Source organism: Streptomyces sp. E11-3 (assembly GCF_046540415.1).
Taxonomy (GTDB): Bacteria; Actinomycetota; Actinomycetes; order Streptomycetales; family Streptomycetaceae; genus Streptomyces.
The window spans coordinates 3,655,530-3,712,097 of record NZ_JAZGRL010000001.1 but is presented as its reverse complement, the minus strand read 5'-3'; the positions used below and the strand labels follow the sequence as shown (position 1 = coordinate 3,712,097).

Below are 56,568 nucleotides of genomic sequence, written 5' to 3'. Positions count from 1 at the left end.
CACGGCGGTCGGCATGGCCATGTACGGGCTGCGGCCGGTCGTGGAGATGCAGTTCGACGCGTTCGCCTACCCCGCCTTCGAGCAGCTGATCTCGCATGTGTCGCGGATGCGGAACCGCACCAGGGGCGCGATGCCGCTGCCGATCACGATCCGGGTGCCGTACGGCGGCGGGATCGGCGGCGTCGAGCACCACAGCGACTCCTCCGAGGCGTACTACATGGCGACTCCGGGGCTCCATGTCGTCACGCCCGCCACGGTCGGCGACGCCTACGGGCTGCTGCGGGCCGCCATCGCGTCCGACGACCCCGTCGTCTTCCTGGAGCCGAAGCGCCTGTACTGGTCCAAGGACTCCTGGAACCCGGACGCACCGCCGTCCGTTGATCCCATAGGCCGGGCCGTGGTGCGGCGCACTGGACGCAGCGCGACCCTCGTCACGTACGGCCCGTCCGTGCCCGTCTGCCTGGAAGCGGCCGAGGCCGCGAAGGCCGAGGGGTGGGACCTGGAAGTCGTCGATCTGCGCTCGCTGGTGCCGTTCGACGACGAGACGGTCTGCGCCTCGGTGCGCAGGACGGGACGCGCGGTCGTGGTGCACGAGTCGGGCGGCTTCGGCGGTCCGGGTGGGGAGATCGCGGCTCGGGTCACCGAGCGCTGCTTCCACCACCTGGAGGCACCGGTGCTGCGGGTGGCCGGGTTCGACATCCCCTATCCGCCGCCGATGCTGGAGCGGCACCATCTGCCGGGAGTCGACCGCATCCTGGACGCGGTGGCCCGGTTGCAGTGGGAGGCGGAGAGCTGATGGCCCAGGTGTTGGAGTTCAAGCTGCCGGATCTCGGTGAGGGTCTCACCGAGGCGGAGATCGTCCGCTGGCTGGTGGCGGTGGGCGATGTGGTGGCGGTCGACCAGCCGGTGGTCGAGGTCGAGACGGCCAAGGCGATGGTCGAGGTGCCCTGCCCTTACGCGGGCGTGGTCACCGCGCGGTTCGGCGCGGAGGGTGAGGAACTCCCGGTGGGCGCGCCCCTGTTGACCGTTGCGGTGGGAGAACCCGCCGGGGCCGCGGACTCCGGCACGGGCTCAGCCGCGGATGCCGGCCGGGACTCCGAGGCGGCGGAGGCCGAGGGGTCGGGCAATGTCCTGGTCGGCTATGGCACGGGCGCGGCACCGGCGCGCAGGCGCCGGGTGCGGCCCGCCAGTGCGGTGGGCGTGCCGTCCGGCCCAGCCCGGCCGGGTGCTGGAGCGGACCCCGTCGACCAGGAGGGACCGGTGCCGGTCATCTCGCCGCTGGTGCGCAGGCTGGCCCGGGAAAACGGCCTCGACCTGCGGGAGCTGACGGGCTCCGGGCCCGACGGGCTGATCCTGCGCGCCGACGTCGAGTACGCGCTACGGGCCGCCCGGACTCCCCGGATGCCCGAAGCGCGGCGCGCCGCGCCTGTGGCCGCTGGGGCTGCTGGGACCGCTGTGGCCGCTGTGGCCGAGCCCGGCGTATCGGCTGTCGCCGCGCCCGGGGAGCGGGTTCCGCTGCGCGGGGTACGGGGTGCCGTTGCCGACAAGCTCTCCCGCAGCCGCCGCGAGATCCCCGACGCGACCTGCTGGGTGGACGCCGATGCCACGGAGCTCATGAACGCCCGCGCGGCCATGAACGCCTCGGGCGGCCCCAAGATCTCCGTACTCGCGCTGCTCGCACGGATCTGCACCGCGGCCCTGGCCCGGTACCCGGAGCTCAACTCCACGGTCGACACGGAGGCCCGTGAGGTCGTACTCCTCAGCGCGGTGCACCTCGGCTTCGCCGCGCAGACCGAGCGGGGTCTGGTCGTCCCCGTCGTACGCGACGCCCAGGCACGCGACGCGGAGTCCCTCAGCGCCGAGTTCGGGCGCCTGACCGAGGTGGCGAGGGAGGGGCGGCTGGCCCCGGCCGACCTGACCGGGGGGACCTTCACGCTGAACAACTACGGCGTGTTCGGCGTCGACGGCTCCACGCCGATCATCAACCACCCCGAGGCGGCCATGCTCGGTGTGGGACGCATAGTCGCCAAGCCCTGGGTGCACCAGGGGGAGTTGGCGGTGCGCCAGGTCGTGCAGCTCTCGCTCACCTTCGACCACCGGGTGTGCGACGGCGGGACGGCCGGCGGGTTCCTGCGCTATGTGGCGGACTGCGTCGAACAGCCCGCCGTGCTCTTGCGCACCCTGTAGGCACCGCGCCTGCCCTGTCACCCCTGCCCTGCCCGCAGGGGTGGCAATGATCCGCCGGGGACCCATACTCGGGGCATGACCTCACCTCGGGGGATGACCTCGTATGACGCCGTAGTGCTGGCAGGAGGTGCCGCCAGGCGGCTCGGCGGTGTGGACAAGCCCGGAGTGCGGGTCGGCGGCCGGTCCCTGCTGGACCGGGTGCTGGCCGCCTGCTCGGGCGCCGCCGCCACGGTCGTCGTGGCGGACCGCAGGCCCACCGCCCGGCCCGTGCGGTGGGTGCGCGAGGACCCGCCCGGCGGCGGGCCGCTCGCCGCGCTCGACGCCGGGCTGCGCGGGACGACCGCTCAGAGCGTGCTCGTCCTCTCCGCCGATCTGCCCTTCCTGGGCGAGCCGACCGTACGGAGCCTGCTGGCCGCGCTCTCCGCCGAGCCGGTGGACGGGGCGCTGCTCGTCGACCCCGACGGGCGGGACCAGCCGCTGGTCGCCGCGTACCGGAGCGAGCCGCTGCGCCGGGAGATCGCGCTGCTCGCCGCCAGGCACAATGGCCTGACCGGGCTGCCGCTGCGCCTGCTCACCGCCGAGCTCGCGCTCGCCAGGGTCACCGGACCCGATGACTCGCGTGCCGCATTCGACTGCGACACCTGGGAGGACATCGCCGAAGCCCGCGCGCGGATCAGGGAGCATGAGTACGTGCTGAATGAATGGGTTGCCGCAGTCAAGAACGAACTGGACATCGACCTCGACGTGGACACCGCTGGGCTGCTTGACCTGGCACGCGACGCGGCACACGGCGTGGCCAGGCCGGCCGCGCCGCTGACCACCTTCCTTGTGGGGTACGCGGCCGCACAGGCCAAGGGCGGGCCGGAGGCCGTCGCCGATGCGACCCGCAAGGCCGCGGCGCTCGCTGCGCGCTGGGCGGACGAGGCAAGGGCGGCCGAGACCAGGACGGGCGAGGTCGGCTCGGGCGGGGCCAGTTCGGGCGGTGCCGGGTCGGGCGAGGCCGGGTCGGGTGGGATTGGCACGGGCGAAGGCCGGTCCGCGACGGGGTCGGACGCCGGATGACCGGGCACGACGCGTCGGACGGCCGGGATAACCGGCACGTCTGGGGTGGCCATGACGCTCGGGACGGCTGGGACGTCTGGCACACCTGGGACGGACGGGACGGCCGCGCCAGCCAGGATGCTCTGCATGCCTGGGAGAGCCGCGCCAGCCAGGACGCCCTGCCTGTCTCGGACGGCCGCGACAGCCACGGCGCCCGGCAAGCCCAGGCCAGCCAGGACGGCCAGGACAGTCGGCACGCCTGGGACGGCCAGGCCCTGCAGAGCGCCCCAGAAGCCGAGGCCGAGACCGACGACGACCAGGATCTGGCCGTAGACGATGCCCTGGCCCTGGTCAGGGAGGCGCGTGCCGACGCAGAGCGGGGCCGCGCGGCGCACGCGCACCCTGGTCCGAGCCCGGCGCAAGGGCACCCCGGCCCCGGCCCCAGCTCCAGCCCAGCCGACCGGCAGGTTGCCGCCCAGCACACCAGCGCCAAGGGGCAGCCCGCCCCGAGCCCCACCGGGTCCGCCACCGTGCCCGCTCCCACCTCCGGCCATCAGCAAAAGCACCGCCCGCACGACACTCCCTGGCCCAAGGCCCGCAGCCGCGCCGAAGCGGCCGGACGAGCCGCCCGCGCCGCAGCCGAGAAAGCCGCAGCCGAGAGAGCCGCAACCGAGAAAGCCGCAGCCGGGAAGGCCATCGCCGAGAAAGCCACCGCCGGGCAGGCCGGGACCGAGAAGTTCGCCCCCTCCGTCCCCCTGGACCGCGCGCTCGGGCTGGTGCTCGCCGCCCCCCTCACCGCGCTCACCGACCTGCCCTCCTTCGACACCTCCGCGATGGACGGCTGGGCCGTCGCGGGCCCGGGCCCCTGGACCGTACGCGCCGAAGGCGTACTCGCCGGTCACGCGCTCCCCGAGCCCCTCGCCGACGGCGAAGCGGTCCGTATCGCCACGGGCGCCCGCATCCCCCGGGACGCCACCGGCGTACTCCGCAGCGAACACGGCCGCGCCGACGACAAGGGCAGGCTGCACGCCCAGCGCGAGGTCGTACCCGGGCAGGACATCCGCCCGCGCGGCCAGGAGTGCCGCAGCGGCGACCTGCTGCTCCCCGCGCGCACGCCGGTCACCCCCGCCGTACTCGGCCTCGCCGCGGCCGCGGGATATGACGCGCTGTCGGTCTTCCCCCGCCCCCGCGTCGAAGTACTCGTACTCGGCGACGAGTTGCTGACCGAGGGCCTCCCGCGCGACGGCCTGATCCGGGACGCGCTCGGCCCCATGCTGCCCTCCTGGCTGCGCGCACTGGGCGCCGAAGTCACCGCCGTACAAAGACTCGGCGACGACGCGCAGGCCCTGCACCAGGCGATCGCGGAATCCGCAGCCGACTTGGTGGTCACGACGGGCGGCACCGCCGCAGGCCCCGTCGACCACGTCCACCCCACGCTGCGCGCCCTGGGCGCCGAACTCCTGGTGGACGGCGTCCAGGTACGCCCCGGACACCCCATGCTGCTGGCCCGCCTCGACGGCAACCGGCACCTGGTCGGCCTGCCGGGCAACCCCCTCGCCGCCGTATCCGGCCTGCTGACGCTGGCGGAACCCTTGCTCCGTACGCTGTCAGGGGGCCTCGCACCAGAGCCGCTGCGCACCCCCACGCGAGACGAGATCCACGGGCATCCGTACGATACCCGGCTGGTGCCCGTGACCCTTCGTGCTGATGAGGCCGTACCTCTGCGTTTCAACGGCCCGGCGATGCTGCGCGGTGTCGCGGTGGCCGACGGCCTCGCGGTCGTACCACCCGGCGGGGCGCCGCAGGGTCAGGAGCTGGAGATTCTGGAACTGCCATGGGGGATGTGTTGAACGAGGGTGTGGCCGTGAGCGCCGTAGGTGAGGAGCGTTTCACGTGAAACTTCCCGGCCAGGATGCGATCGCGCGCCAGGCCGACGAGCACCTGACGACCTACAAGGTGAAGCTGCCGCGCCGCGTCGTGACGCATCCCCTGCGCCAGGTCCTCACCCGGCTGGCCATGGCGCTCCTGGTGCTGCTGACCGCGATGTTCGTCGTCTACCTCGACCGCGATGGATACCGAGACGGTAACGCCGAGGACGGCGAGGTCAGCCTGCTCGCCATCGCCTACTACGTCACCGTCAGCCTCTCCACGACGGGCTACGGCGACATCGTCCCGGTGAGCGACTCCGCCCGGCTGGTCAATATCCTGGTGATCACCCCACTGCGTGTGGTCTTCCTGATCATCCTGGTCGGAACGACGCTCGAGGTGCTCACTGAGCGCACTCGGGAAGAGTTCCGGCTCAAACGCTGGAGGTCCCAGTTGCGTGACCACACGGTCGTCGTCGGCTTCGGCACCAAGGGCCGTTCCGCCGTCCAGACCCTCCTGGCGACAGGGCTGAGCAAAGACAAGATCGTCGTTGTCGACCCCAACGCCAAGGTCGTCGACGCCGCCACGGCGGAGGGCTTCGCGGGCGTGGTGGGCGACGCCACCCGCAGCGATGTCCTGCTCCGCGCCGAGACGCAGAAGGCCCGTCAGATCGTCATCGCCACCCAACGCGACGACACCGCCGTGCTGGTGGCCCTGACCGCACGGCAGATGAACCGTCCCGCGAACATCGTGGCCGCCGTACGGGAGGAGGAGAACGCCCCGCTGCTGCGCCAGTCGGGCGCCGACGCCGTCATCACCAGCGCCAGCGCGGCCGGTCGACTGCTCGGCCTGTCGGTGCTGAGCCCGCGCGCGGGCAACGTGTTGGAGGACCTCATCCAGCACGGCAGCGGACTCGATCTCATCGAGCGGCCGGTGATAAAGGCCGAGGCGGGGAAGAGCGTCCGGGAGACCGAGGACCTCGTGGTGAGCGTGGTGCGCGGACACCGGCTGCTCGGATACGACGATCCGCTGGCCAGCCCGCTGCAGTTGACGGACCGTCTGATCACGATCGTACGGGTCACACCGACGCCCCCGGTTGCCCCGATCCGCCCGCCGAAGAACCTCTGAGGCCTGTACGGCGGCGGGGGCGACAGGACGAGTAGCCTCGCCGCCATGTATGCGATCACGATCCCGGAACCCGGTGGACCCGAGGCGCTCGTCTGGGCGGAGGTCCCCGACCCCGTACCCGGCGAGGGCGAGGTCCTGGTCGAGGTGGCGGCCAGCGCCGTCAACCGCGCCGACCTGCTCCAGCGGCAGGGCTTCTACGACCCGCCGCCCGGCTCCTCCCCCTATCCGGGGCTTGAGTGCTCGGGCCGGATCGCCGCGCTCGGCCCCGGTGTGAGCGGCTGGTCGGTCGGCGACGAGGTGTGCGCCCTGCTGGTCGGCGGCGGTTATGCCGAGAAGGTCGCTGTACCGGCCGGACAGCTGCTGCCGCTGCCCGAGAACACCGACCTGGTGACGGCGGCCGCGCTCCCCGAGGTCGCCTGTACGGTCTGGTCAAACATCTTCATGATTTCCCACCTGCGCCCCGGTGAGACGCTCCTCGTACACGGCGGATCGAGCGGCATCGGCACCATGGCGATCCAGCTGGCCAAGGCCGTCGGCGCCACGGTCGCGGTCACGGCGGGCGGCAAGGAGAAGCTGCGGCGCTGCGCGGAACTGGGCGCGGACATCCTCATCGACTACCGCGAGCAGGACTTCGTCGAGGAGATCCGCCGGGCCACGGACGGCGCGGGCGCCGACGTCATCCTCGACATCATGGGCGCGAAGTACCTGGACCGGAACGTGAAGGCCCTCGCCGTCAACGGCAGGCTCGCGATCATCGGCCTCCAGGGCGGCGTCAAGGGCGAACTGAACCTCGCCGCGCTGCTGGGCAAGCGGGCCGCGATCACCGCGACCTCGCTGCGCGGGCGGCCCCGCGAGGAGAAGGCCGCGATCGTCGCGGCGGTACGGGAGCACGTCTGGCCGCTGATCGGCGCGGGCCGGGTCCGCCCGGTCGTCGACCGTACGCTGCCGATGAGCGAGGCGGCCGAGGCCCATCGCGTACTGGAGGCGAGCGGGCACGTGGGCAAGGTGCTGCTCACGCGGTAGCCCGGCGGGCCCGGGGCGGTGGCCGGGATCATGGCCGGGATGCCGGAATTGTCGCCTCGTGTGACGCTGGCTGTACGGATCTCGGCGACTCGGCGACTCGGCACGGGAGGGGGCACCGGCGTGAACCCACCGCTCCGTTCTCTCCGCCCCGGGGGACCCGCGTCGCTCCTCGCGATGCCAGTCCTGGTCCTGCTCCTCCTGCTCCTGGGCCCCGCCCCGGCCGCCAACGCCGAGCGTCCTTCGCCCGCACCGGAGACGTCGCGGGCCGGCAGCCTCCCCGGCGCGGGGCGCGAGCGACCGGGGCGCCCCGACTCCGCACCCTCCGTGCCCCCAGGACGGGCGAGGGACAGCGGTACGGCTCCGACGGGCGCCCCGTCGTCCCGCCCCCGCGACACCGGACGGGGCTCGGGCGCGCCCACCGCGAGCCCGGACGCCCCCAGGGCCCCCGGGTCGCCGTCACTGTCGCCGTCCACCGACGCGTCCCCTTCCGGCGAGTCCTCGCGTACGAACGAGTCCGCCCGTACGAACGAGTCCGCCCGTACGAACCCGTCAGCGGAGCCGTCCCACACCGCACCGGACGCCGACACCGCCGAGTCCCCGGAAGCCGAAGCGCACCCGCGGCCACAGGACCAACAGCCACAGAAGCAACAGCCACACAATCCGCAGCGCGAGACGGCACCCACGCGCGCGCCCACTCCACCCCCCACACCCGAGACCGACGTCGACGCCGCGGCCGACGCCCCCGGACAGGCCGTGGCCGAGCCCGGCGAACCCGCCCTGCACGCCCTGCCCCTCGGCACCGGCCTGGTGCTGATCGGTCTCGGCCTGGCCTTCCTCGCCCTGCGGATGCGCCGCGGCCGATAAGTGCGCCCGCTGGACCCGTAGATGGTGGATCACCGGCGAACGGGGGCACCACCGTGGTGTGATGCAGGTGTGCGAGAGAATGGCGGCATGGAGATGCCGAGGAACGACAGGTCGGACAGGTCAGGCAGGTCGCAGGAGAACCCGCAGGTCTTGGTCGTGGGACAGGACGGAATGGCCCTCGGTGGCGGCGGAGACGACGATTCCCGCGAGGTTCCCGTGACGGACATGGTCGAGCAACCGGCCAAGGTCATGCGGATCGGAAGCATGATCAAGCAGTTGCTTGAGGAAGTACGCGCGGCTCCTCTGGACGAGGCCAGCCGGGTCCGGCTCAAGGAGATCCACGCCAGCTCGGTGAAGGAGCTGGAGGACGGCCTGGCCCCCGAGCTGGTCGAGGAGTTGGAGCGGCTCTCCCTCCCCTTCACGGAGGAGGCGACGCCCAGCGACGCCGAACTGCGGATCGCCCAGGCCCAGCTGGTCGGCTGGCTGGAGGGGCTGTTCCACGGCATCCAGACGACGTTGTTCGCCCAGCAGATGGCGGCACGCGCCCAGCTGGAGCAGATGCGCCGTGCGCTGCCGCCTGGCGTCGGCCACGACGAGGACGAGGAACACGGCCACGCGGCGGGCCGCACCGGAGGCCCGTACCTCTGACGAGTGCGAAGGGGGGCCCGGCACGCGGATGCGTGCCGGGCTCCCTGTTTTTTTACGAGGCTTCCGCCAAGGGCCTGAAGTCCGGCGTGATGACCGTCCTCGAAGGCGGCACGGTCAAGGCCGACTCCTCCGACGACGCCGTCCACAGTGACGGGCGGCCGTCCACCTCAACGGGGCCGCGACCACCGTGGCCAGCGGGGACGACGGCCTACACGCGGACGGCGACCTGGTGGTCGACGCGGGGAAGGTGAGGGTCACGGCCTCAGTGGAGGGCCTGGAAGGCGTCGACATCGCGATCAACGGCGTCAAGGTCGACATCGTCTCCAGCGATGACGGGATCAACGCGGCGGGCGGCACGTCGACGGACGACCCGGCGGCCGAAGACGGCGGGAACGGCGAGATGGGACAGGGCCCAGGCGGCGAAGGCGGTCCGGCCGCCGGCGGCGCCCCCGGCGGCGAGACCGCAGGCGCCTACTCCCTGGCCGTCACTGGCGGAACCGTCGTCATCGGTCTCAGCCGGAAGCTCCGGCATGGTCGTCGCCCCGGACACCGACTCCGCGCAGGGCTGGCTCTCGGCCACACTCGACGCGTCCGTGCCGGAGGGCACGACCCTGCAGGTCGTCGACTCCGACGGCGAGTTGGTCGCCACCTTCGTCACCTCGAAAGCGGTCCAGAACCTCGTCTACTCCTCCGCCGACATCAAGAGCGGCGAGCAGTACGAGATTTACGAGGTCGGAACGAGCAGGGGCTCCAGCGCTTCGGCGGTGGGCCGGGCGGGGCGCCCGGCGGCCGTCCTGGCCAGGAGTAACTCCCCGAGCCTCGGGCCAGAACGCGAAGCGGGGCTCGGGAACAGAGTGTTCCCGAGCCCCGCTCGCTGCGTTCTCAGTGCCTTGTGACCGCGAATACGACTACGCGGGCTCCCCGGTCGAGACGGTCAGGGTGAACCGCAGCTCCTTGGGGTCCACCTCGGTGCCAGCCGGCGGGTGCTGATACATCACCGTGTCCTGCCCGTAGGTGTTCTCGTCGATCGACTTCTTGTCGTAGTTCCATTTCCACTTGGTTGCCTGGAGGCACTCCTGCACGGAGTCGATGTTCTTGAGCCGGAAGTCCGGGACCTTGATCTTGTCCGCGTCGTCGCTTGCCACGTCGGGCTCTGAGCACTTCGTCGTCTCGATCGTCCGGGTCTCGTCCGGCCCCTTGTGCCCCGTCCCCGCCGTAGGCTCCTGCGACGTCTCGCCGCTGCCCCCGGCGTCGTCCTTGCCGCCATCGTCGTCACCGCTCAGCGAGATCGCCGTGACCACACCACCGATCGCGAGCAGCGCGACCACGATCGCCCCCACGATCACCGGCATGTTGCTCTTACGGCCGCCACCCGAGTGACCCGCCTGGGTCGCGGGCGACACGATGTACGGCGGCGGGGTCTGGGAGCCCTGCTGTGCGGGTGCGTAGGGGGCGGGAGTGGGCGCCGGGGTTTGGTACCCGGCCCCTGTCCCAGGCTGCTGCTGCGGGTAGCCGTACCCCTGTGCCGGCGTCGGGGCCGGGGTCGGGGCGCCGTACGCGTTCGGCTGGTACGGGGTCTGGACGCTGCCGGGGACGGGCGCCTGGCCGGACTGGTCGAGGGGCGGGAAGACGGTCGCCCCGACCGCGGCGCCGTTGGACGTCTGGGCGCCCGGCACGATGCTCGGCGCGGCCGCCTGGAAGGACTGGGCGACGCGCAGGCACTCGTCGCGCATCGCCTCGGCGGTGGGGAACCGTTCGTTCGGGTTCTTCTTCAGCGCGCGGGCGACGATCGCGTCGATGGCGGGCGGCAGCGAGCGGTTGACGGAGGACGGCGCGACCGGCTCCTCCTGGACGTGCGCGTACGCGATGGCCAGCGGCGAGTCGGCCTCGAACGGCAGCCGCCCGGTGACCAGCTGGAACAGCATGATGCCGACGGAGTAGAGGTCCGAGCGGGCGTCCACGCCACGGCCCAGGGCCTGCTCCGGCGAGAGGTACTGCGGGGTGCCGACGACCATGCCGGTCTGGGTCATCGAGGTGACGCCCGACTGCATCGCGCGGGCGATGCCGAAGTCCATCACCTTGACGACGTTGCGCTTGGTCATCATGACGTTGCCCGGCTTGATGTCCCGGTGGACCAGGCCCATCTCATGGCTGATCTCAAGCGCCGCCAGCACATCCGCGGTGATCTTGAGCGCCTTGTCGCTGGGCATCGCGCCGTACTGCTGCACGTCCTGGTCGAGGACGGAGCCGAGCGGATGGCCCTCGACGTACTCCATGACGATGTACGGCATGGTCGCGCCGTCGAGCGCTTCCTCACCGGTGTCGAAGACCGAGACGATGTTCGTGTGGGTGAGCTTGGCCACCGACTGGGCCTCGCGCCGGAAGCGCTCGCGGAAGGACTGCTCGCGGCCGAGCTCGGAGTGCAGGGTCTTGATGGCGACCTGCCGGTCGAGCACCGAGTCGTACGCAAGGTGGACGGAGGCCATACCGCCCTCGCCCAGGAGATCCCGCAGCTGGTAGCGGCCGCCAGCGAGCGTCTGCCCCGCGTAGCGGCCCTGTGCGCCGTCCTGGCTCATGTCTGTGCGTCCCCCATCGGCGCGATGATCCCGTGCGTAGGCTTGCGTAAGGTCTCGTAGGCCCGTACATCCACGGCCCTCAGGTCCCGTACATCCACAACATCCACAGGCCCTCAGGCCCGTAGATCCCGAGTATTCCCGGCCAAGTCTGCCCGAGGGCCCCGGCACGTCAAGCCAGGTGCCCGTTCCGTGACCGTACGCGCAACAAGCGTCTCGGAAGCGTTACGTCATGGGCACCTGATTTGCCTGTAACTCGCGGTAACGGGTTTGATGGCCGGTCCACCTCGAACCGGCCTGCCCCGCGGAGGCTGTAGCGTGGCCGGACGCTAGCAGTTACGACAGGAAACGACGGCGAGGACCGATGGACCAGCAGCGCGCTCAGGGCCCGTCCGACCCCGAGGCGACTGGCGGCGGGATGTCAGACGCGCCTGAGCTGTGGGGCAACGGCGGGCTGGTCGGAGACGGCCGGTACCGGCTGACCGGCAGACTCGGCCGGGGCGGTATGGCCGAGGTCTTCGCCGCGGAGGACGTACGACTCGGCCGTACGGTCGCGGTGAAGCTGCTGCGTACCGACCTCGCCGAGGACCCGATCTCCAAGGCCAGGTTCACCCGTGAGGCCCAGTCGGTCGCGGGTCTGAACCACCACGCGGTGGTCGCGGTCTACGACTCCGGTGAGGATGTCATCGGGGGCAACACCATCCCGTACATCGTGATGGAGCTGGTCGAGGGCCGTACGATCCGCGATCTGCTGATCAACGCGGAGGCCCCGGGCCCCGAGCAGGCGCTGATCATCGTCTCCGGTGTCCTGGAGGCCCTGGCCTACTCGCACCAGCACGGCATCGTGCACCGCGACATCAAGCCGGCGAACGTGATCATCACGCATGGCGGCGCGGTCAAGGTCATGGACTTCGGCATCGCCCGCGCGCTGCACGGCGCGTCCAACACGATGACCCAGACCGGAATGGTCATGGGCACCCCGCAGTACCTGTCTCCCGAGCAGGCGCTCGGCAAGGCGGTCGACCACCGCTCCGACCTGTACGCGACCGGCTGTCTGCTCTACGAGCTGCTCGCGCTGCGTCCGCCGTTCACCGGTGAGACCCCGCTGTCGGTGGTCTACCAGCACGTCCAGGACATGCCGATCCCGCCGTCCGAGATGTCCGACGGGGTGCCGCCCGAGCTGGACGGCCTGGCCATGCGCTCGCTGGCCAAGGACCCGGACGACCGGTTCCAGAGCGCCGAGGAGATGCGCGGCCTGGTCCAGTACGGCTTGCAGATGCTGCAGGAGCAGGGCGGCCACACCGGCACCTGGAACACCGGCCCGGTGGAGATGCACGAGGGCGGCAGCACGCCGGCGATGGGCGTCGGCGGTGCCGCGCTCGGTCACCCGGGCGAGGCCGGTACCGCGGCGCAGCCGATGCTCCGCCCGCCCGGCGACGACGGTGGCTTCGACGGCGGGTACGCGCACGGCGGCGGCAGTGGTGGCGGCCGCAGCAAGATGTGGATCGTCGCGTTGCTCGCGGTGCTCGCGATCGGAGCTGGTGTCGCCTGGGCGCTGCAGGGCGCCGGCGACGGCGGTGGTGGTACGACGACCGACAACTCGCCGACGATCCCCAAGACGCCGGACAAGGGCGACGAGGACAAGGACAAGGAGTCCAAGGAGCCGACGGACGAGCCGACCACGCACAGCCCGACGCAGCCGGGCAGCGTCACGGGAGGCGGTAACGGCGGCTGGACGCCACCCACGTCGTTGGACCCGACCACCCCGTCCACAGAGGAGCCGACGGACGAGCCGACGGACGAGCCGACGGACGACCCGACGGACGACCCGACGGACGAGCCGACGGACGACCCGACGGACGACCCGGTCGACCCGACGACGGGTGGCTCGGCCAACGGCGGTACAGATGCCGGTGGTACGGACGCCGGAGGTACGGACAGCGGTGGTACGGACGCCGGAGGTACGGACGCCGGTGGTGCGGACGCGGGCGGCGGCGAGGGCTGAGCCTACGGCTCGCAGCGGTGACCGCGGCGCTACGCCGTAGGCGCGGCTACCGCCGCGCGGAGCCGCCCTCCAGCCGGTGCACCGTGCTGACCTGCGGCTCGATGCGGAGATAGACCGGGTCGAAGGCCTCGCCGTCCGCGAAGTGCGGGGCGGGTCCGAAGAGCTCCAGCTCCTCGGTGGTCGGCTCGACAGCCTCGCAGGTTCCCACGCACTGCACCGACCAGAGTCCGTCGTCGCCCTGGTTCAGGTTGTCGGCGCCGTAGGCCACGACGCTGCCCTGGCACGCCAGGTGGTAGCCGAAGCCCCGGTGCATACGGAGCAGGACGTGGCCGTCGCGCACGATGTGCCGGGCGACGGCGAGGAACGGGAGCGCCCGCATGCTGGTCGCTACCCGGCCGTAGTCGACACGGCCGAGCAACTCGATCGCGCGGAGTGCGTCGGCGGACAGGCCGGAGGACATGTCGGGGGACGTGTCGGCGGATACGGAGGTGGACGCGGCGGCGGACGCGGTGGTGGACCTGTCGGGCGGCATGGCTCCCACTGTCGGCCACCGGCCCCGCGCCGAAACAGGGCCTGCCGTCCTCAGAACCCGGGACGTAAGTCCTGCGTAAAGGTCAGCGGTCCCGCGGTCCAGCGGTCCAGCGGTCCAGCGGTCCCGCACAGAAATTCAGCGCTTCTCCGCCTGCATCCGAGCCACATACGCGGCCGCCTGCGAGCGCCGCTCCATTCCCAGCTTGGACAGTAGGCTCGAGACATAGTTCTTGATCGTCTTCTCGGCGAGGTGCAGCCGCTCACCGATCGCGCGGTTGGTCAACCCCTCGCCGATCAGGTCGAGGATTCTGCGCTCCTGCTCGGTGAGCTTGGCCAGCCGGTCGTCGCTCTTGGGGCGGTTGCCGTCCCGCAGTCGCTCCAGGACCCGGGCGGTGGCCACCGGGTCGAGCAGCGACTTGCCCGCCGCCACATCCCGTACCGCCGCCAGCAGCTCGTTCCCCCGAATGGCCTTGAGGACATAACCGGAGGCACCGGCCATGATCGCGTCAAAGAGGGCCTCGTCGTCCGCGAAAGAGGTGAGCATCAGGCAATTGATGTCCTCGTTCTGCGAACGGATCTCCCGGCACACCTCGACCCCGCTGCCGTCCGGCAGCCGGACGTCGAGCACGGCCACATCCGGGCGGGTCGCGGGGATCCGGGCCAGCGCGTCCGCGGCCGTACCGGCCTCGCCGACGACCTGGATATCGGGCTCGCTGGAGAGCAGTTCATGGACGCCCCGGCGGACGACTTCGTGGTCATCCAACAGGAATACGGTGATATTTCCCTCTTCGCGCACGATGCCAGTCTCACACATTGGCTCTTCCCGTGCCGTGGGGGACCGGGATAACGTGCCGGTGTTCCGGCCCCCTGCAAGGCTGTGACCAGTACCTGTTCACGACTTTCTCGATTTACTTGGAAATCCAAGCAAAATCGCAGGTCAAATGGGGTTTCGCAGATATGTGCTGCACTGGGTAACGTGCTTTTTGCAGGGCGCTCGCCGGGACACCTGTCACGCCTGTTCCCGTACGAGTCGCACCCCACCCCCGTGCGCGGGCACGGATTCAGGCGAGCCGCACTGGTCTCCCGGTCGATCCCGGGGACCGGACCGACGGAGGAGCACACGTGACCGTGGAGAGCACCGCCCCGCGCAAACCTCGCCGCACCAGCGGCAGTAAGCGCGCGACCGCCAAGAAGACGGCGGCGAAGCCGGCGGACAACAGTGCACAGCCCGAGCTCGTACAGCTGCTGACCCCCGAGGGGAAGCGCGTCGAGCACCCCGAGTACTCCATCGACCTGACCCCGGACGAGCTGCGTGGCCTGTACCGGGACATGGTGCTGACCCGCCGCTTCGACGCCGAGGCGACCTCCCTGCAGCGCCAGGGCGAGCTGGGCCTGTGGGCCTCGCTGCTCGGCCAGGAGGCCGCCCAGATCGGCTCCGGACGGGCCACCCGCGAGGACGACTACGTCTTCCCGACCTACCGCGAGCACGGCGTCGCCTGGTGCCGCGGGGTCGACCCGGCGAACCTGCTGGGCATGTTCCGTGGTGTGAACCACGGCGGCTGGGACCCGAACAGCAACAACTTCCACCTCTACACCATCGTGATCGGCTCGCAGACGCTGCACGCCACCGGCTACGCCATGGGCGTCGCCAAGGACGGCGCGGACTCCGCGGTCATCGCCTATTTCGGTGACGGCGCGTCCAGCCAGGGTGACGTCGCCGAGTCCTTCACGTTCTCCGCGGTCTACAACGCCCCGGTCGTGTTCTTCTGCCAGAACAACCAGTGGGCGATCTCCGAGCCCACCGAGAAGCAGACCCGAGTGCCGCTCTACCAGCGCGCGCAAGGGTTCGGTTTCCCGGGTGTACGGGTCGACGGCAACGACGTACTGGCCTGTCTGGCCGTGACCAGGTCCGCCCTGGAGCGGGCCCGGCGCGGTGAGGGCCCGACCCTGGTCGAGGCGTTCACCTACCGGATGGGCGCGCACACCACGTCCGACGACCCGACCAAGTACCGCGCGGACGAGGAGCGGGAGGCCTGGGAGGCCAAGGACCCGATCCTGCGGCTGCGTACCTACCTGGAGGCCGAGGGGGCCGCTGACGAGGCCTTCTTCACGGATCTGGACGCCGAGAGCGAGGCGCTGGGCAAGCGGGTGCGGGAGGCCGTGCGGTCGATGCCGGACCCGGATCTGATGGCGATCTTCGAGAATGTCTACGCCGATGGAAGCGCGCTGGTCGACGAGGAGCGCGCGCAGTTCGCCGCCTACCAGGCGTCCTTCGCCGAGGAGGCCAAGTAACCATGGCTGTTGAGAAGATGGCGCTCGCGAAGGCGCTGAACGAATCCCTGCGCAAGGCCCTGGACACCGACCCCAAGGTCCTGATCATGGGTGAGGACGTCGGCAAGCTCGGTGGCGTCTTCCGCGTCACGGACGGTCTGCAGAAGGACTTCGGCGAGGGCCGGGTGATCGACACCCCGCTGGCCGAGTCCGGCATCGTCGGCACCGCGATCGGCCTCGCGCTGCGCGGCTACCGCCCGGTCGTGGAGATCCAGTTCGACGGGTTCGTGTTCCCCGCGTACGACCAGATCGTCACGCAGCTGGCGAAGATGCACGCCCGTGCGCTCGGCAAGGTCAAGATGCCGGTCGTCATCCGGATTCCGTACGGCGGTGGCATCGGCGCGGTCGAGCACCACTCGGAGTCGCCGGAGGCGCTGTTCGCGCATGTGGCGGGCCTGAAGGTGGTTTCGCCGTCGAACTCGTCGGACGCGTACTGGATGCTGCAGCAGGCCATCCAGAGCGACGACCCGGTGATCTTCTTCGAGCCGAAGCGCCGCTACTGGGACAAGGGCGAGGTCGACACCGAGGCCATCCCCGGACCGCTGCACAAGGCACGCACCGTCCGCGAGGGCTCCGACCTCACGCTGGTCGCCTACGGCCCGATGGTGAAGGTCTGCGTGGAGGCCGCCGCGGCCGCCGCCGAGGAGGGCAAGTCGGTGGAGGTCGTCGACATCCGCTCGATGTCGCCGATCGACTTCGACGCCATCCAGGCCTCGGTCGAGAAGACCCGCCGCCTGGTCGTCGTACACGAGGCGCCCGTCTTCTACGGCTCCGGCGCGGAGATCGCCGCGCGCATCACGGAGCGGTGCTTCTACCACCTGGAGGCGCCCGTGCTGCGGGTCGGCGGGTACCACGCGCCGTATCCCCCGGCGCGCCTGGAGGAGGAGTACCTGCCGGGCCTTGACCGGGTGCTCGACGCCGTCGACCGCTCGCTTGCGTACTGAGGAGTGCCGACCATGACTGACACTGCTACGCGCTTTCGCGAGTTCAAGATGCCCGACGTCGGTGAGGGACTCACCGAGGCCGAGATCCTCAAGTGGTACGTCCAGCCTGGCGACACGGTGACCGACGGCCAGGCGGTGTGCGAGGTCGAGACGGCCAAGGCGGCCGTCGAGCTGCCGATCCCGTTCGACGGCGTCGTACACGAGCTGCGCTTTCCCGAGGGGACCACGGTCGACGTCGGCCAGGTGATCATCTCGGTGGATGTGGCGCCGGGGTCCGGTGACGCGCCTGCCGCCGCCCCGGCTGCGGCTGCTGCTCCGGAGCCCGAGGCCGAGGCCGAGCCGGAGGGGCGCCAGCCGGTGCTCGTCGGGTACGGCGTGTCCCAGAGCTCGACCAAGCGCCGGGCCCGTAAGCCCGCGGAGGCCGCGGGGGCGCAGGGTGGCTCCCCGGCCGCCGCCGCGGTGCAGGCCGAGCTGAACGGCCACACCCCGGCGCCCGCACCCGCCCCGGCGCCGGTGGCCGAGGGCCCGGCCGCCGGGTCCGCCGCGGCCCTGGGCGAGCGGCCGCTGGCCAAGCCGCCGGTCCGCAAGCTGGCCAAGGACCTCGGTGTCGATCTGGCGCTGGTCGTCCCGACCGGCAAGGACGGCGTCATCACCCGCGAGGACGTACACGCGGCCGCGGCACCCGCGCCTGCCGAGGCACCCGCCCCGGCTGCCCCGGTCGCGCCGGTCGCCGAGCCCGTCGTACAGCCGCAGCCCGTCGCTGTCGCCGGTGAGGGTGCGCGCGAGACCCGGATCCCCGTCAAGGGCGTACGGAAGGCCACCGCTGCCGCGATGGTCGGGTCCGCCTTCTCCGCGCCGCATGTCACGGAGTTCGTGACCGTCGACGTGACACGGACGATGAAGCTGGTCGATGAGCTCAAGCAGGACAAGGAGATGGCGGGTGTGCGGGTCAACCCGCTGCTCCTCATCGCCAAGGCCCTGCTGGTCGCGATCAAGCGGAACCCCGACGTCAACGCCACCTGGGACGAGGCCAACCAGGAGATCGTCCAGAAGCACTACGTGAACCTGGGCATCGCGGCCGCGACACCACGCGGGCTGATCGTGCCGAACATCAAGGACGCCCACGCCAAGACGCTGCCCCAACTGGCCGCGTCGCTCGGCGAACTGGTGACCACGGCACGCGAGGGCAAGACGACCCCCGCCGCCATGCAGAACGGCACGGTCACCATCACCAACGTCGGCGTCTTCGGCGTCGACACCGGTACGCCGATCCTCAACTCCGGCGAGTCCGCGATCCTGGCGGTCGGCGCGATCAAGCTCCAGCCGTGGGTCCACAAGGGCAAGGTCAAGCCGCGCCAGGTCACCACGCTCGCGCTGTCCTTCGACCACCGCCTGGTCGATGGCGAGCTTGGCTCCAAGGTCCTCGCGGATGTCGCGGCGATCCTGGAACAGCCGAAGCGGCTGATGACCTGGGCCTGATGGCCTGATGGCCTGATGGCCTGATGGCCTGATGGCCTGATGGTCTGACGACGGCCTGATGGTCTGAACGGAGCCCGGTGGTGTCCCAGGGACACCACCGGGCTCCGTCCGTATCCCGGACGGCGCTTCTGTCGCACCCATCTTGTATCTAAGCTGTGCGCATGCCGCTCGCCCCCGCCTCCGCTTCCCCTGCCGCTTCCGCTTCCGTGAGGCAGCCGCCCGCCGCCGACCGCGTGTACCAGCACGTCAAGCAGGGCGTACTGGACCGCCGTTACGAGGGCGGCACGCTGCTCACCGAGGGGGAGCTGGCCGACGCGGTGGGGGTCTCCCGTACGCCCGTGCGCGAGGCACTGCTCAAGCTGGAGGTCGAGGGGCTGCTCAGGCTCTACCCGAAGAAGGGCGCCCTGGTCCTCGCCGTCTCCGCGCAGGAGATCGCCGACGTGGTGGAAACCCGGCTGCTGGTCGAGGAGTTCGCGGCCCGTAAGGCCGTCCCCGCGCCCGCCGCACTGCTCACCCGCCTCGAAGAGCTGGTCGCCGAGCAGCGGCGCCAGGCCGGGACCGGCGACCTGGCCGCGGTCGCCGTCACCGACCGCTGCTTCCACGCGGAGATCGTCCGCAACGGCGGCAACGAGATCCTGTCCCGCCTGTACGACCAGATGCGCGACCGGCAGCTGCGGATGGGCGTCGCCATGATGCACGCCCACCCGGACCGGGTCACCAAGAACATCGTGGAGCACACCGAGATCCTCGAAGCGATCAAGGCGGGGGACGTGGAGCTGGCGGCCGCCCGGGTGCGCGACCACCTGAGCTGGGTCAAGGTGCTGGTCCGGGGTGAGGCCCGGTGAGCGCACCATCGGCGCCACCGGCCGCGGCAGGGCCCGGCGACCCACCCGGCGGCCGACGCGCCATCGCCGTCTGGTCGATCGGCGTCTCGGTCTACTTCGTCGCCGTCATCTTCCGGACCTCGCTCGGTGTCGCCGGCCTGGACGCCGCCGACCGCTTCCAGGTCAACGCCTCGGCGCTGTCCACCTTCTCGATACTCCAGCTGCTGGTCTACGCGGGCATGCAGATACCCGTCGGCCTGCTGGTCGACCGGCTCGGCACCAAGCGGGTGCTGACCATCGGCATCGTCCTGTTCACGGCCGGGCAGCTCGGCTTCGCCCTCTCCCCCTCGTACGGCATGGCGCTGGCGTCCCGCGCGCTGCTCGGCTGTGGCGACGCGATGACGTTCATCAGCGTGCTGCGGCTCGGCAACCGCTGGTTCCCGGCCCGGCGCGGGCCGCTGGTCGCACAGTTGGCCGGGCTGATCGGGATGGGCGGCAATCTCGTCTCGACCCTGGTCCTGTCCCGGCTGCTGCACGAGGTCGGCTGGACGGCGGCGTTCGTCGGCAGCTCGGCGGCGGGTCTGCTCGTCCTCGTACTGACGCTGCTGTTCCTCAAGGACCACCCGGGCGGGCGGCACACACCGCCGCCCGCGTCGGCGCAGGAGCGCGGGGTGGCCTTCGTACGCCGTCAGATCGCGGACGCCTGGCGGGAGCCCGGGACCAGGGTGGGGCTGTGGGTGCACTTCACCACGCAGTTCCCGATGATGGTGTTCACGCTGCTGTGGGGGATGCCGTTCCTGGTGCAGGCCCAGGGTCTTTCCCGTACCGCCGCGGGTGAACTGCTCACGCTCACCGTGCTGTCCAGCATGACCATCGGCCTCGTGTACGGGCAGATCATCGCCCGGCACCACGCGGCGCGGACCCCGCTCGCGGTCGGCACGGTCGGGGTGACCGCGCTGGTGTGGGCGGCCACCATCGGTTACCCGGCGGACACCGCCCCGATGTGGCTGCTCGTCGCGCTGTGCGTGACGCTCGGGACCTGCGGCCCGGCCTCGATGATCGGCTTCGACTTCGCGCGTCCCGCCAATCCGCCCGAGCGGCAGGGCACGGCCTCGGGCATCGTCAACATGGGCGGTTTCACCGCCTCGATGACGACGCTCCTCGCCATCGGCCTGCTCCTGGACGCGACCGGCGACAACTACCGGATCGCGTTCTCCTCGGTCTTCGCCCTCCAGGCGCTCGGCATCACCCAGATCCTGCGGCTGCGGCGGCGGGCCGCGCTCCGGGAGCGGGAGCGCCTGGTGGCGAGTCGGGTCGAGACCGTGCACGTCCCGGCTTAGCTCCAGCTCCAGGTCCGGGTCCGGGTCCAGCTCCAGCTCCAGCTCCAGGTCCGGGTCCGGGTCCAGCTCCAGCTCCAGGTCCAGCTCCAGGTCCGGGTCCGGGCAGAGCAGCCCGGTGCGGCGGACGCGAGGGGGCGGCACCCGCGTACAGGTGCCGCCCCCGTTCCGGCGCTCAGCGTGGCGCGCGGCGTCGTGTTCCTCGGCGCCGACCTGCGGCCTCGGTCAGCACTCACCGCCCCAGCGGTGCGACTGACCGTCGTTGTTGGCGCCGCTGTTGGAGGAGACCTCGGTGCCCGGGCCGTAGTGCAGACAGAGCGTCATGCGCCCGGAGTAGCTGTTGTAGTCGTAGACGCGGACATGGTCGTAATCGGTCTGCGCGTAGCCGTTGTTGTACCAGGACGAGTCGTCGTTGGCGACCTTGCCGCTGCCGTTGTTCCAGTAGTTGTTGTGCCAGTTGGAGTCGTTGCCGGACCACGAGTAGCGCCCGCCGCGGAAGTTGGTGCCGTCCCAGACACAGACGGAACCCTTGGGACACGACGGAGCGGCGGCGGCCGGGGCCGCGTTGACCAGGGCGAAGCTGGCGGATGCGGCGAAGACCGCGAGTCCTGCGATTACCTTGCGCATAGGTGTTTCCTCCCGTTGGCAGTGCTTCACGGTGCGGTTCCCGGTGGTTTCCACTGGTTCCCGGTGGTTCCCGGTGTTCACCGGTCGACCGCGGGGCAGGCGTCATGCGGTGCTCCGCGGCGGCTTGGGTGGCGGGGGCTCAGTCCGCCCGCTGCTTGATCACCTCGCGGGCACGGGGCAGCGCCTCGTGAGCGAGGGTGAGGTGCTGGCGTATCTGCTTCTTCCGGGCCGCGCGGACCTCGGCCTTGTAGCGCTTCTCCAGCTGGTGCGCCGTGTCGGCCAGCCCGGACTGCCGGGCGCACCGGGCCTCGGCGGTCGCGGCCTTCTTCTCGCGGGCCAGCTCCTTGGCCGTCGGCTCCTTGGCCGTCGGCTCCTTGGCCGTCGGCTCCTTGGCGGTCGGCTCCCGCTCGGTCTCCGCGGCCTCCGTCTCGCGCAGCCTGCCGGGATGGGCGACCCGGTAGCCGCGGTCGGACATACAGTCTGACCAGCGGTCCAGCGCGGCGCGGTAGTCCCGGTGCCCGGTGACCTTAGCCTGGTACTCGGACGCCAGGCTGTCCACCGCCGTGGAGCTGCGGAACCAGCCCTCGAAGTCCCGGTAGAGGGCACGCTGGGCCTCGGGCGCACACCCCTTGGTGCTGCCGCTGACCGTGTAGCCGCCGGGCAGCTCCACCGAGACCCGCGCCGACTTCTTCTCGGCGAGCGCGTCCATGTAGGCCTGGCCGCGCTTCTCCGACAGGCTCCGCAGATAGCGCGGGTTGGGGTCCCTGGCCGCCTGCCGTTGCACCGTGCGCCGCAACTGGCTGCCGAAGCCGTGCCGCCGCGCCCAGGCGACGTCGTCGATCCCGTACGGGAAGTCGCGCACCGAGTCCGGATACGTGCTGGGCGGGAGCACCACATACCGGAATCCCCGCTCCCGCATGCACGCTCCGGTCAGCAGTGCCTCCGCATGGCTGAGCAGGTCCTTCTCTCGCTCGGTCAACTCACGGACCTGCCGCGGACCGTCGTCCGGGCCGTTCTGCGGACTCGCCGCGCCGAGCGTGCACCCGGCGACCGTGGCCGTACACAGGCCGAGGCCCGCCATGGCCCGCCATATGCGTCGTGTCCTGCGCACTGTGCCCCCCTCGGCCGCTTCCGCTGCGCGACTGCGTACAGCTTCGTCCTCCGCTGCCGGGCGGGGCGAAGCCTGTCGGGCATGGCCGAATCCGCGTGGCAGGGGGCCTGGGCGGCTGTGCACACTGGGAGCCGGGCGTCCAGGGGGAAGGACGCCCGGCGGGACGTGTCCGGCAGGACGCCCGGCGGGACGTGTCCGGCAGGACGCCCGACGGGACGTGTCCGGCAGGACGCCCGACGGGACGTGTCCGCAGGACGCCGACGGGACGCGTCCTGAACGGGGCGATTCGGGGGTGGCGCAGTGCTGCGCATTCACTTCACGGGGCAGGATCTCGCACGTCTGCGGCTGGCCCAGCAGCCGGACCCGCTGTGGGAGACCGTGCTCAGTTTTCACCGGCTGCGGGACCGGCGGGGCCGGGTCGCCTTCGACGCCTGGCGGGCGCACACCCGCTCCCGCCTGCGGTGCCGCGTGCGCATGCTGAACGCACTGGTGCCGGTGCGCGGGTACTTCCCGGACTTCATCACCCCGCTGCAGGGGCAGCGGGGCTGGCAGGACGGGACCGAGGCGATCCGCTCGACCCCGAGGCAGCGACTGCTGGACGAACTCCGGTTGGTGGACGCCGAACAGCGCCTGCCGTCGTGGGGACGGCCGCTGGCCGAGGGCAGCCTGGAGCTGCTCGACCGCTTGGTGACCACGCTGCACGACTACCACCGCGTCGCCGTCGCCCCGCACTGGCGGCACATCCGGGCGCACATCGACGCCGACCGCGCGCTGCGCACCAGGTCGCTGCTGAACGGCGGGGCGGAAGGGCTGCTGGACGGGCTGCGTCCGGTGCTGCGGTGGTCGTCACCGGTGCTGGAAGCCAGCTATCCCACCGACCGGGAGGTACATCTGGGCGGGCGTGGACTGCTGCTGGTGCCCTCCTTCTTCTGCTGGCGCTATCCGGTGACCCTGTTCGACGATCTGCTGCGGCCGGTGCTGGTGTACCCGGTGCGGCACCTGCCTGCCGCACCCCGGCGGGCCGACGGTCTCGGCCGACTGCTGGGCCGGACGCGGGCCGAAGTGCTCCGCTGCATCGACGGCGGGTGCACCACGGGCGAACTCGCCCGCAGGGCCGGCATCTCACCGGCGTCCGCGAGCGAGCATGCCGGTGCGTTACGCGAGGGCGGGCTGACGCTGACACAGCGGCAGGGCGGTTCCGTGCTGCACACCCTGACGCCGCTGGGCGGCGCACTGCTGGAGGACGGTACGGCTCACCGCGGCGCTGGTCTTATGGCGACACCGCGAAGTTCCGCACGATGGCCTCCGCCAGTGCCGAGTCCCCCTCGGTCTTGATCCGGTCCGCGACCGCGGCGGGCTTCACCCGGCCGCAGGCCAGCCGGAAGTACGTGTCCCAGTCCAGGCTGAGCGTCGCCGCGGGCCCCAGCGAGGGCGAGCCGTCGACCGAGCCCCGCCCCTCGTCGTTCACCCGCACCGTGCGCAGGAACTCCACCGGGCCGCTCACGTCGAAGACCACGGCCGAATTGGCGGGCGCCTTGGCCCGCTTGGCGACCACGATCGGCAGCGCCTGGATCAGCATGTCCCGGGTGACCAGGGCGCCGGGCGAGTCCAGGTTCCCCGGCTTGCCCAGCGTCGTACGCAGGTCCTGCTCGTGGACCCACACATCGAACGCCCGCTTCCGGGTGGCCTCTTCGAGCGACTCCTCCGTGCCCAGCGGGCCGCGCACCTTGGCCGACGGGTCCCGGCTCTCGTTCCGCAGCTGCCGCGAGCGCCGGATGATGGTGTACTCCAGCTCCGCGGTCATCTCCGGCGCGGTGTGGTGACGGCGTACGTCGACCTGGACCTCCATGTACCGCTGGAGCTCGTTGGTGACGTGGTAGAGGTCGCGCGGCAGGGTGTGGATGGGCCGCGGGTCGCCCAGCATCTCGCAGTCGAGGCCGATGACATGGGAGACGATGTCGCGTACGGACCAGCCGGGACAGGGGGTCGCCCAGTTCCACTCGCCCTCGGCGAGGGGCTGCACCAGCTCGGATATCGCCTCTACGGAATGGGTCCAGGCATCGGCGTAGGTTTGCAGGCTGGGATGGAGACTCACAGGACGGGACCCCTCGGGCGGTTCGTTGACGCGGGCGGTTCGTTGACACTGGCGGACGCTGGCGGATCAGCGGCCGGACAACCAGGCGGCGTGGGAGGCTCGTGGCCTAAGTTACGCTGCCCCGCGGTCCACCGGCAGTGCTTTCGTGTGACGATCGTAGGCCGTGATGACAGCTCGAATGCCAGGACGGTGGTAGTGTGCGCGCCTCGCTCATCCAGATCGACGTAAGCCCTGACGAAGCGGTCGATTCCCGTCGGGAACGGGTCGCTTCGCTGATCCGCGAGCAGTCGGCGGCCGACCTTGTGGTGCTGCCCGAGCTGTGGACGACGGGCGCGTGGGCGTACGAGTCGTTCGCCGCCGAGGCGGAGCCGCTGCGGGGTCCGACGCATGAGGCGATGAGCAAGGCGGCGCGGGACGCGGGGGTCTGGCTGCACGCGGGCTCGTTCGTGGAGCGCGGCGAACCGGACGGCAGCGAGGACGGCGCCCTCTACAACACCTCACTCGTCTTCGCACCGGACGGCGAACTCGCCGCCACCTACCGCAAGATCCACCGCTTCGGCTTCGACCAGGGCGAGGCCGTGCTGATGGGCGCGGGCACCAAGCCGGTCACAGTCTCACTCCCGGACACGACACTCGGCCTCGCCACCTGCTACGACCTGCGCTTCCCCGAACTGTTCCGCACCCTCGTCGACGCGGGCGCCGAGCTCCTGGTGGTGCCCGCGGGCTGGCCGGAGCGCCGCCGCGCGCACTGGACGCTGCTCGCGCAGGCACGTGCCGTGGAGAACCAGGCGTACGTCCTGGCCTGCGGCACGGCAGGGACCCACGCGGGCGTCGAGCAGGCGGGCCACAGCATCGTCGTGGACCCGTGGGGCGAGGTGCTCGCCGAGGCGGGCCCGGGCGATGAGGTGCTGACGGTCGACATCGACCCGGCGAAGGTCGCGACGACGCGGAAGCAGTTCCCCGTACTGAGGGACCGGGTACTGGGCCTGGAGACACCGACCCGCTGACCCGCTGCCGGTGGTGGTCAGTCGCCCTCCCGCTCCCGCTCGGCCAGCCGGATCACGCACACCGCCACGGCGATCAGCAGCGCCGGGTCGGCGTCCTCGCGTACGACATTGACGCCGTACGTCTCCCGGATGCGCAGCCAGCGGCGCGAGATCTCGGCCAGCAGCTCGCCGTCGTACTCGATGGCGAACTCGCGGTCGAGGATCTTGCCGCTCACATCCAGCTCGCTGCCGTCCTCCAAGGCCACCCGAAAGTGGTTGCGCAGCAGCGAGAAGCGTTTGCGTTTCACGGTGGCCAGGGGCTCGTCACCGCGCTCGATGACCATCGTGTCGCGCAGGCTGATCAGCTTCTTCCGGATATCGATCAGGACTTGCCCCTGCGGGTCCTTCAGCTCGAAGGTCTCGCGTAGCCGCATCGCCTTGCCGTCGACGAGGAAGGCCTTGCGACCCTGCTCGTCCTCGATCCAGTAGTCGTCTCCGATGCCGAAGACCCGGTCGCGTACGAGGTACCTCATGGGTGCCGCGTCCTCCTTCGTGCGGTGTGGTTCGAGCCATGTGGTTGGCTTGGGCTATGGCTAAGCGTGCACGTGTCCGGGCCCCCGAGCTGGTTGGCAAGGGCGGATGGATCAACACAGGCGGCGAGGAGCTGAGCCTTGAGAAGCTCCGCGGCCGCGTCGTTATCGTCGATTTCTGGACGTTCTGTTGCGTTAACTGCCTGCATGTCCTCGATGAGCTCCGCGAGCTGGAGGAGAAGCACCGCGACACCGTGGTGATCATCGGGGTCCACTCGCCCAAGTTCGTGCACGAGGCCGAGCACCAGGCCGTCGTGGACGCCGTCGAGCGGTACGAGGTCCACCACCCCGTGCTCGATGACCCCGAGCTTGCCACCTGGAAGCAGTACGCGGTACGGGCCTGGCCCACGCTGGTCGTCATCGACCCCGAGGGGTACGTCGTCGCCCAGCACGCGGGCGAGGGTCATGCGCACGCCATCGAGAAGCTGGTCGATGAGCTGGAGACCGAGCACGCGGCGAAGGGCACGCTGCGGCGCGGCGACGGCCCGTACGTACCGCCGGAGCCGGAGGCGACCGACCTGCGCTTCCCGGGCAAGGCGGTCGTACTCCCCTCGGGCACCTTCCTGGTCTCGGACTCGACCCGCCACCAGCTGGTGGAGCTGGCGGCGGACGGCGAGACGGTACTGCGCCGCGTGGGCACCGGCGAGCGCGGCTTCAGCCCCGAATCCTTCAGCGAGCCGCAGGGCCTGGCCCTGCTCCCGGACGGCCGGGTGGTGGTCGCCGACACCGTGAACCACGCGCTGCGGACGTACGACCCGGCCACGGGCGATGTGGAGACGATCGCGGGCACCGGCCGCCAGTGGTGGCAGGGCTCGCCGACGTCCGGACCGGCCCTGGAGGTCGACCTGTCCTCCCCCTGGGACGTGGCGTACTTCGACGGCCTGGTGTGGATCGCGATGGCGGGCGTCCACCAGCTGTGGACGTACGACCCGGAGGCGGGGACGGTCGAGGTCGCGGCCGGTACGACGAACGAGGGCCTGGTCGACGGACCGGCCGCCGAGGCGTGGTTCGCCCAGCCGTCGGGGCTCGCGGCCACCGCCGACCGCTTGTGGATCGCCGACTCGGAGACGTCGGCCCTGCGCTGGATCGACCGCGAGCGGGTGGTCCACACGGCGGTCGGAACCGGCCTCTTCGACTTCGGCCACCGCGACGGCGAGGCCGAACAGGCCCTGCTCCAGCACCCGTTGGGCGTCACGGCACTCCCCGACGGCTCGGTCGCGGTCAGCGACACGTACAACCACGCGCTGCGCCGTTACGACCCGGCGAGCGGCGAGGTCACCACGCTGGCGACGGATCTGCGGGAGCCGTCGGACGCGGTCCTGGTGGATGGCGACATCGTGGTCGTCGAGTCCGCCCGCCACCGGCTGACCCGACTGCGCCTCCCGGAGGACGCGGTACGCGTCGAGGCGGTCGCCCACCGCACCCAGCGCGCGGCGACGGAGGTCGCGCCGGGCGCGCTGCGGCTGGACGTGGTCTTCCAGGCCCCGGCGGGCCAGAAGCTGGACACCCGCTACGGCCCGTCGACCCGCCTGCTGGTGTCGTCCACGCCACCGGAGCTGCTGGCGTCAGGCGAGGGCGCGGGCACGGACCTGTCCCGCTCCCTGGAGCTGAACCCGGCGGTGCCGGAGGGCGTCCTGCATGTCTCGGCGATGGCGGCGTCCTGCGACGACGACCCGTCGAACGAGTACCCGGCGTGCCATGTCCATCAGCAGGACTGGGGGGTGCCGGTTCGCCTCACGGCGGGTGGCGACGCCCGGTTGGCGCTGGTTCTGGCGGGCCTCGACGTCAACGTCGCCTGACACCCTACGAAGGCGGAGACGATGACCACGCGGACCCACCACGTCGACCACGAACTCATCCAGGCCGCGGCGCACGTCGCGCGCACTCGTTGCCGGGGCGACAACCACACCATGGCGGCCGCGGCCCGCGCCCGGGACGGCCAGATCGTCAGCGCGGTGAACGCCTACCACTTCACCGGAGGCCCCTGCGCGGAGCTGGTCCTCATCGGCGCGGCAGCCGCCCAAGGCATCTACGAGCTGGACACGGTCGTCGCTGTGGGCGACCGCGACCGCGGGGTTGTTCCCCCGTGCGGCCGATGCCGCCAGGTCCTTCTCGACTACTTCCCCGCCCTCAAGGTCATCGTCGGCGGAGACGACCGCCGCGCTCGGACGGTCCTTATCACCGAGTTGCTCCCCGAGAGCTACGTCTGGGCTGACCACCAGCTCGACGCCGAGTAATACGCGGCACTAGTTGGGCGAGGTGCCCTCGGCGTATCCCGCCGCCCGCCCTTCCGCGTGGTCCGGGATGCACCTTTCCACCGTGCCGCGCAGGAACGCGATGTCCTCGGGACTGAGCGAGTCGCCTTGGCCGAGCTCCGTCAGCTGTCTGTGGAACTCGGCTTGCGCCTCCTCCACGGAGAGCCCCAGGGCGACGGAGAGCGCGGATGCAGCAGCAAGTCCCGATACCTTTTCCCGGAGTTCCGGGTTCACACCGTTGATCATGTGGTGAAGCTAGGTCAGTTGACCGAGGGTGGGCGTGCCCTTTTCGGCGCGATCACTCTTTCGGGGACAGCAGAAGCGTTCAGGCGCGGGCGGCTCAGTGTCCGGTGAGGTTGCGGGACTTGAGGGTGTGGAGGAGGTGGGTGAGGGGGGTTGGGGTGGTGGCCAGTTCCGAGGCCGGGGTGTCGCTCTCGCGGAGGCGGATGCCGCCTTCGGTAGCGGCCAGCTCCACACAGTCATTGCCTTCGCCGCCGCCAGAGAAGGATGACTTCTGCCATGTGGCTGGGGTGGTCATGGCTGTGCCTCACAGTTCCTTTGCCATCCGGTGGATGATGTCGCGAGACTGCTCGGGGTCTAGCGACGCTGCCTCCACCTTACGGAATAGTGTTCGAAAATGGTTCAGTTGGGCCTCGGCATCAATGAAGCCTGTTCCGTGCGGGGCGTCGCGCACCACGGTGTCCAGTTGGGGCACGGCTCCGCCCACGTAAGCCATAGCGCTTCCGGCTCCTGCGAAGTTGTCCAGGTCGAAGGGGATGACCCGCACGGTCATGTGGTCCATCTCGGACAGCTCCAGGATTCGGGTGAGTTGGGCCCTGGACTCCGAGCGACTGTTCACTCTGATGCGGAGCGCTGCCTCGTGGATCACGGCCTTGTACTCGATGGGATTCGGCTGCTCGATGACCCCGCGACGCCGCATCCGGTGGTTCACGCGCGGGTCCAGTTCGCTTGGGGGAAGTTCGGGTGCCATGTACGAGAAGAGGGCTCGGGCGTAAGGCTCGGTCTGTAGGAGTCCCGGTACATGGATCACTGCTACGTCTTGCCGGAACGTCGCATGGTGATCCAGCTCGGAGAGGTCGAGGAAGGGAGCGGGGAGCACCCCTCGGTACTCCTCCCACCAGCCCCGCGTCCGATCAGTGGCCATAGCGACCAGGCCGTTGATCAACGCCTCGTCCGTACAGGCGTAGTGGGCCGCCAAGCGGCGTAGGCGGACCTCGCTCACGCCGGACAGGCCGGTCTCGATGTGCGTCATCTGGGTTGAGTTCACGCCGAGGAGGGCGGCCGTCTCGCGCGCCGTCAAGCCTGCGGCCTCGCGGAGTTTGCGCAGCTCGGCGCCGAGGCGAAGCTGCCGAGCCGTGGGATGGCTTCTGGTGGCCATGTCTAGCTCCTCGGTCCAACTTGCGTGCGTGGGCGACCCGTTCGGGTACCAGATTACGGGAACGGCTTGCGGGACCTAAATGTAGAGGTCTACCGTCAGTGACGCGTCGCAAACGCTGCGAGACCGGGACCCCGGAAGCGCACCACGCCGTCGTGCCGTGACGGCCGTGAAACTGCCACCGCCCGCCGACCGCCGCGAACTCCCTCCAACCTTCCACCACTCGGAGTTCCGCCATGCCGAAAACCGACGACGAGCACGACGAACCCTGGGAATACACCCTCTACATCCCGCACGACCCGATCGCGGTGACGGTCTGCCGTCACACCCTGCGCCTGGTCCTGACCGCGCACGGCCTCGCCCACCTCACCGAACTGGCCGAACTCCTCGCCACCGAGCTGATCGGCAACGCCGTACGGCACACCAAGGGACCGGCTGCGCTGAGCGTGCACAGGACGGGCGGCACGCTGCGGATCTGCGCGTGGGACGCCGACCCCAACCCGCCCGCGCCCCCGCTCGCCCTGGCCCGCGCCCCCGCTCGCCCTGGCCCTCGCCCCGGACGCCGAGCAGGGCCGGGGGCTGGCCCTGGTGCGTACCTGCGCGGACGGCTGGGGCTGGCACCCGCTGACGTCGAGCGGGGACACCGGGAAGTACGTGTGGTGCGAACTGTGCGCGGCGTAGCGCCGCTGCCGGGCGCAACCCGGGCGACGTACCGTAGGAAGACGTCCCCGATCAGGCAGGAGGCCGTCGTGAGCGTCGTTGAGGAGCCGTCCCCGGTGCTGAACCAGGAGTCCTTCGAGGAGCTGGCCCGCCAGGCCATACGGATCGACGAGTCGCTGCGGCTGGAGTTCGTCAACGGAAAGATGGGGGTCAAGGCCGTGCCGGACGGCGATCACGGACGGATCATCGCGTGGCTGTCCCGCCTGTGCATTCAGGCCAACGCGGGCTGGTGGCTCTACCCCGAGCAGGGGCTGCGGGTCGAGACGTACCGCAAGGGCAACGCCCGTCCTGACGGCTCCCTGGTCCCCATCGACGCGTTCGTCGGCCAGGGCGAGTGGGCCGTCACCGACGACGTACTGATGGTCGTCGAGGTGACGTCCCGGGACTCCGACACCAACCAGCGCGACCGGGTCGACAAGCCGCGTGCGTACGCCGAGTCCGAGATCCCCGTGTACCTGCTGATCGACCGCGAACTGCACGAGGTCAAGGTCCACTCACAGCCCGACGGGCAGCGGTACGAGATGGTGGCCACCGTGCCGTTCGGGAAGTCCGTCTCGCTGCCTGATCCGGTCGGCATGGAGCTGGACACCGAGCCGCTCAAGGACTGGGCGGCTGGCTGAGGCCCGGAGCCGACGCGATGGCGACGCGCGGTCGGCTCCAGGGCCTCATCGGGCTCGGGTCAGCCCTCCAGGAACGCCGCCAGCGCGTTCGCCAGCAGGTACGGGTCCGCCGCGCCGCACAGTTCGCGGGCGCTGTGCATGGACAGGATCGCGACGCCGACGTCCACCGTCTTGATGCCGTGGCGGGCCGCGGTGATCGGGCCGATCGTCGTGCCGCAGGGCATCGCGTTGTTGGAGACGAAGGACTGGAAGGGGACTCCGGCCTTCTCGCACGCCGACGCGAACACCGCACGGCCCGAACCGTCCGTCGCGTAGCGGTTGTTGACGTTCACCTTGAGGATCGGGCCGCCGTCCGCGCGGGGGTGGTGCGTCGGGTCGTGGCGCTCCGTGTAGTTGGGGTGCACCGCGTGGCCGGTGTCGGAGGAGAGGCAGACCGTCCCCGCGAAGGCTCGGGCCTTGTCCTCGTACGAGCCGCCGCGGGCGAACACCGAACGCTCCAGGACCGAGCCGAGCAGCGGGCCGTCCGCGCCGGTGTCGGACTGGGAGCCGTTCTCCTCGTGGTCGAAGGCGGCGAGGACGGGGATATACGGCAGGTCGCCGCCGTCCGTCGCCACCGCCGCCAGGGCCGCCGTACCGGCGTGTACCGACAGGAGGTTGTCCATGCGGGGGCCCGCCAGCAGCTCCTTGTCGCGGCCCAGGTAGGCGGGCGGCTCGATGGAGTGCGTCATCAGGTCCCAGCCGGCGACCTCGCCGGTCGGGAGGTCGTACTCCTCCTCCAGGAAGCGGATCAGGTCGCCCTCGCGGGAGTCGCCGAGGCCCCAGATGGGCTGGAGGTGGCGCTGCTTGTCGAGCTTGAGGCCGTCCGAGCTCACGGTGCGATCCAGGTGGATGGCGAGTTGGGGGACTCGGAGGAGCGCGCGGTCGACGTTGACCAGGCGGGTCGAGCCGTCGCGCAGGGTGAGGCGTCCGGCCAGGCCGAGGTCGCGGTCCAGCCAGGAGTTGAGCAGCGGTCCGCCGTAGATCTCCACGGCCACCTGGCGCCAGCCCGCGCTGCCCGTGTCGGGGAGGGGCTTGACCCGCAGGTTCGGGGAGTCGGTGTGGGCGCCGACGATACGGAAGGGGGTGTGGGCGGCCGCGCCCTCCGGGACGTACCAGGCGATGATCGCGCCGCCGCGCAGCACGTACTTGCCGCCGCTGGTCCCCTCCCACGCGGAGGTTTCCTCGACCTGCTGGAAGCCCACCTTCTCCAAGCGCTCGGCGGCGTTGGCCACGGCGTGGTACGGCGACGGACTCGACGCCAGGAAGGGGATCAGGTCGTCGGTGTGGCCGCGGTCGAAGCGGGCGGCTGGAGTGCTCATGGGGTTCACCTTAACGAGGGATGGAGGTCCGTTCCTCGGCGATCTTTCGGCGATTTTCGGGTCGCTGGCGCGCCGGGTGTGACGCTGCGCACAACGGCCCGCCCCCGGTGCGGGAGCGGGCCGTTGGGAGGTACGGAGCGGACCTTAGAAGGCGGCCTCGTCGAGCTCCATCAGGTCGAGCTCGACGCCCTCGGCGAGCGAGCGCTGGACGGCCACGCCCGGCAGGATGTTGGCGGCGAAGAACTTCGCCGCGGCGATCTTGCCGGTGTAGAACGCCTTGTCCTTCGTGGAGGCGGTCTCCAGCTTCTCGGCCGCGACAGCGGCGCCGCGCAGCAGCAGGTAGGCGACGACCACGTCACCCGAGGCGAGCAGCAGGCGGGTGGTGTTCAGACCGACCTTGTAGATGGACTTGACGTCCTTCTCGGTGGCGGCGAGGTCGGTCAGCATCGCGCCGACGATCGCCTCCAGGTCGACGGCCGCCTTGGCGAGCGTCTCGCGGGCCTCGGCCAGGTCCTCGCCACCGGTGTTGACCGCGAGGAACTTCTTGATCTCCTCGGCGAGCTGGTTCAGCGCCGCGCCCTGGTTGCGGACGATCTTCCGGAAGAAGTAGTCCTGGCCCTGGATGGCGGTGGTGCCCTCGTAGAGGGTGTCGATCTTGGCGTCCCGGATGTACTGCTCGACCGGGTACTCCTGCAGGTAGCCGGAGCCGCCGAAGGTCTGCAGCGACTGCGCGAGCTGCTCGTAGGCCTTCTCGGAGCCGTAGCCCTTGACGATCGGGAGCAGGAGGTCGTTCATGGCCTCCAGCGCCTTGGCGTCCTCGCCCGCGGCCTCCTTGACGGCGATCTCGTCCTGGACGGAGGCGGTGTACATGACGAGGGCGCGCATGCCCTCGGCGTACGCCTTCTGCGTCATCAGCGAGCGGCGCACGTCCGGGTGGTGCGTGATGGTGACCTTGGGCGCGGTCTTGTCCATGAACTGCGCCAGGTCGGGGCCCTGGACGCGCTCCTTGGCGTACTCAAGGGCGTTCAGGTAGCCGGTGGAGAGGGTCGAGATGGCCTTCGTACCGACCATCATGCGAGCGAACTCGATGATGCGGAACATCTGGCGGATGCCGTCGTGCTTGTCGCCGATCAGCCAGCCCTTGGCGGGGTGCTGGTCGCCGAAGGTCATCTCGCACGTGTTGGAGGCCTTGAGGCCCATCTTGTGCTCGACGTTGGTGGCGTAGACGCCGTTGCGCTCGCCCAGCTCGCCGGTCTCCCAGTCGAAGTGGAACTTCGGGACCAGGAACAGGGACAGGCCCTTGGTGCCGGGGCCGTGGCCCTCGGGGCGGGCGAGAACGTAGTGGAGGATGTTCTCCTCCATGTCGTGCTCACCGGAGGTGATGAAGCGCTTCACGCCCTCGATGTGCCAGGAGCCGTCGTCCTGCTGCACGGCCTTGGCGCGGCCGGCGCCGACGTCCGAGCCGGCGTCCGGCTCGGTGAGCACCATGGTGGAGCCCCACTGCTTCTCGACCGCGATCTTCGCGATCTCCTTCTGCTTCTCGGTGCCCTCCTCGAAGAGGATGCGCGCGAACGCGGGGCCCGAGGAGTACATCCAGATCGCCGGGTTGGCGCCCAGGATCAGCTCCGCGTACGACCAGATGAGGGACGGCGGGGCAGTGGTGCCGCCGATCTCCTCGGGCAGGCCGAGGCGCCAGTACTCGGAGTCCATGAAGGCCTTGTAGCTCTTCTTGAAGCTCGCCGGGACCGGCGCGGTGTTGGTCTCCGGGTCGAACACCGGCGGGTTGCGGTCGGCGTCGGTGAAGGACTCGGCGAGGTCGTTCTCGGCGAGCTTGCAGAGCTCTTCGAGAATGGTCTTGGCGGTCTCGACGTCCATCTCCGCGAACGGGCCGGTGCCGTACAGCTTGTCGCGCCCGAGCACCTCGAAGAGGTTGAACTCGATGTCCCGGAGATTCGACTTGTAGTGCCCCATGGCAACGGCTCCGTATGAGATCGGGAGGCAGGGTCCTCGTAATGCTTACCAGCAGGTAGCTACGATGATGCTACCCGTCGGTAATAAGAATCAACCCCTACCGGCCATCTGTGACCGGTCTCGCCCCCGGCCGGGTGGGGGCGGGGGCGAGATGAGGCTGGCGAGGACCGGTCGAACGGCGCTCAGCGCCCGGTCGAGTACGGTGCGTCACATATCGGGGTGCGTGTCCGTGCACGGCGGGGAGCTCGCCGCCTCTCGGCTCTGGAGAGCTCGCTGCCTCTCAGGTCTGCGGGATCACCGCGACCGGGCACGGGGCGTGATGCAGCAGGGCGTGGCTGACCAGCCCCAGATGCAGGCCCACCGGCGTGGTCCGGCGGTGGGAGCCCACCACCAGCAGATCGGCCGTCTCGGCCTCGCGCAGCAGCAGCGACCGCTCCGGGGCCTCGACCGCCTCCTGGCGCAGCCGCACCTTCGGGTGCTCGGCCACGGCCGGCGCGAGCGCGTCGGCGAGCAGTCGCTCAGCGGCCTGCCGGCCGTCGGGCGCGTGCTGCCAGGCGTGCACGGCGCGCAGCTCGCAACCGCGGCTCTCGGCCTCGCGGAAGGCGAACCGCACCGCTTCGGCTCCCTGTTCCGTGCCGTCCACTCCGAGGACGATGCGCTCGAACCGCCCGTTCCGCTGCTGCTCGTCTCCCCGTACCACCACCGTCGGGCACGGCGCGCGCCCGGCCACCGCCAGGCTCACCGACCCCAGCAGCATCCGCTTCAGCGGCCCGCGGCCACGGCAGCCGACCACCAGCGCGAATGCCTCGTGGCCCGCCTGGAGAAGCGCCGGCACCGGTTCCTCGGGCAGTACGTCGAGCGACACCTTGACGTCCGGCTGGCGCCGGGCCACCCGTCGCTCGGCGTCGGCCAGGGCGCTGCGGGCCGACTCCTCCGGCTCCGGCTCCCCGAGGGTCTTCTCGCGCGCGACCACGTCGTATCGCTCCTGGGAGGTGGCGAACACCGCCCGCAGTCCCCGTCCATGGCGAGCCGCCTCGTCCGCCGCCCAGTCCAGTGCCTCGAACCCGGACTCGGAGCCATCGATCCCCACGACCAAGGGGAGCTGCATTGTCGCCACCGCCTTTCCGGCACGCTTGTCTCTCCTCAGCAGACCACCGGTGCGGCCGTCGCGCCAGACGAGCGATGGCGCTTCGCGATGCCGACGGCGTGCGGGGTCTCGCAGGCCGTGGTGATCAGCCCTTTCGGGATCTGCGGTCAGCTCTTACTGAGCCGTGGGCCGTCGCCGGTACGTCCGCGCAGGACGGTCAGGCGGCGGTGGTACTCGTCCTCGTCGATCTCGCCGCGGGCGAAGCGTTCGGCGAGCAGCTCCTCGGGGTCGGTCGACGGGGTGTGGGCCGACGGGGTGTCGGCCGTCGTCCCGGTGTTGCTCGTCCGGGTCAGGGCGCGGACGAACAGGACGCCGAGGGTGATGATCACACCCCAGAAGAGGATCATGCTGGCCGACATGGCGAACCAGCCCCATCCGCTGAGATTGTGGTCGTACCAGAACATCACGGTCACCCGCTTCCTCGCGGGCTGTGGGAAACGGGGCCTGATGCCCGCGTTTTCCCAATGCCTCACCCTCACCCTCGCCTCCGTACGGCAGCGCGTCGTGGGCCGATGGGGCCAGCACGCCGGGCCATTGGACCCTTACCCTCTGGGGGTATCTCGGTCAGTCTGGGGAGGCAGCCGGACAGCGCGACAGAGGGCACGCCAGAAGGCACGACAGAGAGCACGACAGAGAGAAGGTCTGTCATGGATACCTCCGACATCGTCGTGGTGGCCCTGGCCGTTGTGCTCGTCGCCGTGCTGGGCTGGTTCTTCTTCGGTCCGCGCCGCGCCCGCACCGCCCGTCTGGAGGGCGGGGTGCAGCGCGTGGAGGTGAGCGTGCGGGGCGGTTACAGCCCCGATGTGATCCGGGTGCGCCAGGGCGTGCCGGTGGAGCTGGTCTTCGACCGGCAGGAATCCGGCGAGTGCACCAACCGGGTCGTCTTCCCCGACCTGCGGGTCAGCGCCGGACTGCCCGCGTACCAGCGCACCACCGTGCGGTTGCGGCCGGAGCGGGCGGGTTCGTACGGGTTCGCGTGCGGGATGAACATGATCCACGGCACGCTCGTGGTCGATCCGGTCGATCCGGGCGAAGACTCCGGGGGTGGTGCGGCCGCCGAGAAGGACCGTGCTGCCACCACCGAGGACGAGGCGGCGCACGGTGGCCATGGCGAGCCACACGGTGGCCATGGCGAGCCGACGCCTGCCGCCGACGCCGAGGCGGCGGAGGTCGCCGAGCGCCGTGCCGAGATCGCCGACCTGAGCCGCCGGGTCGCCACCGGCGCGGTGCTGACGCTGCCGGTGGTGTTCGCGGTCATGGCCCACGAACTCTTCGGCGCCGACTGGGTACCGGGCTGGATGCTCAACCACTGGCTCCAACTGGCCCTGGTCACGCCGGTCATGTTCTACACGGGGTGGCCGATCCACCGCATCGGCTGGCTGACCCTGCGCCACCGCGGGGCCGACATGAACTCCCTGATCACCCTGGGCACCTCGGCGGCGTACGGCTACAGCCTGCTGGTGACCCTCGCCCCGTCGCTGCTGCCGGAGGACGTCCGCGAGGTCTACTTCGAGGCCGTCGGCGTCATCCTCACCCTGATCCTCCTCGGCCGGCTGCTCGAAGCCCGCGCCAAGGCCGGCACCGGTGAGGCCATCCGGGCCCTGCTGGGGCTGCAGGCACGTACCGCCCGGGTGATACGGGACGGGAACGAGGCCGAGATCCCGGTGGACGAGGTCGTGGTGGGCGACGAGATCGTCATCCGGCCCGGCGAGAAGATCCCCGTCGACGCCGAGGTCCTGTCCGGGTCGTCCGCGGTGGACGAGTCGATGGTCACTGGTGAGCCGATACCGGTCACCAAGCACGTCGGCGACACCGTCATCGGCGCCACCGTCAACACCACCGGCTCCCTGCGGGTACGCGCGGCGAAGGTCGGCGCGGACACCATGCTGGCGCAGATCATCCGCCTCGTGCAGCAGGCCCAGGCGTCCAAGGCGCCCATCCAGCGGCTCGCCGACGCGATCTCCGCGTACTTCGTGCCCGCCGTCATCGGCGTCGCCGTCGCGACCTTCGTCCTCTGGTACACCGTCGGCCCGTCCCCCGCCCTGACGCTGGCTCTGGTCTCCGGGGTGGCCGTGCTGATCATCGCCTGCCCGTGCGCGCTGGGCCTGGCCACACCGCTGTCGGTGATGGTCGGCACCGGCAAGGGCGCCCAGGCCGGGATCCTCATCCGCTCCGCCGAGGCCCTGGAGACCGCGCACAAGCTGGACACCGTCGTCTTCGACAAGACGGGCACCGTCACCGAGGGCAAGCCGGTCCTCACCGACATCCAGCCCGCGGACGGCTTCACCGAGGACGCACTACTGGCCCTCGTGGCCGCCGCCGAGGCCGACAGCGAACACCCGCTCGCCACCGCCATCAACGAAGGCGCCCGCGAACGCGACCTGACCGTGCCCCGCGCATCTGCCTTCGACTCCGTCACCGGCAAGGGCGTACGGGCCACCGTGGACGGCAGGGACCTGCTCGTCGGCACGGCGCGACTGCTCACGGACGTCGGCATCGACACCACGGGGCTCATCGCACGGGCCGAGGAGTTCTCCACCCAGGGCAAGACCCACATCCTGGCCGCCGTCGACGGACGCCCCGCCGGGGTCCTGGCGGTCGCCGACACCGTCAAGGACGACTCCGCCCAGGCCATCGCCGCACTGCACCGCCTCGGCATCGAGACGGTGATCCTCACCGGCGACAACGCCCGCACCGCCGCTGCCATCGCCGAACAGGTCGGCGTACGGCGGGTCCTGGCCGAGGTCCTGCCCGAGCACAAGGCCGACGAGATCCGCCGCCTCCAGGGCGAGGGTCACACGGTCGGCATGGTCGGAGACGGCATCAACGACGCCCCCGCTCTCGCCCAGGCAGACGTGGGCCTGGCGATCGGCACCGGCACCGACGTGGCCATCCAGGCCGCCGACACCACCCTCATCTCCGGCTCGCTGTCCGGTGTGGTCACCGCGATCCGGCTGTCGCGCGCGACCATGCGCAACATCAAGCAGAACCTGTTCTTCGCCCTCGTCTACAACGCCGTCGGCATCCCCATCGCGGCCGGCGCCCTCTACCCCCTGTGGGGCATCCGGCTCAGCCCGATCATCGCCGCCGCGGCCATGGCCCTGTCCTCCCTGTCGGTGGTCACCAACGCCTCCCGGCTCCGCCGCTGGCACCCCACGCCACTGCCGGACGCCGCAACGCCGGACGCCGCAACGCCGGACGCCGTACGCCCACGGGTGGAGACCGCGACGAGCTCCGCACCAGAAGCGCGCGCGGCCACCACGACCGACCCCGTGTGCGGTATGCCGGTCGACCCCGCCACCGCACCGGAACACCGCGACACCGCGGGCGGAACCGTCTACTTCTGCTCCGCCCACTGCGCGGCCGCCTACGACGCAGAGCCCGCCCGCTACAGCGCGCCAACGACGGAACACAGCGACGGGCACCACCGCGTAGACGAAAGCTGACCGAGCAGGCGCGAATCCGTCGAGGTCAGGCGGCGTCAGCGGGAATCGTCCCCAGGCGCCCCGCCTGGAAGTCGTCGAACGCCTGGGCCAGTTCGGCGTGACTGTTCATCACGAACGGCCCGTAGTGTGCCATCGGTTCGCGGATCGGCAGACCACCCAGCAGCACCACCTCGAAGTTCTCGCTACGCGAGTCCTGGCTCCCCGCGGCCCGGATGGTCACCGAGTCACCGTCGCCGAAGACGACCGACTGCCCCATGCCGAAGGGCCGCCGCTCGGCGCCGGCGAAGCCTTCACCAGCGAGCCCGTAGGCGAGGGCGTTGAAGTCCGTCCGCCAGGGCAGCGTGATCTCGGCGCCCGGGTTCACCGAGGCGTGGATCATCGTGATCGGGGTGTGGGTGACGCCAGGGCCGTCGTGGCCGTCCAGTTCACCCGCGATGATGCGAAGCAGTGCGCCACCGTCGCCCGACGTCAGCAGCTTGACGCTGCCGCCGCGGATGTCCTGGTAGCGGGGGTCGGTCATCTTGTCCTTGGCGGGGAGGTTCACCCACAGCTGCAGGCCGTGGAAGAGGCCGCCGGAGATGACCAGCTCCTCGGGCGGCGTCTCGATGTGGAGCAGGCCGGAGCCGGCCGTCATCCACTGGGTGTCGCCATTGGTGATGGTTCCGCCACCGCCGTGGGAGTCCTGGTGGATGAAGGTGCCGTCGATGATGTAGGTGACCGTCTCGAAGCCACGGTGTGGATGCCAGGGGGTCCCCTTCGGGTCCCCGGGCGCGTAGTCCACCTCGCCCATCTGGTCCATCATGATGAACGGGTCGAGGTGCTGGTAGTTGATGCCCGCGAACGCGCGGCGCACGGGGAAGCCCTCGCCTTCGAAGCCGCTGGGAGCGGTGGCCACGTGCAGGACGCGGCGCGACTGGGCGCCGACGGGGGCGGAGACGCGGGGGAGGACGAGCGGGTTCTCTACCGTCACGGCGGGCATGACGACTCCTTCAGAAGGTTCGGGCGGGGGCGCGGTTCAGCCGGGCGATTCAGGTCAGGCACGCGCGGCGGGCAGGGTCAGCGGGTTCTCGACGGTCACTGCAGGCATGGTCGATACCTCCTTGTGGTTCGAGTTTAGTTGAATCTCGAACTTCCTGCCAGGGGAACGCAAAGTGCCCGGGAGGGCATTCCCTCCCGGGCACGAGTGCGTCCGTCTTGGCTACCTAAGCGGCACCTGAGGCTCTAGCCGTACATACGACGCATCGCGAAGTCGACCATCTGCTCCACGGCCTTCGCGTCGAAGACCATCCGGTGCTCGCCCTCCATGTCGAGGACGAAGCCGTACCCGGTGGGCAGCAGGTCGATCACCTCGGCGCCGGTGATCACGAAGTACTTGGACTCCTTGCCCGCGTACCGGCGCAGCTCCTTGAGCGAGGTGAACATCGGGATCACCGGCTGCTGGGTGTTGTGCAGGGCGAGGAAGCCGGGGTTGTCGCCGCGCGGGCAGTAGACCTTCGAGGTGGCGAAGGTCTGCTGGAAGTCCTCCGGGGCCAACGAGCCGGTCGTGAAGGCGCGTACGGCGTCCGCGAGTGACGGGGGCGACGGCTCGGGGTAGAGGGGCGGCTGCTGGCCGTACCCGCCGGGCATCTGCTGCTGCGGCGGTGGCTGCGGTGGCGCGTACTGCTGCTGGGCGCCCGCGTTCTGGTCGTAGCCGTACATACCCGCAAGAGTACTGAGTGTCGCGGCCTCTCGTGGGCGATCCCCCCGCTCCTCGTACGCGATCCTCCCGGCCCGCCCGAACGATCCCGCTCACCCGGGCGGGCGCGATCAGCGGGACGGGATGCCGGGGGCGTGATCGGGTGGGGATGTGCCCTCGCCCGAGCCACCCCCGCAGGCGCCGCTCATCCCCACCGGAGCTCGTCGCCTCGCCGCCTGGTGCTGGGTCGTCCTGCTGGTCACCGGAGTCGCCGCGGTCGCGGTCTGGCTGTGCGTCGCCTTCCGTGCGGTGGTCACGCCCGTACTGCTCGCGGTACTCGGGGCCGCGCTGCTCGGGCCGCTGTACCGCAGGCTGGTCGCGCTCCGGGTGAACCGCTCGGCCGCCGCCGGGCTGACCTGCGCCGCCGTACTCGCCTTCGTCGGCGGCGCCGTCTACATCGTGGTCAGCGCGCTGATCGACACCGGGGACGAGATCATCGCCTCGCTCAAGGACGCCGCGGTCTCCCTCGCCGAGCACTTCGGCGCCGCCGGGACCTCGCTCGACGACCTGGCCTCCAACGCCAAGGGTCTGCTCGCCGAGTTCGGCGGCACCGCCGCGTCCGGGGTGATCAGCGGGATCAGCGTGGTCGGCGAGATGATCGCGATGGCCGTACTCGCGCTGCTGCTCATCTTCTTCTTCCTCCGCGACTCCGACCGCGCCGTCGCGTCCCTGCGGGCCCTCGCGCCCAGGGACACCGGCGACACCGTGGAGGCCATGGGGCGGCGGGCCTTCGAGGCCGTCGAGGGCTTTATGCGCGGGACGACCATCATCGCGCTCATCGACGCGACGTTCATCACCGTGGGGCTGCTGCTCCTGCGGGTGCCGGGTGCGCTCGGGCTCGGCGCGCTGGTCTTCGTCGGCGCGTACATCCCCTACCTCGGGGCGTTCATCTCGGGGGCGGTGGCCGTACTGGTGGCACTCGCGGACCGGGGGTTCGTGATCGCGCTGTGGGCGCTCGGGGTGGTCCTCGCGGTGCAGGTCCTGGAGGGCAACGTGCTCCAGCCGATGATCCAGAGCCGTACGGTCCAGATGCACCCCGCGGTGGTGCTCCTCGCGATCACCGCGGGGGCTTCGGTGGCGGGGGTGCTCGGGATGCTGCTTGCGGTGCCGGTGACGGCGGCGGCGTTCGGGGTGCTCTCGGAACTTCGGGCGCGCTATGGAGGGGGTGCGGCGTAGTGTGCGCCTGTTGTTTTTGCGTTCACGGTGCGGGGTGTCGGGGGTGAGGGTGCCCCTCGGGCTTGTGTTCACGGTGCTCCGTGGCGTGGGGGTGCGTTCTGTTTCGTTGTGGGGCGGGGGCGCGCTGGGGGGCACGTGCTCCCGCCGCGCGAGGTGACCCGGTAGCGGTATAGCGAGCCCGGTGGTGGGGTCAAGGTTGGGCGGTCCGCGCGCACCCCCCACCACGCCCCCTCACGCCGGTTCCGCGACTACCGGCCGGTGGGGCTGTCCCCGCCCACCCGCGCACATACTTTCTCGACTCCATCGCGCCTGCGCCCCGGTGGGCTGTCCCCGCCCACCCATCGGCTCGCTTCCGCCACCTGGCGCCTGCGAGTTGGTGGGGCCCCGCAGACGCGAAGCCGACCAGAGGGTGCCCGGTGGGGGCGAGCCCGCCCCACCGGCCGCAAGGCGCGCAACCGGCCGCAGGGGTCGGGGCGGGGGCGCGTCCGCCCCCTCCGGCCGGTAGTCGCGCTGCCGGCCGGAGGGGACGGGGCGGGGGGTGCGCGCGCAGCGCCGACGGTCCACACCGGGATCCCTGTGGCATCACCGGATCAGACGTCGGCGTGAGCACGTACCCCCCGACGCGGCCCCGCCCCACGACGAAACAGAGCGCACCACCCGCGGTGGAGGGAGCACGTACCCCACACCGCGTACGGACGGTCGCGGTACGGGTCAGCCCGGCTCGTGGAGTTCGAACCAGATGGACTTGCCCTCGCCGCGTGGGTCCACGCCCCACGCGTCCGCGAGGAGTTCCATCAGGACCAGGCCCCGCCCGGACGAGGCCAGCTCGCCGGGGTGGCGCTTGTGCGGGAGTTCGTCGCTGGCGTCGGTGACTTCGACGCGCAGCCGCCGCGCGCCCAACTCGCCCCGCGCGTTCGCGATGACCAGCGCGTCGCCGTCCGTGTGCACCAGTACGTTGGTGATCATCTCGGACACCATGAGCACCGCCGAGTCGACCTGGTCCGCATCGGCCCAGTCGTGCAGCAACTCGCGCAGATGCTGCCGAGCCCCCGCGATCCGCTCCGGCTCGGCCTGCGCCACGGTCAGCACGGTGCGCCGCGGCGGAGCGCCCGCAGCCCCCGCCGCGCCACGGGCCCCGGCACCCGATGGCGTCCGGCGCAGCAGCAGCACCGCGATGTCGTCCTCGCGGCGGTCGGCCAGCGGCCCGGTCGAGTGGTGCGAGGACGGGCCGTGCACCGCCTTGACCAACTCGTCGGCGAGCTGCTCAAGGCCGAACCCGGCGTCGTCACCGTCGTACTTCTCGTCGTACGCCTCAAGGATCTCGCGCAGCCGCGCCCAGCCGGTGTCCAGGTCGTGGCCACCGGTCTCGATCAGCCCGTCGGTGCAGATCATCATGGTCTCGCCGGGGTCGAGGACCAGCCGCGTCGTCGGATAGTCCGCGTCCGGGTCGATGCCCAGCGGCAGCCCGCCCGCCGTGGACGGCGTCACCACGGTGCCGTCGCCGAGGCGGATCACCGGGTCCGGGTGCCCCGCGCGGGCGATCTCCAGGGTTCCGGACTCCGGGTCGGCCTCGACGTACAGGCAGGTCGCGAAGCGCGGATCGGCGACGTCGGCGGAGGCGTCGGGCCCGCCGGTGGACCCGTAGGTGACGGAGTCGGTGATGCCGGACAGGAAGCGGGTGGCACGCGAGAGCACGGCATCGGGCCGGTGCCCCTCGGACGCGTACGCGCGCAGGGCGATCCGCAGTTGTCCCATCAGCCCCGCGGCCCGTACGTCATGGCCCTGGACGTCGCCGATGACGAACGCGTACCGCCCGGACGGCAGCGGGATCATGTCGTACCAGTCGCCGCCGACCTGGAGCCCGCCCCCGGTCGGTACGTACCGCGCGGCGACCGACATCCCGGGTATCTCGGGGCCGAGCGCGGGCATCATCGACCGCTGCAGCCCCTCGGTCAGCTCGCGCTCGGACTCGGCGACCCCGGCCCGCGAGAGGGCCTGCGCCAGCATCCGGGCCACCGTGGTCAGCACGGAGCGCTCGTCCGGGGTGAAGGAGACGGGATAGGTGAACGCCGCCATCCAGGCGCCGATAGTGCGGCCCGCGACGACCAGCGGCAGAAAGGCCCAGGACTGGCGGCCGAAGCGCTCGGCGAGCGGCCAGGTGGTGGGGTAGCGGAGCTTGTACTCCTCGGGGGTCGTCAGATAGACGGCCCGTCCGGTGCGTACCACGTCGGACGCCGGATAGGCGGTCTCCAGGGGCATGTCCAGGAACGGGTCCTCGTCGCCCGGCGAGTGCCCGTGGTGCCCGATGACGGTGAGCCGGTCGCCCTCGACCCCGAAGACGCCAAGACCGTCGGGTGAGAACCCGGGCATCGACAGACCGCTGGCGACCCGCAGCACCTCGGCCGTCGAGCGCGCCTCGGCCAGCGCCCGCCCCGCGTCCAGCAGGAACGCCTCGCGGGAGCGCCGCCAGTCGCCGGTCACCGGGGTGCGGGCGGCGGTGGCGGGGATCTCGCTGACTTCCTGCAGGGTGCCGATCAGCTCGTACTCGGTGCCGTTGATGACCGGCTTGGACCGGCTGCGGATGACCCGCAGCACCCGGCCCTGCTCGTCCATGACGCGCAGCCGGGCTTCGGCGAGGGTGCCCTCGGCGACGGCCAGCTGGACGATGCCGTGTATCTCGTTCCAGTCCACGGCGTGGAAACGGGAGCGGATCCCGGCCTCGGTGAGGGTGACGACGGTCTCGGGGGCACCGGGGGCACCGGAGGCGCTGGGGACACCGGAGGTACCGGAGGCACCGGAGGTACCGGGGGCCGCGGGCGCCGTGGGAATGCCGAGCAGCCTGGCCGCCTCGGCGTCGAGGGTGACCAGCCCTGTGGCGTTGTCCCAGCGCCACAGGCCGGTCGCGATGGCGGCCAGGATGTTCCCCACGGGGGGCAGGGAACCCCGGTCGTCGGTACGCATTGCTTCACTTTAGGAAGGTTCGCCGGAATGCCGCCACCGAGGCCGGTGTCGGTGGCCCGACGGAGGCCCGCAGCACGGCCCACAGCACGCCCGCAGCGCAGCCCATAGCGCGGCCCGCACCAAGCAACCGTAGTGACATGTTTGTGCCAACCAAGAGGGCAGGGGCCGGACGGTAACCTGGGGTGGTTGATTCCCGCCTGTCTCGCGAAGAATGACGCGAAGAATTGGATGAACGATGCACCGGTACAGGTCCCACACCTGCGGCGAGCTCCGCGCCTCCGCCCTCGGCGCCGAGGTCCGGCTGAGCGGCTGGCTGCACAATCGCCGAGACCTGGGCGGCATCCTCTTCATCGATCTCCGTGACCACCACGGCATCGTCCAGCTGGTCGCCCGCCCGAACACCGACGCGTTCGACGCCCTCGACAAGCTCTCCAAGGAGACGGTCGTCCGCATCGACGGCAAGGTGATCTCGCGCGGCGCCGAGAACGTCAACGCCGAGCTCGCCACCGGCGAGATCGAGGTCGAGGTCTCCGAGGTCGAGGTGCTCGGCGCGGCCCAGCAGCTGCCGTTCCAGATCAACCAGGATGACGGGGTCGGCGAGGAGCGCCGCCTGGAGTACCGCTTCCTGGACCTGCGCCGCGAGCGCATGCACCGCAACATCATGCTGCGTACGGCCGTCATCTCAGCGATCCGCCACAAGATGACCGCACTCGGCTTCAACGAGATGGCCACCCCGATCCTGACGGCGACGTCCCCCGAGGGCGCCCGCGACTTCGTGGTGCCGTCGCGCCTGAACCCCGGCAAGTTCTACGCGCTGCCGCAGGCCCCGCAGCAGTTCAAGCAGCTGCTGATGATCTCCGGCTTCGACCGGTACTTCCAGATCGCGCCCTGCTTCCGCGACGAGGACGCCCGCGCGGACCGCTCGCCGGGCGAGTTCTACCAGCTCGACGTCGAGATGAGCTTCGTCGAGCAGGAGGACGTCTTCCAGCCGATCGAGCAGCTGATGACCGAGCTGTTCGAGGAGTTCGGCGGCGGCCGCCACGTCACTTCACCCTTCCCGCGCATCCCGTTCCGCGAGTCGATGCTCAAGTACGGCAACGACAAGCCCGACCTGCGCGCCCAGCTCGAACTCGTCGACATCACCGACGTCTTCGCCGACTCGGAGTTCAAGGCCTTCGCGGGCAAGCACGTCCGTGCCCTGCCGGTCCCGGATGTGGCTGGGCAGTCCCGCAAGTTCTTCGACGGCCTCGGCGACTACGCGGTCGAGCAGGGCGCGAAGGGCCTGGCCTGGGTCCGCGTCGCCGAGGACGGCTCGCTCACCGGCCCGATCGCCAAGTTCCTTACGGATGAGAACGTCAAGGTGCTCACCAAGCGCCTCGGCCTCGCGGCCGGTCACGCGGTGTTCTTCGGAGCCGGTGACTTCGACGAGGTCTCCAAGATCATGGGCGCGGTCCGGGTCGAGGCCGCCAAGCGCTCCGGCCACTTCGAGGAAGGCGTCTTCCGCTTCTGCTGGATCGTGGACTTCCCGATGTACGAGAAGGACGAGGAGACCGGCAAGATCGACTTCTCGCACAACCCCTTCTCGATGCCTCAGGGCGGCATGGCCGACCTGGAGGAGAAGGACCCGCTGGACATCCTGGCCTGGCAGTACGACATCGTCTGCAACGGCATCGAGCTGTCGTCGGGCGCGATCCGGAACCACGAGCCCGAGATCATGCTCAAGGCCTTCGAGATCGCGGGCTACGACCGTGACACCGTCGAGCACGAGTTCGCGGGCATGCTCCGCGCGTTCCGCTTCGGCGCGCCGCCGCACGGCGGGATCGCCCCGGGCGTGGACCGCATCGTGATGCTGCTCGCCGACGAGCCGAACATCCGCGAGACCATCGCCTTCCCGCTCAACCAGAACGCGCAGGACCTGATGATGGGCGCGCCGACGGAGCTGGACGAGTCGCGGCTGCGGGAGCTGAACATCGCGCTGCGCAAGCCGGTGGCGAAGCCGTCGTCCGGCGAGTAGTCAGTACGTGAGGGAAGGGCCCGGAACCGAAGTACGGTTCCGGGCCCTTCTCGCGCGGTCAGGGCCACGCTGGGGAAGCGGCCGTATCCGGGGGTACGTCTTCATCTGGGGGTACGTCGTCAGGCGGTCCGGACCAGTGCGGGTTGAAGAGGTCGTCAACCGTGTCGCAGAGGACGGCGGTCTCCATCCAGCGGCCCTGCTCTTCAGGGTCCGCGCACTCGGTGATGCGCAGCAGTGCCCATGGGGGCACCGGGATGCGGCGCTGCCGAAGCACGTACAGCACCGCCTCAGCTCGCCACGCGGCGACAAGCCGTGGTGGGGCTCCGGCAGGAGTGCCCTTCTCCCAGCCTGCCAGCCAACCCTCAAGGTATGCCGTCTCACGTACGGTTCGGCGGCCGGGGAAGTAGGAGACGACCCCCATCAGTCACCGCCGAGTTCTACGTCGTCGGCGAAGACGTCGTCGATGCTCTGCGCGCGGACCGCTCGGCGGAGCCAGAGGTTGAGGACGTCAGGCTCGGTGCAGGTCAGAATGCGCTCCCGTGCGGCGTCGGGAACGGGGATGTCACGCTCTTCCAGGACGAGAAGGACGGACTCGGCCTCGCCTTCGACTTTGCCCTCGACTTTGCCCTCAGACTTGCCCTCAAGGTATGCGGTCTCGCGGACCGTGCCCTGGCCTGGGTAGTAGCTGACGAAGCTCATGATTCTCCTCCAGTTGTCTCCCGCTGGGGTCTTCCCCAGGTTGACTTCCAGGAACTCGTTGAAGTAGTCGGCGGCCTCTCCGTCGATCCCCTGAAGGGCGCGGCCCAAGGCTTCCAGTATGGCGTCGCTGTCCGGGCTGTTGGCGTGTGCCACAGCGGCGATCGCTGCCAGCCCAGGCTTCGCTGCCGCAGTCCGCTGATCGGTGATCACCGGAAGATTGTGCGGCCCTGCGACCAGGGGCGACGTACGTTGTGTCGTCCAGCCCCGGGTCCCGCAGTCGAAGGGCCCGGTCGCCCACTTCGCGGTGGACGGGTCCTGGCAGACCACGAGCAGCAGGACAGGCAGGCGGTACTTGGACTGGAGGTAGGCGACGTAGTACGGCCAGCTTGACTCCTTGTCCGGCTTACGGGCCGTCTGTGACTCGATCGCGAGTAAGAAGTCGTCTCCGTCGGACGGGCCAATGCGCATCACGGTGTCTACACGGCGCTCCAGAGGCTTGGTCTCCGTCACGTCGGGGGTAAGTACGGCAACAGTTGCCTTCTGGGGCAACTCGATGCCCAGCACCGCGAAGACGGGGGTGAGGATCTCGGGCCGCTCCTGGAAGATGCGGTGCAAGCCCTCGTGGGCTGATGTGACCATATTTGGAACCTATGCAGGTCGGCGGGCTGGAAGCCCGGATGTTCGAGCGGGATCACCCGTTCGAGGGGCGAAGAACCGTTCAGGCAGCCTGGGTCAGCTCGCACCAGACGAACTTGCCGACGGTGGGCTTGAGTTGGCCGCCCGGGGCGTACCAGCCCCAGTTATCCGTGCACTCCTCTACGAGGGCGAGGCCTCGACCCGAGGTCGGGGTGGGGATCGGCGCGGCGGCGGCCAGGGGCGGCGCCGGNAGACGAACTTGCCGACGGTGGGCTTGAGTTGGCCGCCCGGGGCGTACCAGCCCCAGTTATCCGTGCACTCCTCTACGAGGGCGAGGCCTCGACCCGAGGTCGGGGTGGGGATCGGCGCGGCGGCGGCCAGGGGCGGCGCCGGGGTCGGGGGTCTGGGGTCGTTGTCCCAGACCGCGATGCGCAGGATCGGCGCGGACCAGCGGAGGGTCAGGGTCGCCGGGCCCTTGGTGTGCCGCACGGCGTTCGTGACCAGCTCCGTTGCCACGAGCTCGGCGGCTTCTGTGAGCTGCGGCAGGCCGTGCAGGGTGAGGATCAGGCGGAGGATGCGGCGGGCGATGGTGACCGCGCGGGGGTCGTTGGGGATGGAGAGGGTGTACGTCCAGGGTTCGGCGGGGTCTCCGGTTCCGGGCATAGGCATGCGTGACTCCTGGTCAGGGAGGGGGAGTTGGGGTGCACTGCGGAGTTGTCGGGCGGTGGCAGTGTCGCGGCCGTCGTGGCGTGACGGGGCGGTGCGCTTCCGGGAGCCCGGCGTTTCGCAGCGTGTGCGTCGCGCTACTGAACGTAGAGGTAAATGTTTCGCCGACGCAAGGCGTTCGCGTAATCTGGCACCCGATCGGGTCGTTCAACTCGGTGCGACAAAAGATCTGTTGGAGAAGTGGGGGCGCATGGTTGCCAGGATTCAGCCGACCGCTCGCCAGGTGCGGCTAGGTGTCGAGCTGCGCAAACTGCGGGAGGCGGCAGGGCTCAGTTCCCGGCAGGCGGCCGCGTTCCTGGGAACGAGTCCGGCTCAGATGAGTCAGGTCGAAGCGGGCAACGCGGGGGTCAGTGGCGAACGCGTACGCAGACTTGCGGTGCACTACGCATGTGCCGACCCCGAGCTCGTCGACGCGCTGGTGGAGATGGCGACGGACCGTACGCAAGGGTGGTGGGAGGAGTACCGAAACGTGCTCCCGCCTGAGTTCATGGACTTGGCGGAACTGGAGCATCATGCGCGTGCCATTCAGGTGGTCGCGACTGCCCACGTACCGGGGCTGCTTCAGACCGAGGAGTACGCGCGGGCGGTGTTCGGGTACTGGGTTCCACCGCTCCCGGATGGCGAGCTGGATCTGTGGGTTGCGTGTCGCATGCATCGCCAGCAGGTCCTCTCGCGGGAAGACCTGGTTCCGTACGAGGCGGTCCTGCACGAGTCCGTTCTTCGTACCCGTGTCGCGGACCAACAGGTAGCCCGTGCCCAGCTCGACAAGCTGTTGCTTCAGTCGGAGCGCCCGAACGTCTCGCTGCGGGTGATCCCGTTCGATGTCGACGGATTTGCCGGAGCCAGTTCGTCACTGCTCTACGTGGGAGGTCCGGTGACTGCGTTGGACACCGTGCAGCGGGACACCCCGTATGGATCGGCCTTCCTGGATGCCTCGGCACAACTTCACGTCATGCGAACACTCTTCCGTAAGGTGGAGTCAGCGTCCCTTGACCCAGCCCGGTCGCGGGACTTTATCCACCGTCTGTCGAAGGAGCTGTAGGCGTGATCCGGTGGCAGAAATCCACGTTCTCCGGCGGTGCGGCAGGCAACGAATGCGTTGAAGTCGCAGGAAACGACAACGAGTTGCTCCTGCGCGAAAGCGAAAACCCGGACCAGGTCCTCTCGCCCACCCGGTCCGGGCTCGCCGCCCTCATACGCCACGTACGCGCGGTGGCCACGCCGACGCGCTGAGCGTGGCGTGGGCAGGAGTTTGGCGGTTGGCTGAAAGTGGGCGGGCGGTGGCACCGGGTGTCTTGCCGGGTGCGGCGGGCCGCTGCCAGGATTCGGGGCGCGCTCTGCGGCGGCCGAAGTACGGGTCAGACCTCCGGCCGGTCCCTCCACCCGTTGGTTCTGCCCGACGTCTGAAGGACGACCGACCCAAGGAGTGCCCCACCTATGCTGCGATCGAAGCTGCGTGCCCTGCTGCTCGGCGCCGGTACCGCCGCCCTCATGTCGGCCACCGCGCTCGTGCCCACCGCGAGCGCCGCGACCGCCGCCCCGGCAGCTGACAGCGGTACGACGTCCGCCTCGGCGGCCTTCTGGTCCTGCACCGTCCCGCCCGGCTACACGTACACCGGCACGCGTGCCACGTACAGCTGCAACTCCAGCGGCTACCGCAGCACCCAGTACTACGTCCAGCAGCCCTCGGACGGTCTGCGGGCGTGCACCGTTCCCGCTGGTTTCACGTACACGGGTACGCGTACGACGTACAGCTGCAACATCAACGGGTATCGCGGCACGGAGTACGCCCTGGCCACGCCCAGGGACGGTCTGCGGACGTGTACCGTCCCGGCCGGTTTCACGTACACGGGTACGCGCACGACGTACAGCTGCAACATCAACGGGTATCGCGGCACGGAGTACGCCCTGGCCACGCCCAGGGACGGTCTGCGGGCGTGCACCGTTCCGGCCGGCTTCACGTACACCAGCACGCGTGCCACGTACAGCTGCAACATCAACGGGTACCGCAGCAACCTGTACACCCTCCGCGCCCTCTGACAGAGCAGGGGCCCGGAGACCGTCGTCCCCGGGCCCCAGCTGGGCAACCTCTCTTAGGCCGCTCTTAGGCCGCGTTCTTCATCGCGGTCGCCAGGCCGTTGGCCCAGAGCTGCTCGACGCGGGAGCGCTCGGGGGCGTTCGGGTACGCGTTGGTGCAGGACGGGCCAGGGCCGCCGCCGGACATCAGCTCGCTGCACGGGCCCTGGTAGTGGTCGGGCAGGCCCAGGACATGGCCGGTCTCGTGCGCGGTGACGCGGGTGGAGTTGTAGATCTGGTTCTGCCTGTAGTCCAGGAAGATGTAGCCACGGCCGTGGCCGTCCGTGTAGGCGTACGAGCCCCGCGAGTCGTTCCCCTCGTAGTACCGGAAGTCGGGGTTCGAGCCTTCCTGGAGCTTGACGTTGGAGACGGAGCTGTTCCAGATCTGGGTGCTGCTGGCTATCTGCTGTCGGAAGCTGGGCGCATTGGCCGCGCTGTAGGTGACGGTGACCTGCTGGGCGCCGGGGTTCGCGGCGCGCTTCTCGGCCACGGACTTCAGGACGGCCTCGAAGAAGGCCTTGTTGGCGGCGGCGTCCTCGGCGGAGCCCGCGTACTGGGCGTACGTGGACGAGGATGAGGGCGAGGACGCCGGGTCTGCCAGCGGCGCCGTGGCGGCGGCGGCCGGGGCCGCGCTCAGTGCGCCGATGGCCAGACCCAGGCCGAGGACGGCGGGGAGCAGCGGTCGGGAAAGTCTCATGTGGGGGCTCCTACTCGTGTGGGGCGAGTGGTTAACCGAGAGTGTCGGGGAGCGGGAGTCCCGTGCGGAGATGGCAGATGCCGATAGCTCCGGGCTATCGGCTGGCCAACCGGCCTTGCTCTGGCGGGATTTCGGCGTCTGGTGTGATCGCTGGGCTGGTTCTACGCTCAACCGTCATGGAGCTTGAGGTGAGGCACCTCCGTGCGGTCTGCGCCATCGCCGACACCGGCAGCCTGCACAAGGCCGCGCGCCAACTGGGCGTCAGCCAGCCTACGTTGACCACCCAGCTCCGCCGTATCGAGGGGGCGCTCGGTGGCCGTCTGTTCGCCCGCGAGCGCACCGGGTGCCGACCGACACCGCTCGGCCTGGTGCTGCTCAGTCGGGCCCGCCCGCTGGTCACGGAGATGCGGGAGCTGGTGACCGAGGCCAGGGCGGCGGCCGCCAGGACCGGTGGGCCGCGGCTGCGGATCGGCTCCACGGCCAGCCGCGCGCTGCCGGGGTGGCTGCGGCGGCTGCGGATCCGGCTCGCGGACGCCGGGGGCGCGCCCAGGCCAGGCACGGACGTATCCCTGCAGATGGACGTCTCGGCGAACGCCCTGTTGCGGCAGGTCGCCGACGGTCACCTCGACGTCGCCTTCGTCCACCAGGTGGAGGGGTGCCCGCTGCGGACGCCGGAGGGCCTGCGGCTGCGGGTCCTGATGGACCGCGAACCGCAGTTCGTCTCGCTGCCCGTGGACCATCCGGCCGCCCGACGCCCTGCCGTACGGCTCGCGGAGCTGGCGGGCGAGCAGTGGATGGTCGACCCGACCGTGGACGGCGAACGGGACGGGCTGCTGCGGGTGCTGCGCGCCGCCGGGCTCAACCCCTGTGTGCTGCACGGGGATTACCTCACCGCGGCGACGCTGGTCGCCACCGGCGAGGTGGTCACGGTCTGCCAGCCGACCTCGCGCGCGCGTCCCGACATGGCGATCCGGCCGCTGGAGGGCGACCCGCTGGGCGTACGGCTGCTGCTCGCGGCCCGTACGGAGGCGGAGCTCGACGGGGTGTACGGGGATCTCGAAGCGGCGTACCGGGAGGCGGCTCAGCAGGCGACGGCGTATCGGGATTGGCTCTTGCGAACGAGGAGCGACAGGGCCGCCTGACCCGGCCGAGGCGGGACCTTAGTCCTCATTGGTCCGTTTACGTACTCGTGCGCGGCCCTGCCGGGAGCCGTTACGTCACCTACGTATGACCCCAACATGACCTCCGTAGCTTGATTGATGTCGCCGCTGCAAAGGGGCGCAGACAGGGAAAGTCCCGCTACCAGAAGGTCATCATCATGCGTGCCACCCGTCGTACCGTTCGTTCCGCCGCGATCGCCACCGGTGTCATCGCCGCCACGCTCGCCCTCCCGGTCGGCATAGCGTCGGCCGACTCGCCGACCGCCCCGGACACCCACCAGGACCAGGGCGAGACGGTCCGTGAGTCGGTCGGGCAGAAGAGCGGCGGCGAGAAGCCGGACACCAGCAAGCGCACGTACGTCCGCACGTACAAGAACCTCGGCGGTTCCGGCTTCGACGCCAAGGTCTTCAAGACCAAGAGCGGCTACGAGGCCGAGATGTGGGGCAAGGACACCGCGTCGAACAAGGTGATCCTCTGGGACACCCTCACGCAGTCGGGTATCAAGGCCGCCTACGGCCAGCACAACGGCGCCCACTTCGTGCTGAACCCCGACGGCACTATGAAGGGCTGGGTCGAGGGTGGCGGCAAGAAGCAGGACAACAAGAAGCAGAACAAGAAGACTCAGAGCAAGAAGACTCAGAGCAAGACGCACGACAAGGCCGGGAACAAGACCCCGCAGGGCCACGTCGTCCCGAAGGGCGGCGTCAAGGCCGGGGCCGAGGGAGTCGAGAAGGCGCCCGACACCGCAATGGTCGCCGCGGGTGGCGGCATGGCCGCAGCGGGCGCCGCGGGCCTCGGGTTCGCGATGCTGCGCCGACGTCGCACCGATGGCGAGGGCTGACGCGCCCCCGGGTCTGAGACGAGCGAGGGGCGGCACCCGTGCGGGGTGCCGCCCCTCAGTGCGTCGGTTCAGCGCGTCGGTCAGCAGCCGATGTTCCGGCCGTCCTTGCGCCAGACCGCGACCACCGACGGGCGGACGTGCTTCCCGGGTCCGTCCGGCCACGCCGACGCCGGGTTCTCCACCGTCGCCCCGTCGACCTCGCCCGGGTGCTGCACCGCGACCAGCACCCGGCGGTCCTGGACGATCGGGCCGCAGGTCTCGGCACCGGCCGGGACGGTCAGGAACTGCTTGAGCTCACCGCGCCGCGCGCCGTGCGTGGCGACGCCGAACAGGCCGTCGTGGCTGCCCAGCTTGTTGCCGTCGGTGGAGATCCACAGGTTGCCGTACGGGTCGAACGCCACGTTGTCCGGGCAGGAGATCGGGCTGACCTGGTCCTTCGGGAAGCCCGCGAAGTACGTGGACGGGTCCTCCGGGTCGCCCGCGACCAGGAACAGCGACCAGGCGAACTTGGTGCTGGCCGGGTTGTGCCAGTGCTCGGTGAGTTCGAGTACCTGCCCGTGCTTGTTCTGGTTGCGCGGGTTGGCCTCGTCGGCGGGGGCCTGGCCCTCGGTGCCGCGCTTGGTGTTGTTGGTCAGCGCGACGTACACCTTGCCGGTGCGCGGCGAGGGCTCGACGTCCTCGGGGCGGTCCATCTTGGTGGCGCCCGCCTTGTCACCGGCGAGCCGGGTGAAGACGAACACCTCCTCGGCGGTCATGCCCTCGACGTGCGAGACGGCGCCGTTCGGGCCCGCGGTGGCCAGCGGGATCCAGACGCCGCTGCCGTCGAACTCGCCGTCGCTGGGCAGGGCGCCGGTGCCGTCGATCTGCTCGGCCGGGGAGTCGCCGGTCAGCTTGGCGACGTAGAGCGTGCCCTCTTCGAGGAGCGTGAGGTTGTGCGCGCGGGCGTGCCGGCTCTTGCCGCGCTTCATCCGCTTCGAGGAGACGAACTTGTAGAAGTAGTCAAAGCGTTCGTCGTCGCCGCTGTAGAGGACCGGGCGGCCGTCGCGGGTCAGCGTCGCGGTCGCGCCCTCGTGCTTGAAGCGGCCGAGTGCGGTCTGCTTGACCGGGGTCGACTCCGGGTCGTACGGGTCGAGCTCGACGACATAGCCGAAGCGGTGCGGCTCGTTCGGCTCCTTGGCCACGTCGAAGCGGTCGTCGAACCGCTCCCACTTGCGGCCGGAGGCGCCGGTGGGCAGGCCGTAGCGCTTGTCCGTGTCACTGGAGCCGTTGGCAAAGTACTGGTTGAAGTTCTCCTCGCCGTGCAGCGTGGTGCCCCACGGGGTGGTGCCGCCCGCGCAGTTGTTGAGGGTGCCCAGCACCTTGGTGCCGGTCGGGTCGGCGGAGGTCTTCAGCAGGTCGCTGCCGGCGGCGGGGCCCGCGACGCGGAACTCGCTGGTGGCGGTGAGGCGGCGGTTGACGTGGTGGCGCTGTACGGGCGTGAGCTTGCCGGTCCTGCGCTCCTCCTGCACGGCGACGACCGACAGGCCGTGCGCGGCCCAGGCGATCTCGACCTGCTCGCGGGTCGGGTTGTCGGAGTCGTACCCGGCGAACATCAGCTCCTCGTCCGTGTACTCGTGGTTGGCGACGAGGAGCTGGCGGCCGTGGCCGTACGGCAGCAGTGCCAGGAAGTCGTTGTTGTAGCCGAACTGACCGGCCTGGGCCTTCGCGGTCTGGTTCTCCGGGTCGAAGGCGGGGGCGCCGCGCAGGATCGGTTCGCCCCAGCGGATCACGACGTTCTGCTCGTAGCCGGTGGGGATGGTGACCTGGTCGGCGGTGTTGGGGGCGACGGCGTCGAAGCGCAGGCCGCGGGCGGCCTTGGAGGTGGGGCGGCCGGGGCGGCCGGGGTGGTGGCGGTCCGCCGTGGCGGCTGCGGCCTGGGTGGCCATGCCGGGGGAGGCGAGCGCGGCGGTACCGGCCGCGGTGGCGACGGTCACCACGGCGGCGGCGCGCATCATCGACCTGCGGGACAGGGCGCCGGCCATGACATCGCCGACGTACTCGTTGTCGCTGGTGTTCGGCACTTCCTGGAAGCAGGCGTCTCCGCAGCGGTAGCGGCAGGTCAGGGCGGAGCGTCCACCCGGGTGCGAGCTGATGAGCGGCAGCAGTTTGCGCACGTTTCTCTCCATAAGGGATACGGGCCTTGCTGGGCCCCGTTGAGCCTTCTTCGGCGCACCCTGCGCCGACACCGTGTCGGAATGTTCCGGCGGTGACGTTAGAGGGGCATGTGTGCAGGTCGGCGGCTGGTGGGTGAACCCGAGGTGAACCCCCGGCGCACGGAGGTAAGTTGGCGCCGGTGCCGCGCGCGGTGTGCGCTGCGTCCGCGCCGGGTTGACGTTCGGGGCGGGCTGCTGGGGTGACGGGCGGCCGGGACCGGCCGACCCTCCCCAAGATCGCGGAACGCGGCGGCTAACCTTACGTGTCCGCCCTGGCCAGGGATTACGGAATCAACTCACGCGAAGGGTTGCGCACATGGGCATTCTGGATCTCCTGCGGAACGCGTTTGGGCGGTCCCGCAAGGGGCGCGACGAAGCGGGCGCCGCCGGGGCCGTGCCGGAGGCTCGGCAGGAGGCGGAGCCTTCGGCTTCGACGTCTGCCTCGGCTTCGACGTCTGGCTCGACGTCTGCCTCGGCCGTGACGTCGGATTCCGCGGCTGCGGAGTCCGTCTCGGTGCCGGGCCCCGCCAAGGAGTCACGCGGCGACGCGG

General features: G+C 70.5%; 50 protein-coding genes and 1 pseudogene (1 of these 51 cut by a window edge). 29 read left to right on the top strand and 22 right to left on the bottom strand.

Annotation, left to right across the window (positions count from 1 at the left end; all coding sequences use genetic code 11):
• The 8 genes from U9R90_RS17010 to U9R90_RS16975 form a co-directional block, all read left to right on the top strand.
• Nucleotides 1–796 carry the 3' portion of an alpha-ketoacid dehydrogenase subunit beta gene (locus tag U9R90_RS17010; RefSeq protein WP_411057296.1) on the top strand. Its footprint begins 218 nt before the window's first position, so only the last 796 of its 1,014 coding nucleotides appear in the window; its start codon lies beyond the left edge, outside the window; it ends in the stop codon at nt 794–796.
• Nucleotides 796–2,187, top strand: a complete 1,392-nt coding sequence (locus U9R90_RS17005; RefSeq protein ID WP_411057295.1) for a dihydrolipoamide acetyltransferase family protein — start codon at nt 796–798, stop codon at nt 2,185–2,187. Before U9R90_RS17010 ends, U9R90_RS17005 begins: the two co-directional genes overlap by 1 nt.
• 75 nt (nt 2,188–2,262) lie before the next feature.
• On the top strand, nt 2,263–3,249 hold the full coding sequence (locus tag U9R90_RS17000) for an NTP transferase domain-containing protein (RefSeq protein ID WP_411057294.1): 987 nt from the start codon (nt 2,263–2,265) through the stop codon (nt 3,247–3,249).
• 254 nt (nt 3,250–3,503) lie between these two features.
• Entirely contained in the window at nt 3,504–5,078 is a 1,575-nt protein-coding gene (locus tag U9R90_RS16995; protein ID WP_411057767.1) for a molybdopterin molybdotransferase MoeA, read from the top strand.
• 43 nt (nt 5,079–5,121) lie between these two features.
• A complete protein-coding gene (locus U9R90_RS16990; RefSeq protein ID WP_411057293.1) occupies nt 5,122–6,222 on the top strand; it encodes a potassium channel family protein in 1,101 nt (366 codons plus the stop codon).
• Nucleotides 6,223–6,267: 45 nt separating this feature from the next.
• The gene (locus U9R90_RS16985; protein ID WP_411057292.1) at nt 6,268–7,245 is read left to right on the top strand and encodes an NAD(P)H-quinone oxidoreductase; all 978 of its coding nucleotides are present in this window, start codon (nt 6,268–6,270) and stop codon (nt 7,243–7,245) included.
• Nucleotides 7,246–7,419: 174 nt separating this feature from the next.
• On the top strand, nt 7,420–8,109 hold the full coding sequence (locus U9R90_RS16980; protein WP_411057291.1) for a hypothetical protein: 690 nt from the start codon (nt 7,420–7,422) through the stop codon (nt 8,107–8,109).
• An 87-nt stretch (nt 8,110–8,196) separates the two neighbouring features.
• Nucleotides 8,197–8,757 (top strand): bacterial proteasome activator family protein, encoded by a 561-nt coding sequence (locus U9R90_RS16975; RefSeq protein WP_411057290.1) that lies wholly within the window; start codon nt 8,197–8,199, stop codon nt 8,755–8,757.
• Between the two features lie 262 nt (nt 8,758–9,019).
• Here the strand turns inward: U9R90_RS16975 and U9R90_RS16970 are convergent, their stop codons facing one another.
• Nucleotides 9,020–9,289 carry a hypothetical protein gene (locus U9R90_RS16970; RefSeq protein ID WP_411057289.1) on the bottom strand — a complete coding sequence of 90 codons (270 nt, stop codon included), beginning with the start codon at nt 9,287–9,289 and terminating at the stop codon, nt 9,020–9,022.
• On the opposite strand from U9R90_RS16970, the gene U9R90_RS16965 reads away from it, so the two are divergent.
• A complete protein-coding gene (locus U9R90_RS16965; protein WP_411057288.1) occupies nt 9,288–9,653 on the top strand; it encodes a hypothetical protein in 366 nt (121 codons plus the stop codon). The genes U9R90_RS16970 and U9R90_RS16965 overlap by 2 nt on opposite strands.
• A gap of 12 nt (nt 9,654–9,665) precedes the next feature.
• On the opposite strand, the gene U9R90_RS16960 is transcribed toward U9R90_RS16965, so the two are convergent.
• Nucleotides 9,666–11,333 (bottom strand): protein kinase domain-containing protein, encoded by a 1,668-nt coding sequence (locus tag U9R90_RS16960; RefSeq protein WP_411057287.1) that lies wholly within the window; start codon nt 11,331–11,333, stop codon nt 9,666–9,668.
• A gap of 415 nt (nt 11,334–11,748) precedes the next feature.
• Between U9R90_RS16960 and U9R90_RS16955 the strand changes: the two genes are divergently transcribed.
• The gene (locus U9R90_RS16955) at nt 11,749–13,335 is read left to right on the top strand and encodes a protein kinase domain-containing protein (RefSeq protein WP_411057766.1); all 1,587 of its coding nucleotides are present in this window, start codon (nt 11,749–11,751) and stop codon (nt 13,333–13,335) included.
• 46 nt (nt 13,336–13,381) lie between these two features.
• On the opposite strand, the gene U9R90_RS16950 is transcribed toward U9R90_RS16955, so the two are convergent.
• Together U9R90_RS16950 and U9R90_RS16945 are read right to left on the bottom strand one after the other, a co-directional pair.
• The gene (locus U9R90_RS16950; RefSeq protein ID WP_411057765.1) at nt 13,382–13,795 is read right to left on the bottom strand and encodes a pyridoxamine 5'-phosphate oxidase family protein; all 414 of its coding nucleotides are present in this window, start codon (nt 13,793–13,795) and stop codon (nt 13,382–13,384) included.
• 207 nt (nt 13,796–14,002) lie between these two features.
• Nucleotides 14,003–14,662, bottom strand: a complete 660-nt coding sequence (locus tag U9R90_RS16945; RefSeq protein WP_411057286.1) for a response regulator — start codon at nt 14,660–14,662, stop codon at nt 14,003–14,005.
• A gap of 326 nt (nt 14,663–14,988) precedes the next feature.
• On the opposite strand from U9R90_RS16945, the gene pdhA reads away from it, so the two are divergent.
• The 5 genes from pdhA (at nt 14,989) to U9R90_RS16920 (ending at nt 20,784) form a co-directional block, all read left to right on the top strand.
• Entirely contained in the window at nt 14,989–16,158 is a 1,170-nt protein-coding gene (pdhA, locus tag U9R90_RS16940; protein WP_411057285.1) for a pyruvate dehydrogenase (acetyl-transferring) E1 component subunit alpha, read from the top strand.
• A 2-nt stretch (nt 16,159–16,160) separates the two neighbouring features.
• Nucleotides 16,161–17,141 carry an alpha-ketoacid dehydrogenase subunit beta gene (locus U9R90_RS16935; protein ID WP_411057284.1) on the top strand — a complete coding sequence of 327 codons (981 nt, stop codon included), beginning with the start codon at nt 16,161–16,163 and terminating at the stop codon, nt 17,139–17,141.
• 3 nt (nt 17,142–17,144) lie between these two features.
• Nucleotides 17,145–18,620: a dihydrolipoamide acetyltransferase family protein gene (locus U9R90_RS16930; RefSeq protein WP_411057283.1), complete on the top strand. Its 1,476-nt coding sequence runs from the start codon at nt 17,145–17,147 to the stop codon at nt 18,618–18,620.
• A 161-nt stretch (nt 18,621–18,781) separates the two neighbouring features.
• Nucleotides 18,782–19,465, top strand: coding sequence for a GntR family transcriptional regulator (locus tag U9R90_RS16925; RefSeq protein ID WP_411057282.1), 684 nt, complete (start codon nt 18,782–18,784; stop codon nt 19,463–19,465).
• A complete protein-coding gene (locus tag U9R90_RS16920) occupies nt 19,462–20,784 on the top strand; it encodes an MFS transporter (RefSeq protein ID WP_411057281.1) in 1,323 nt (440 codons plus the stop codon). Before U9R90_RS16925 ends, U9R90_RS16920 begins: the two co-directional genes overlap by 4 nt.
• A 222-nt stretch (nt 20,785–21,006) precedes the next feature.
• Here U9R90_RS16920 and U9R90_RS16915 read toward each other — a convergent pair whose 3' ends face one another.
• Complete coding sequence (locus tag U9R90_RS16915; protein WP_411057280.1) at nt 21,007–21,408, bottom strand: peptidase inhibitor family I36 protein; 402 nt, start codon at nt 21,406–21,408, stop codon at nt 21,007–21,009.
• A 139-nt stretch (nt 21,409–21,547) separates the two neighbouring features.
• Nucleotides 21,548–22,519, bottom strand: coding sequence for a hypothetical protein (locus tag U9R90_RS16910; protein ID WP_411057279.1), 972 nt, complete (start codon nt 22,517–22,519; stop codon nt 21,548–21,550).
• Between the two features lie 300 nt (nt 22,520–22,819).
• On the opposite strand from U9R90_RS16910, the gene U9R90_RS16905 reads away from it, so the two are divergent.
• Nucleotides 22,820–23,854, top strand: a complete 1,035-nt coding sequence (locus U9R90_RS16905) for an ArsR/SmtB family transcription factor (protein ID WP_411057278.1) — start codon at nt 22,820–22,822, stop codon at nt 23,852–23,854.
• Here U9R90_RS16905 and U9R90_RS16900 read toward each other — a convergent pair.
• Nucleotides 23,790–24,614 carry a maleylpyruvate isomerase family mycothiol-dependent enzyme gene (locus U9R90_RS16900; protein ID WP_411057277.1) on the bottom strand — a complete coding sequence of 275 codons (825 nt, stop codon included), beginning with the start codon at nt 24,612–24,614 and terminating at the stop codon, nt 23,790–23,792. The two genes, U9R90_RS16905 and U9R90_RS16900, sit on opposite strands and share 65 nt — an antisense overlap.
• A 197-nt stretch (nt 24,615–24,811) precedes the next feature.
• On the opposite strand from U9R90_RS16900, the gene U9R90_RS16895 reads away from it, so the two are divergent.
• A complete protein-coding gene (locus tag U9R90_RS16895; RefSeq protein WP_411057276.1) occupies nt 24,812–25,621 on the top strand; it encodes a carbon-nitrogen family hydrolase in 810 nt (269 codons plus the stop codon).
• 17 nt (nt 25,622–25,638) lie between these two features.
• On the opposite strand, the gene U9R90_RS16890 is transcribed toward U9R90_RS16895, so the two are convergent.
• Nucleotides 25,639–26,133 (bottom strand): LURP-one-related/scramblase family protein, encoded by a 495-nt coding sequence (locus U9R90_RS16890; RefSeq protein ID WP_411057275.1) that lies wholly within the window; start codon nt 26,131–26,133, stop codon nt 25,639–25,641.
• A gap of 56 nt (nt 26,134–26,189) precedes the next feature.
• Here U9R90_RS16890 and U9R90_RS16885 point away from each other — a divergent pair, with 56 nt between their 5' ends.
• A complete protein-coding gene (locus U9R90_RS16885; protein WP_411057274.1) occupies nt 26,190–27,989 on the top strand; it encodes an NHL domain-containing thioredoxin family protein in 1,800 nt (599 codons plus the stop codon).
• Between the two features lie 21 nt (nt 27,990–28,010).
• Nucleotides 28,011–28,427, top strand: coding sequence for a cytidine deaminase family protein (locus U9R90_RS16880; RefSeq protein ID WP_411057273.1), 417 nt, complete (start codon nt 28,011–28,013; stop codon nt 28,425–28,427).
• Between the two features lie 9 nt (nt 28,428–28,436).
• Here U9R90_RS16880 and U9R90_RS16875 read toward each other — a convergent pair whose 3' ends face one another.
• The 3 genes from U9R90_RS16875 to U9R90_RS16865 all read right to left on the bottom strand — a co-directional run bounded on the left by U9R90_RS16875 (nt 28,437) and on the right by U9R90_RS16865 (nt 29,844).
• A complete protein-coding gene (locus tag U9R90_RS16875) occupies nt 28,437–28,691 on the bottom strand; it encodes a hypothetical protein (protein WP_411057272.1) in 255 nt (84 codons plus the stop codon).
• Nucleotides 28,692–28,785: 94 nt separating this feature from the next.
• Nucleotides 28,786–28,983 (bottom strand): DUF397 domain-containing protein, encoded by a 198-nt coding sequence (locus tag U9R90_RS16870; protein WP_411057271.1) that lies wholly within the window; start codon nt 28,981–28,983, stop codon nt 28,786–28,788.
• 9 nt (nt 28,984–28,992) lie between these two features.
• Nucleotides 28,993–29,844: a helix-turn-helix domain-containing protein gene (locus U9R90_RS16865; RefSeq protein WP_411057270.1), complete on the bottom strand. Its 852-nt coding sequence runs from the start codon at nt 29,842–29,844 to the stop codon at nt 28,993–28,995.
• Nucleotides 29,845–30,572: 728 nt separating this feature from the next.
• Between U9R90_RS16865 and U9R90_RS16860 the strand changes: the two genes are divergently transcribed.
• Nucleotides 30,573–31,181 (top strand): Uma2 family endonuclease, encoded by a 609-nt coding sequence (locus U9R90_RS16860; RefSeq protein WP_411057764.1) that lies wholly within the window; start codon nt 30,573–30,575, stop codon nt 31,179–31,181.
• Nucleotides 31,182–31,240: 59 nt separating this feature from the next.
• Here U9R90_RS16860 and U9R90_RS16855 read toward each other — a convergent pair whose 3' ends face one another.
• The 4 genes from U9R90_RS16855 to U9R90_RS16840 form a co-directional block, all read right to left on the bottom strand.
• Complete coding sequence (locus tag U9R90_RS16855) at nt 31,241–32,539, bottom strand: M18 family aminopeptidase (protein WP_411057269.1); 1,299 nt, start codon at nt 32,537–32,539, stop codon at nt 31,241–31,243.
• A gap of 144 nt (nt 32,540–32,683) precedes the next feature.
• Nucleotides 32,684–34,510 carry an acyl-CoA dehydrogenase gene (locus tag U9R90_RS16850; RefSeq protein WP_411057268.1) on the bottom strand — a complete coding sequence of 609 codons (1,827 nt, stop codon included), beginning with the start codon at nt 34,508–34,510 and terminating at the stop codon, nt 32,684–32,686.
• Between the two features lie 280 nt (nt 34,511–34,790).
• Nucleotides 34,791–35,618, bottom strand: a complete 828-nt coding sequence (locus U9R90_RS16845) for a universal stress protein (RefSeq protein WP_411057267.1) — start codon at nt 35,616–35,618, stop codon at nt 34,791–34,793.
• Nucleotides 35,619–35,764: 146 nt separating this feature from the next.
• On the bottom strand, nt 35,765–36,061 hold the full coding sequence (locus U9R90_RS16840) for an SHOCT domain-containing protein (RefSeq protein WP_411057763.1): 297 nt from the start codon (nt 36,059–36,061) through the stop codon (nt 35,765–35,767).
• Nucleotides 36,062–36,304: 243 nt separating this feature from the next.
• Between U9R90_RS16840 and U9R90_RS16835 the strand changes: the two genes are divergently transcribed.
• Entirely contained in the window at nt 36,305–39,103 is a 2,799-nt protein-coding gene (locus U9R90_RS16835) for a heavy metal translocating P-type ATPase (protein ID WP_411057266.1), read from the top strand.
• Between the two features lie 25 nt (nt 39,104–39,128).
• On the opposite strand, the gene U9R90_RS16830 is transcribed toward U9R90_RS16835, so the two are convergent.
• Nucleotides 39,129–40,082: a pirin family protein gene (locus tag U9R90_RS16830; protein ID WP_411057265.1), complete on the bottom strand. Its 954-nt coding sequence runs from the start codon at nt 40,080–40,082 to the stop codon at nt 39,129–39,131.
• Between the two features lie 242 nt (nt 40,083–40,324).
• Complete coding sequence (locus U9R90_RS16825) at nt 40,325–40,801, bottom strand: SseB family protein (protein WP_411057264.1); 477 nt, start codon at nt 40,799–40,801, stop codon at nt 40,325–40,327.
• A gap of 148 nt (nt 40,802–40,949) precedes the next feature.
• On the opposite strand from U9R90_RS16825, the gene U9R90_RS16820 reads away from it, so the two are divergent.
• The gene (locus U9R90_RS16820; RefSeq protein ID WP_411057263.1) at nt 40,950–42,014 is read left to right on the top strand and encodes an AI-2E family transporter; all 1,065 of its coding nucleotides are present in this window, start codon (nt 40,950–40,952) and stop codon (nt 42,012–42,014) included.
• Between the two features lie 711 nt (nt 42,015–42,725).
• On the opposite strand, the gene U9R90_RS16815 is transcribed toward U9R90_RS16820, so the two are convergent.
• Nucleotides 42,726–44,975: a SpoIIE family protein phosphatase gene (locus tag U9R90_RS16815; RefSeq protein WP_411057262.1), complete on the bottom strand. Its 2,250-nt coding sequence runs from the start codon at nt 44,973–44,975 to the stop codon at nt 42,726–42,728.
• A 235-nt stretch (nt 44,976–45,210) separates the two neighbouring features.
• Here U9R90_RS16815 and aspS point away from each other — a divergent pair, with 235 nt between their 5' ends.
• Nucleotides 45,211–46,989: an aspartate--tRNA ligase gene (aspS, locus tag U9R90_RS16810; protein WP_411057261.1), complete on the top strand. Its 1,779-nt coding sequence runs from the start codon at nt 45,211–45,213 to the stop codon at nt 46,987–46,989.
• 420 nt (nt 46,990–47,409) lie between these two features.
• Here aspS and U9R90_RS16805 read toward each other — a convergent pair whose 3' ends face one another.
• Together U9R90_RS16805 and U9R90_RS16800 are read right to left on the bottom strand one after the other, a co-directional pair.
• Nucleotides 47,410–48,327: a hypothetical protein gene (locus U9R90_RS16805; RefSeq protein WP_411057260.1), complete on the bottom strand. Its 918-nt coding sequence runs from the start codon at nt 48,325–48,327 to the stop codon at nt 47,410–47,412.
• A 177-nt stretch (nt 48,328–48,504) separates the two neighbouring features.
• On the bottom strand, nt 48,505–48,993 hold the full coding sequence (locus tag U9R90_RS16800) for an ATP-binding protein (RefSeq protein WP_411057259.1): 489 nt from the start codon (nt 48,991–48,993) through the stop codon (nt 48,505–48,507).
• A gap of 247 nt (nt 48,994–49,240) precedes the next feature.
• Between U9R90_RS16800 and U9R90_RS16795 the strand changes: the two genes are divergently transcribed.
• The 3 genes from U9R90_RS16795 (at nt 49,241) to U9R90_RS16785 (ending at nt 51,090) form a co-directional block, all read left to right on the top strand.
• On the top strand, nt 49,241–50,092 hold the full coding sequence (locus tag U9R90_RS16795) for a helix-turn-helix domain-containing protein (RefSeq protein ID WP_411057258.1): 852 nt from the start codon (nt 49,241–49,243) through the stop codon (nt 50,090–50,092).
• Nucleotides 50,093–50,094: 2 nt separating this feature from the next.
• Nucleotides 50,095–50,283 carry a DUF397 domain-containing protein gene (locus U9R90_RS16790; protein WP_411057257.1) on the top strand — a complete coding sequence of 63 codons (189 nt, stop codon included), beginning with the start codon at nt 50,095–50,097 and terminating at the stop codon, nt 50,281–50,283.
• Nucleotides 50,284–50,487: 204 nt separating this feature from the next.
• Nucleotides 50,488–51,090 carry a hypothetical protein gene (locus tag U9R90_RS16785; RefSeq protein ID WP_411057256.1) on the top strand — a complete coding sequence of 201 codons (603 nt, stop codon included), beginning with the start codon at nt 50,488–50,490 and terminating at the stop codon, nt 51,088–51,090.
• Between the two features lie 64 nt (nt 51,091–51,154).
• Here U9R90_RS16785 and snpA read toward each other — a convergent pair whose 3' ends face one another.
• Nucleotides 51,155–51,823: a snapalysin gene (snpA, locus tag U9R90_RS16780; RefSeq protein WP_411057255.1), complete on the bottom strand. Its 669-nt coding sequence runs from the start codon at nt 51,821–51,823 to the stop codon at nt 51,155–51,157.
• Between the two features lie 176 nt (nt 51,824–51,999).
• Here snpA and U9R90_RS16775 point away from each other — a divergent pair, with 176 nt between their 5' ends.
• Nucleotides 52,000–52,965: a LysR family transcriptional regulator gene (locus U9R90_RS16775; protein WP_411057254.1), complete on the top strand. Its 966-nt coding sequence runs from the start codon at nt 52,000–52,002 to the stop codon at nt 52,963–52,965.
• 176 nt (nt 52,966–53,141) lie between these two features.
• Nucleotides 53,142–53,825, top strand: coding sequence for a hypothetical protein (locus U9R90_RS16770; protein ID WP_411057253.1), 684 nt, complete (start codon nt 53,142–53,144; stop codon nt 53,823–53,825).
• A gap of 80 nt (nt 53,826–53,905) precedes the next feature.
• On the opposite strand, the gene U9R90_RS16765 is transcribed toward U9R90_RS16770, so the two are convergent.
• Nucleotides 53,906–55,978, bottom strand: coding sequence for a PhoX family protein (locus tag U9R90_RS16765; protein ID WP_411057252.1), 2,073 nt, complete (start codon nt 55,976–55,978; stop codon nt 53,906–53,908).
• 355 nt (nt 55,979–56,333) lie between these two features.
• Between U9R90_RS16765 and U9R90_RS16760 the strand changes: the two are divergent.
• A pseudogene (locus tag U9R90_RS16760) lies at nt 56,334–56,568 on the top strand (Toxic cation resistance protein); the annotation flags it as partial.

Excerpts from the sequence above, each read along its gene's own strand:
- U9R90_RS16890 (WP_411057275.1), bottom strand. The coding sequence starts at position 26,133 with ATGAGGTACCTCGTACGCGACCGGGTCTTCGGCATCGGAGACGACTAC.
- U9R90_RS16880 (WP_411057273.1), top strand. The coding sequence starts at position 28,011 with ATGACCACGCGGACCCACCACGTCGACCACGAACTCATCCAGGCCGCG.
- U9R90_RS16825 (WP_411057264.1), bottom strand. The coding sequence starts at position 40,801 with ATGTACGGCTACGACCAGAACGCGGGCGCCCAGCAGCAGTACGCGCCA.
- U9R90_RS16950 (WP_411057765.1), bottom strand. The coding sequence starts at position 13,795 with ATGTCCTCCGGCCTGTCCGCCGACGCACTCCGCGCGATCGAGTTGCTC.
- U9R90_RS16775 (WP_411057254.1), top strand. The coding sequence starts at position 52,000 with ATGGAGCTTGAGGTGAGGCACCTCCGTGCGGTCTGCGCCATCGCCGAC.
- U9R90_RS16875 (WP_411057272.1), bottom strand. The coding sequence starts at position 28,691 with ATGATCAACGGTGTGAACCCGGAACTCCGGGAAAAGGTATCGGGACTT.
- U9R90_RS16835 (WP_411057266.1), top strand. The coding sequence starts at position 36,305 with ATGGATACCTCCGACATCGTCGTGGTGGCCCTGGCCGTTGTGCTCGTC.
- U9R90_RS17005 (WP_411057295.1), top strand. The coding sequence starts at position 796 with ATGGCCCAGGTGTTGGAGTTCAAGCTGCCGGATCTCGGTGAGGGTCTC.
- U9R90_RS16815 (WP_411057262.1), bottom strand. The coding sequence starts at position 44,975 with ATGCGTACCGACGACCGGGGTTCCCTGCCCCCCGTGGGGAACATCCTG.
- U9R90_RS16830 (WP_411057265.1), bottom strand. The coding sequence starts at position 40,082 with ATGCCCGCCGTGACGGTAGAGAACCCGCTCGTCCTCCCCCGCGTCTCC.
- U9R90_RS16850 (WP_411057268.1), bottom strand. The coding sequence starts at position 34,510 with ATGGGGCACTACAAGTCGAATCTCCGGGACATCGAGTTCAACCTCTTC.
- U9R90_RS17000 (WP_411057294.1), top strand. The coding sequence starts at position 2,263 with ATGACCTCACCTCGGGGGATGACCTCGTATGACGCCGTAGTGCTGGCA.
- U9R90_RS16795 (WP_411057258.1), top strand. The coding sequence starts at position 49,241 with ATGGTTGCCAGGATTCAGCCGACCGCTCGCCAGGTGCGGCTAGGTGTC.
- U9R90_RS16935 (WP_411057284.1), top strand. The coding sequence starts at position 16,161 with ATGGCTGTTGAGAAGATGGCGCTCGCGAAGGCGCTGAACGAATCCCTG.
- U9R90_RS16955 (WP_411057766.1), top strand. The coding sequence starts at position 11,749 with ATGTCAGACGCGCCTGAGCTGTGGGGCAACGGCGGGCTGGTCGGAGAC.
- U9R90_RS16915 (WP_411057280.1), bottom strand. The coding sequence starts at position 21,408 with ATGCGCAAGGTAATCGCAGGACTCGCGGTCTTCGCCGCATCCGCCAGC.
- U9R90_RS16855 (WP_411057269.1), bottom strand. The coding sequence starts at position 32,539 with ATGAGCACTCCAGCCGCCCGCTTCGACCGCGGCCACACCGACGACCTG.
- U9R90_RS16925 (WP_411057282.1), top strand. The coding sequence starts at position 18,782 with ATGCCGCTCGCCCCCGCCTCCGCTTCCCCTGCCGCTTCCGCTTCCGTG.
- U9R90_RS16885 (WP_411057274.1), top strand. The coding sequence starts at position 26,190 with ATGGCTAAGCGTGCACGTGTCCGGGCCCCCGAGCTGGTTGGCAAGGGC.
- U9R90_RS16870 (WP_411057271.1), bottom strand. The coding sequence starts at position 28,983 with ATGACCACCCCAGCCACATGGCAGAAGTCATCCTTCTCTGGCGGCGGC.
- U9R90_RS16805 (WP_411057260.1), bottom strand. The coding sequence starts at position 48,327 with ATGGTCACATCAGCCCACGAGGGCTTGCACCGCATCTTCCAGGAGCGG.
- U9R90_RS16965 (WP_411057288.1), top strand. The coding sequence starts at position 9,288 with ATGGTCGTCGCCCCGGACACCGACTCCGCGCAGGGCTGGCTCTCGGCC.
- U9R90_RS16770 (WP_411057253.1), top strand. The coding sequence starts at position 53,142 with ATGCGTGCCACCCGTCGTACCGTTCGTTCCGCCGCGATCGCCACCGGT.
- snpA (WP_411057255.1), bottom strand. The coding sequence starts at position 51,823 with ATGAGACTTTCCCGACCGCTGCTCCCCGCCGTCCTCGGCCTGGGTCTG.
- aspS (WP_411057261.1), top strand. The coding sequence starts at position 45,211 with ATGCACCGGTACAGGTCCCACACCTGCGGCGAGCTCCGCGCCTCCGCC.
- U9R90_RS16985 (WP_411057292.1), top strand. The coding sequence starts at position 6,268 with ATGTATGCGATCACGATCCCGGAACCCGGTGGACCCGAGGCGCTCGTC.
- U9R90_RS16970 (WP_411057289.1), bottom strand. The coding sequence starts at position 9,289 with ATGCCGGAGCTTCCGGCTGAGACCGATGACGACGGTTCCGCCAGTGAC.
- U9R90_RS16785 (WP_411057256.1), top strand. The coding sequence starts at position 50,488 with ATGCTGCGATCGAAGCTGCGTGCCCTGCTGCTCGGCGCCGGTACCGCC.
- U9R90_RS16865 (WP_411057270.1), bottom strand. The coding sequence starts at position 29,844 with ATGGCCACCAGAAGCCATCCCACGGCTCGGCAGCTTCGCCTCGGCGCC.
- U9R90_RS16980 (WP_411057291.1), top strand. The coding sequence starts at position 7,420 with ATGCCAGTCCTGGTCCTGCTCCTCCTGCTCCTGGGCCCCGCCCCGGCC.
- U9R90_RS16845 (WP_411057267.1), bottom strand. The coding sequence starts at position 35,618 with ATGCAGCTCCCCTTGGTCGTGGGGATCGATGGCTCCGAGTCCGGGTTC.
- U9R90_RS16960 (WP_411057287.1), bottom strand. The coding sequence starts at position 11,333 with ATGAGCCAGGACGGCGCACAGGGCCGCTACGCGGGGCAGACGCTCGCT.
- U9R90_RS16975 (WP_411057290.1), top strand. The coding sequence starts at position 8,197 with ATGGAGATGCCGAGGAACGACAGGTCGGACAGGTCAGGCAGGTCGCAG.
- U9R90_RS16840 (WP_411057763.1), bottom strand. The coding sequence starts at position 36,061 with ATGTTCTGGTACGACCACAATCTCAGCGGATGGGGCTGGTTCGCCATG.